Raw genomic sequence first — 57,671 nt, 5'->3', positions numbered from 1 at the left:
TCCAAAAAGATGGAATCCATCTATCCCTCAAAGCGTGGAGAATGTTGTATTAAAAGCAACAACTAAAGATCCATTTTACCGATACAGTTCCGTCGAAGAACTCGAAGCGGATTTACAGTCTGCTGTTCATCCAAATCGTTATAATGAACAAAGGTTTACGGTGCCTGATGATGAAGAAGTGACAAAAGCCATTCCAGTTATTAAGGAGGATTTTGTTGAATCCGAAGAAACGCACGTACCTGTGAGAAAACCACCTCACTTAGAGCGGGAAGAACAAGAGGAAGAAGAGTTAAAGCCGAAGAAAAAAAAGAAGAAAAAGAAAAAAGGCAAAAGCAAGCTGATTGTAACGCTTGTTTTAATTTTTTTGCTACTGGCAGCTGCTAGTGTAGCCGCTGTTACATTTATTCCGGCTTTATTACTGCCAAAAGACGTAAAGGTTCCTGATTTACATAATCAAGATTATGAATCAGCAGTAACCGATTTAGTTTCTTTAGGCTTTAAAGTGAAGAATCCTAAAGATATATCCGATAATGAGGTGGAAGAAGGCGACGTGGTTAAAACGATGCCAGAAGCGGGAGACGTTATCAAAGAAGGATCTAATGTCATTATTTATCGAAGTACAGGAAAGAAAAAAGAAGCATTTAACCGGTACATTGGAAGAAGCTTTACGGAAGTAAAAAGTCTGTTAGAAAAGCAGAATTATAAAGATATCCAATCCATCGAAGTTGAAAGCACAGAACCGAAAGGCAATATTACAGATCAGACGCCTAAAGAAACCGAACAAGTCGTGCCGGAAGATACAACGGTTACGCTATGGGTAAGTAAGGGTCCGCCGAAGATTACATTAAAGGATTTCTCGGGCTGGACGGAAAAAAGCGTAAAAGATTATGCATCAGATGAAGATATTGAAGTGGACGTAAAAACAGCGTATTCCGACACTGTTGAAAAAGGTCTTGTGATGTCTCAAAAGCCTGCAGCGGAGCAGAGTATCGAGCAAGGTGATAAGCTCACCATTACAGTCTCAATGGGCAAGGAGCCAAAAGCTCCTCAAACGGTGTCAGTGGATGTGACTATTCCGTATAAAGAAGAGACTGACACCGAAGCAAGTACGGAACAAGGCAACGCAACGGAAACAGGCGATGCCACCGGAACAGAAGAGGAAAAGCCAAAGCCGCAAAAAGTACAAATTTATATCGAAGATGCAGATAACGATATGTCCGTTCCTGCTAAAGAACTAACGATTACTGAAACAACAAAAGAATCGTTCGATGTTTTAGTTGATGAAAATGAAAAAGCGTCTTATAAAATTGTCCGAGACGGGGAAGTTATTGAAGAAAAAGACGTTGAATATCCAGAGTGATAGGAGTGAGGTTATGCCAGAAGGAAGAATTATTAAATCCCTTAGCGGATTTTATTATGTTCTTCATGACGGACAAGTAACGCAATGTCGAGGACGAGGTGTTTTTCGTAAAAAGAAGGTAACGCCTTTAGTCGGTGACAATGTAGTATTTCAGGCGGAAAATAAGCTTGAAGGATATATACTTGAAATTAAAGAACGTAAAAATGAATTAGTTCGTCCCCCTATTTCAAATGTTGATCAGGCGCTGCTTGTTTTTTCAGCGATTGAACCTGATTTTAGCACAATGCTTCTTGACCGATTTTTAGTGTTAGTGGAGTCTAATCATATTGAACCTATTATTTGTATTTCAAAAGTAGATCTTTTATCACAGCAGCAAAAGCAAGAAATCGAGCAATATGCCGAAGAATATCGTAAAATAGGATATGAGGTCATTTTAACGTCGACAGTCACAGAAAAAGGCATGGAACAAATTCAGCCGTTATTTGAAGATCGCGTAACGGTTATTGCCGGACAGTCAGGTGTAGGTAAATCTTCACTGTTAAATACACTTAAACCAGAGCTTGAATTAAAGACAAATGATATTTCAATGTCACTTGGAAGAGGAAAGCATACAACACGTCATGTAGAACTGATTTCGTTTGGTGAAGGTTTAGTAGCCGATACGCCAGGCTTTAGCTCACTAGAATTTTTAACATTAGAAGTAGAAGAGTTAACCGATTGTTTTCCTGAAATGTCGCGTTTGAGTGAACAGTGTAAATTTCGAGGTTGTTTGCATGTGAAAGAACCAAAATGTGCGGTGAAAGAAGCATACGAACAAAAAGAAATTCCGAGTTATCGCTACGAACATTACTTGCAATTTATTGAGGAAATTAAGCAAAGAAAGCCGAGGTATTAAAAATGACAAAAATCGCACCTTCCATTTTATCTGCCAATTTTTCAAAGCTTGCTGAAGAAATTCGTGAAGTTGAAGCAGGTGGAGCAGACTACATCCATATAGACGTTATGGATGGCCATTTTGTTCCTAATATTACAATTGGACCGCTTATCGTTGAGGCTGTACGCCCTGTCACAACACTGCCATTAGATGTGCATTTAATGATTGAAAACCCAGATCAATACGTTCCAATGTTTGCAAAGGCAGGTGCTGATATTTTAACGGTACATGCTGAAGCGTGTACTCATTTGCACCGCACCATTCAATTAATTAAAGAGCACGGCATGAAAGCAGGCGTTGCTTTAAATCCTGCAACGCCAATTGACGTGGTAAAGCATATCTTAGAAGATATCGATCTTATTTTATTAATGACGGTGAACCCAGGCTTTGGAGGACAAAACTTTATTCCAAGTGTATTGCCAAAAATTGAGCAAATCTCTCAGCTTATTGAAATTCGTCACCTTTCTATTGAAGTAGAGGTTGATGGAGGAATTAATGAAGAAACAGCAAGAAAATGTGTGGAAGCAGGAGCAAATGTCTTAGTGGCTGGCTCAGCTATTTATAACCAAGAAGATCGAGCTGGCGCAATTAGTCAAATTCGCACAACTGTTCAAGCGTAAGTAATAAAAGCTGCTGTGTACAACGAGTAGAACTTGTACACAGCAGCTTTTTCTTTTAGGATAAAGAAAACATATTTATTTCGTCCATTTTTTAATAGAAAAGGAGCATATACATAATGAAAATTCATATTCTAGCAGGGGGACCGGATGAACATATGCCACCCCTGCACCAATCAAATGATGTAAAGTGGGTAGGAGTAGACCGTGGCGTATTCCTTCTTCTTCAACAAGACATTTTGCCCGTAAAAGCATTCGGAGATTTTGATTCCATTACAAATGCGCAGCTTAAGCTAGTGAGAGAAGCATTACAAGATGTTGAATTGTATCCTGCAGAAAAAGATGCAACGGATTTGGAACTTGCTTTTGAGTGGGCAATAGGGCAAAAACCGGACAGTATTTGTATCTTTGGAGCAACAGGTGGAAGGCTTGACCACATGTTTGGAAGCATTCAGCTCCTGTACAAAGGGTTAAAAAAGAAAGCGAATGTACAAATGATTGACAATCAAAATATCATTCAATTGTTTGAACCAGGCACTTATCATGTTGATCGTTTAAAGGAGTTTCACTATATTTCATTCGTTCCTTTTGCAGGCGGTGTAAAAGAGCTTACGCTAGAAGGTTTCAAATATCCACTCAATAAGCATGAAGTAGAACTCGGCTCAACTTTATGTATTAGCAATGAACTTATTCAACAAAGAGGTACTTTTTCATTTACAAAAGGCATATTAATGATGGTAAGAAGCAATGATAAACGTTGCTTGTGATGAAGTATGGAAAATGAGAGCAGGACATAGGGCTTTCTTTAAAAGGAGATAAAGTGTGGAGACGGTTAGGAGGGACAGTATGAAATTCTATACAATCAAACTTCCAAAGTTTTTAGGTGGCATCGTAAAGGTCATGCTTAATTCGTTCAAAAAAGATTAACAACGCCGGAATAATAAAAGAAGCACCATAAAATATGGTGCTTTTTCATTATAAAGATTAAACGCGTTGAACTTTACCAGACTTAAGGGCTCTAGCTGAAACGTACACACGTTTTGGTTTACCGTTCACTAAGATACGTACTTTTTGAACGTTAGCACCCCATTTACGCTTAGTAGCGTTCATTGCGTGAGAACGTGCGTTACCTGAACGAGCTTTTCTACCAGTTACTACACATTTGCGTGCCATGATTTTCCCTCCTAACACCAAAAAAACTACTCAATTCTGTTTTGAGAAATACTATATTAATTTATCACAGCCTTACAGAGAATGCAATAGTTCTGGAGAAAAGCTTTCAAGAAATTTTCCTTGACATATAAAATGAATCTATGTTCAATAATATAGAGAGTAGAAATAGGTATAACCTGGGCTATTACTTATTTTAAGATAAGTTGATACCTAATACTGTCATCTTTAAAAGGGACAAGCTGGACGCCTCTTTTAAAACGAGATTGATTATAGTAGAATATTTATAACCTATGAAAGTAGAAAGGGGAACGAGTATGTCCATCGAAATGAAAACGAAGTATGGTCAAATTGATATCTCTACAGATGTAATTGCCACAATTGCTGGAGGAGCAGCTGTTGATTGTTACGGGATTGTCGGAATGGCTTCAAAAAATCAGCTTAAAGATGGTCTTACAGAAATTCTTCGCAAAGAAAACTTTACACGAGGTATTGTGGTAAGACAAGAAGAGGATGACGTACATATCGACATGTACATTATCGTAAGCTATGGAACAAAAATTTCTGAAATTGCTCATAATGTGCAAACAAAAGTAAAATACACACTGGAACAAACGGTTGGTTTAACGGTTGATTCAGTAAATATTTATGTGCAGGGTGTTCGTGTAACGAACGTTTAATTAAGGAGGAAGATTCGTGTCAATGACAACGTTGGACGGAAAGCGGTTTAGAGAAATGGTGCTTCAAGGAGCCCAGCATCTATCTAACAATGCAGATTATGTAGATGCGCTGAACGTTTTTCCTGTACCAGATGGTGATACTGGAACAAATATGAACTTATCGATTACGTCTGGTGCTAAAGAAGTGAAAAATAAACTATCTGATCACATCGGCCAAGTGAGTCAAGCTTTGTCTAAGGGCTTATTGATGGGGGCGCGCGGTAATTCAGGAGTTATTTTATCTCAATTATTCCGCGGTTTTGCGAAATCGGTTGAGCAAAAGTCAGCGATTACAACAGTTGAGTTTGCTGAAGCTCTTGAGCTTGGGGTAGAAACTGCTTATAAAGCTGTTATGAAACCAATCGAAGGAACTATTTTAACAGTAGCTAAGGATACTGCTAAAAAAGCAGCGGCTGTTGCTAAAAAGCAATCTGATATGATTCTGTTCATGGAAGAAGTACTTAAGGAAGCTAATGCTTCGTTAAATCGCACGCCAGATCTTTTACCCGTGTTAAAAGAAGTAGGCGTAGTGGATAGCGGAGGTCAAGGGCTTGTTTTAATTTATGAAGGGTTTTTAGCTGAATTAAAAGGTGAAAAACTTCCGGGTGTACCCATGTCAGCTCCTTCGATGAATGAACTCGTAAATGCTGAGCATCATAAGCATGCGCAAAGCCATATGAATACAGAAGATATTGAATTTGGCTATTGTACAGAATTTATGGTAAGGCTGGAAGAGGATAAGCCTGCAGCTAAAACATTTTCTGAAGAAACGTTTCGTCAAGACTTAAGTAAATGGGGCGACTCATTGCTTGTAGTATCTGATGATGAAATCGTGAAAGTTCATATTCACGTTGAGCATCCTGGAGAAGTGTTAAACTACGGGCAGCAATATGGAAGTTTAATTAAAATGAAGATTGAAAACATGAGAGAACAGCATAGCAGCATTGTTTCAGGTGAAGAAAAGCCTGCAGTAAAAAATGCTGAAAAACAGCCCTTTGGCATTGTTACTGTGTCAATGGGAAAAGGAATTGCTGAATTGTTCAAGAGCCTTGGGGCAACGGTTGTCATTGAAGGCGGACAAACAATGAATCCAAGTACGGAGGATATTGTCAAAGCGATTGAAGAAACAAATGCTGAACAGGTACTGATTTTACCTAATAACGGAAATATTGTGATGGCTGCTAACCAAGCGGCTGCTGTTGCCGGCAGTCACGTTTCGGTTGTCCCGTCTAAAACGGTTCCTCAAGGAATGACAGCGCTGCTATCATTTAATCCTCAGCAAAGCTTAAAAGAAAACGAGGAAGTAATGACAGAAGCTCTACAGCACGTGAAAACAGGACAAGTAACGTATGCAGTTCGCGATACAAATATTGATGGTCTTGAATTAGCTAAAGGCGATTTTATGGGTATTGCCGAAAAGAAAATCGTCGTAAAAGATTCAGAGAAATTAGAAGCAGCGAAAAAGCTTTTGACTTATATGATTGATGACGAAGCGGAAATCCTTACGATTCTTCAAGGAGAGGATGTCTCAGATGATGAAGCTGAAGCGCTAACATTGTTTGTAGAAGAAACGTTTGAAGAAGTTGAGGTAGAGCTTCATAAAGGAGATCAACCTTTATATTCTTACATTTTTGCAATTGAATAACAAAAAAAGAAGCATCCCTCCTGAGGGGTGCTTCTTTTTTGTGTTTTTTAAGTTAAATACGAACTATTTTACTTTTAAATGTTGTAATTGTTCGGTATGTTAGGTATATTAGTTGAAAAGAACCCGTTTGTATGGTAGTTTTGAAAACTGATTGAGTCAAATGTGAAAGAAAACAGCATGAGAGGAGAGACAACAGTGGATATTTTAAAAGGAACAGGTTTATTATTATTAGTTTTATTTTTATTTTGGTTGTTTAGCAACAAGGCACCTTATGGCATGAAAGCAATGGGGGCTCTGGCAAGCGGAGCGGTAGCTGCGTTTCTCGTAGAGGCCTTTCAGTCATATGTAGGAGGAGATTTACTAGGTATTTCATTCCTAGGTGAAGTAGGAAAGGCTGCAGGAGGAATGGGAGGAGTTGCGGCGGCAGCACTAGTTGCTTTGGCGTTAGGAGTATCTCCTGTATATGCTCTTATGATGGGGGTGGTGTGTTCAGGGCTAGGCTTGCTCCCTGGATTTTTTGCGGGGTACCTCATGGCATTTGTAGTGAAATTTATTGAGAAAAAGGCACCTGCTGGTCTAGACTTATTAGGCAACATCTTAATTGCAGCACCTTTAACAAGATTAATTGGTAATGCATTCTCACCTATTGTAGATGCGACGCTTTTAAATATTGGAGGAATTATCAAAGATACAACAAGTGCTAGCCCTATTTTGATGGGAATTATTTTAGGGGGAGTGATTACAGTAGTAGCAACGGCTCCGCTTAGCTCAATGGCTTTAACGGCTATGCTAGGGTTAACGGGATTGCCTATGGCGATTGGAGCTCTTGCTGTGTTTGGTTCTTCTTTCATGAACTATGTGCTGTTTGATCGATTAAAAATTGGGGATCGTCGTACAACTATTTCAGTTGCAGTTGAACCTTTAACACAAGCGAATATTATTTCAGCAAATCCAATTCCTATCTACATTACAAACTTTGTTGGAGGTGCACTAGCCGGTGTAGTTGTGGCTCTGTTCGGATTGGTAAATGATGCTGCAGGCACGGCAACGCCAATCGCAGGACTTGCAGTGATGTTTGGGTTTAATGACCCTATGAAGGTCACAATTTGTGCAGTACTTTGCGCACTAACGGGAGCATTAGCTGGGTTTATAGGTTCAGTTGTTTTTAAAAACTTTAAAATTAAAACAGTAGACGATGTAGCTTCCGAGCAAGAAGCAGCTTAAGTAATTCATCTTTTCCTGCATAATATAGCAAAAAAAGCGGTGTGCTTATCTTATTTTTATGGATAAATACACCGCTTTTTTTATGCGTGAATCCCTAATAAAAATGAGAATTTTTAAATTTTTTAAGAGCGTGAAACAAAGCTTCCAAAAAGTCAAAAGCTCAAGTAACATATAAGTAATAACAATGTCTAAATAGCAGGGGGAAAATCCTTATGAAATATAAATCTGTCTTTGATATTATTGGTCCGGTAATGATTGGACCATCTAGCTCACATACAGCTGGTGCAGCGCGTATTGGACGCGTTGCCCGAACGCTTTTTGGCAAGCAGCCCACAAAAGTTGTGGTTTCACTGTACGGTTCTTTTGCTCAAACGTATAAAGGGCACGGAACAGACGTAGCGCTGATTGGCGGTATTTTAGATTTTGATACGTTCGACCAGCGTATTCCGCAATCTTTGGACTTAGCTAAAAAAGAAGGAATGGACGTCACATTTGTTGAGGAAGCGGCAATCACAGATCATCCGAATACTGCTCGCATCAAAATGAGCGACGGATTAAAGGAAATTGAAGTTGTTGGAATTTCAATTGGCGGAGGGAAAATTCAAATTACGGAGCTGAACGGATTTGAATTAAATTTATCAGGCATGAATCCAGCTATTCTCGTTGTGCATAATGACCGATTTGGTGCCATTGCGACCGTTACGAATATTTTGATGAAACACTCAATTAATATCGGACATATGGAAGTATCTCGCAAAGAGCGCGGAGAAGTAGCGCTCATGGCAATTGAAATGGACACGAATATTGAAGATGATGTAATTGAAGAGTTAAAAACATTGCCTCACATTATTCAAGTAACAAGAATGGTTGAGTAGGATAGAGCGAATAGGACCGGCTTGAGAGAATAACTGGGGCCGAGTGATTATAGATGATTCTAAAGTGAAAATAAGACAGAATGATAGCGGAGGTTACTATGTTTCGAAACGTAGCAGAACTAGTAGAATTAGCAGAAAGTCAAAATGTAAAAATTGCAGAGATTATGATTCAACAGGAAATAGATATCACAGGAGTTACTCGTGAAGAAATCATGGGAAAAATGGACCGGAACTTAACGGTTATGGAAGAAGCGGTTGAACGCGGTTTAAAAGGGGTACAGTCTGTTACAGGTTTAACAGGCGGAGATGCAGTGCTGCTTCAAAACTATATTCAAAGTGGAAAATCTTTATCTGGAAATTTAATTTTAGATGCAGTCAGCAAAGCTGTAGCGACAAACGAAGTAAATGCGGCAATGGGGACAATCTGTGCAACACCTACTGCTGGATCTGCGGGAGTAGTGCCAGGAACGCTGTTTGCAGTGCAAAATAAGCTAAACCCAACTCGTAAAGAAATGATTGAATTTTTATTTACATCAGGTGCTTTTGGGTTTGTTGTAGCCAATAATGCGTCTATTTCAGGAGCAGCAGGCGGATGTCAAGCAGAAGTTGGTTCAGCTTCAGGTATGGCAGCTGCAGCGATTGTTGAAATGGCAGGAGGTACACCGAGTCAGGCAGCTGAAGCAATGGCAATTACTCTCAAAAATATGCTAGGATTAGTATGTGACCCAGTAGCGGGGTTAGTAGAAGTTCCATGTGTGAAACGAAACGCAATGGGAGCGGCGAATGCAATGATTGCAGCAGATATGGCCTTAGCAGGCATTACAAGTCGTATTCCATGTGATGAAGTCATTGATGCTATGTATAAAATTGGTCAAACAATGCCGGTTGCATTACGAGAAACTGCACAAGGAGGCTTAGCGGCAACACCAACAGGTCGCGAGCTTGAAGCGAAGATCTTTGGTATTGCATTAAATAAAAGTGAATGAACTAACAACTATTTCAATTAAAACCATTAAAGGTATTGGAGAGGAAACAGCACAAGCATTAGAGGATATGCATATTCACAGTGTGCATGACTTGTTAGAACATTTCCCATACCGCTATGAAGATTATGAGTTAAAAGATTTGGCTGAAGCAAAGCATGACGAAAAGGTCACCGTAGAAGGAAAGGTTCACAGCGTCCCCTCGCTTACGTATTACGGAAAAAAACGTTCGCGCCTTACGTTTCGGCTGCTAGTAAACCGCTATTTGATTACGGTTACTTGTTTTAATCGCCCTTACTATAAATCAAAGTTAGAAATCGATCAAACTGTTACGGTTACGGGGAAATGGGATCAGCATCGGCAAACGATTAACTTGCAGGAGCTTCAATTTTCTCCGTTTGTTAAAAATCAAACGATTGAGCCTGTTTACTCAGTTAAAGGCAGCTTAACGGTCAAAGGAATGAGGAAGTTCGTCTCTCTTGCGTTGAAGAATTATGGCAGTAGCATTCAGGATATGCTCCCGGCCTCTATTCGTTCTAGATACAAACTAGTAACGCGTGAAGAAGCGGTTAGAAGTATTCACTTACCTCGTGATCATGAAGATTTAAAACAAGCAAGACGTCGATTTGTCTATGAAGAATTTCTACTTTTTCAATTAAAAATGCAGGCGCTTAGAAAGCGCGAAAGAGAAGAAACGCCTGGAATGAAGCAAGTATTTGATTCAACTGAGCTGGTAAACTTCACGAACTTGCTGCCGTTTCCGTTAACAAACGCTCAAAAACGTGTAGTAAACGAAATTACGCACGATATGAAATCGCCTTATCGCATGAATCGCTTGCTGCAAGGTGATGTAGGGTCAGGTAAAACAGTCGTAGCAGCGGTTGCTTTATACGCTACTGTTTTAGCAGGGCATCAAGGTGCTTTAATGGTACCGACTGAAATTTTAGCTGAACAGCATGCTGAGTCATTGACTGCGATGCTTGAAAAGGTAGGAATCAGCGTAGGCTTGCTAACAGGGTCTGTTAAAGGAAAAGCAAGAAGAGAGCTGCTTCAGCGAGTGAAAGACGGAGATGTTCATGTATTAGTAGGTACACATGCCTTAATTCAAGACGAAGTTATATATAATAGTTTAGGGCTCGTCATTACGGATGAACAGCACCGCTTTGGAGTTGGGCAGCGCCGGGTTTTACGTGAAAAAGGAGAGAGTCCGGATGTACTGTTTATGACGGCGACTCCTATTCCAAGAACCCTTGCTATTACGGTGTTTGGGGAAATGGATGTGTCCATTATTGATGAAATGCCAGCAGGACGTAAGGCAATTGAAACATACTGGGTAAAACATGATATGCTTGAACGTATTTTACATTTCGTTGAAAAAGAAATACATGACGGCAGACAAGCTTACGTTATTTGTCCGTTGATTGAAGAATCGGACAAGCTGGATGTTCAAAATGCAATTGATGTACATGCAACACTCACTCACTATTTTAATGGAAAAGCAAGCGTTGGTCTCATGCACGGAAGATTGTCACCTGATGAAAAAGAAGAAGTGATGAAACAGTTTAGCGTAAATGACGTGCAGATTTTAGTATCAACAACGGTTGTAGAAGTAGGAGTGAACGTTCCGAATGCAACCGTGATGGTCATTTATGATGCAGAGCGCTTTGGGTTATCTCAGCTTCATCAGCTAAGAGGACGCGTAGGACGAGGAGATGCACAGTCGTATTGTATTCTGCTCGCGGATCCAAAATCAGAAGTTGGAAAAGAACGAATGACCATTATGACGGAAACAAACGATGGATTTGTATTATCAGAAAGAGACTTAGAGCTTCGTGGACCTGGTGATTTCTTTGGTAGAAAACAAAGCGGGATGCCTGAGTTTAAAGTAGCCGATATGGTGCACGATTACCGTGCGCTTGAAGTAGCTCGAGAAGATGCTGCTAAGCTTGTAAATTCCGACAGCTTTTGGACAGAAGATCAGTTTGCACTGCTGAGAATACAACTAGAAGCAACGGGCGTATTAACTGGAGAAAAATTTGATTAGTAAAAGAGACTGAAACAAAGTATTTTAGTTGAAGGAAAATCCGAACGATCAATCGTTCGGATTTTTTTCATTGTGATGATGAACGTAGATTTCATGTATGTGATGGGTATGCAGGTGCTTTTAACTGTTGAGTGAAGGGCAAGGCACTCCTGCGGGGAAAGCGGAATAGATGAGACCCCGCAGAAGCGTAAGGGACGAGGAGGATCACCGGCCGGCCGCGGAAAGCAAAGTCTTGCACGGAAATCAGCAGCGGTGTAACAAGCAATCTATACGAGCTCCTTTATCCCATTTGTTCATCTTTAGATTGAAGTGATCTAGTTATGTCTCAATCTCTTTTCGTCTATAAAGATAAAAAGCGGCTTAGAGTGAAAGAGTTAGCGGCTGGTGGCCATTAATACTACGTTAATGCGCAGAATCCAGCATGTGAAAAATGTTGCAATTAGAAGGTAATGATTATATACTGCTATTAGTACCTAGTATTAAAAGTTCGGATGGTGGAGAATGAAGCGCAGTAAAAAAGAAAGACAGCAGCTATTAAAAACGACAATTGAAGAAAACCCATTTATTACGGATGAAGAACTAGCAGACCGTTTTTCAGTGAGCGTTCAAACAATTCGATTAGACCGCCTAGAGTTGTCGATTCCTGAACTGCGAGAACGTATTAAGCATGTAGCTTCAAAACAACTAGACGAGGAAGTGCGTTCGCTTCCGATTGAAGAAGTAATTGGAGAAGTTATCGACATTGAACTAGATCAATCAGCGATATCTATTTTTGATGTGAAAACAGAGCATGTGTTTCAGCGTAATCAAATTGCTCGTGGTCACCACCTTTTTGCGCAAGCTAATTCGTTAGCTGTCGCTGTTATTAACAACGAACTAGCGCTCACAGCAGATGCGTCGATCCGTTATCATCGCCCTGTTAAGCTTCATGAACGAGTGATAGCAAAAGCGAAAGTTCTGTCAACTAGTGAAGTGCGAACCACCGTTGAGGTAAACAGCTATGTAGGGCAAGAGCAAGTGTTCTCTGGCACTTTTAAAATGTATCGTTCTACAAAGGATAAATAATAAAAAGGATGAGACGCAACATGAAACTAGCTATTGATGCAATGGGCGGAGATCATGCACCGAAAGCCATTATTGAAGGTGTAGAAAAAGCTACTGCTCAATTTAAAGAATTACATATTACGTTAATTGGAAACGAATCAGAAATAAAAAAGTATTTAACAAATTCAGATCGTATTTCGATTATTCATACAGAAGAAACCATTGATGCAACTGATGAGCCAGTGCGAGCTGTGCGCCGTAAAAAACAAGCATCTATGGTATTAATGGCAAATGAAGTAGCCGAAGGTCGTGCTGATGCTTGTATTTCAGCAGGAAATACAGGGGCGTTAATGACAGCGGGACTTTTTATTGTAGGTCGCATCAAAGGCATTGAACGTCCAGCACTTGCTCCGACGCTTCCGACACTAGATGGAAAAGGCTTTTTAATGCTAGACGTTGGTGCAAACGTTGATGCCAAGCCTGAACATTTGCTCCAGTATGCTGTGATGGGGTCTGTGTATGCCGAAAAAGTACGCGGCATTCAAGCTCCTAGAGTGGGGCTGCTGAACATTGGAACTGAGGATAAAAAAGGAAATGATTTAACAAAGCAAGCCTTTCAGCTGCTAAAGAATGCTGATCTCAATTTTGTAGGCAACGTGGAATCCCGTGATTTGCTAAACGGCGTAGCGGATGTGGTTGTAACAGATGGTTTTACAGGGAATATGACTCTTAAGAGCATTGAAGGAACGGCGCTTTCCTTGTTTTCTATGATTAAACAAGAATTAATGAGTACGTTAAAAAGCAAGTTAGCCGCAGCGGTGCTAAAGCCTCAGCTGCAGGGCTTAAAAGCGAAAATGGATTACAGTGAATATGGAGGAGCAGGGCTGTTTGGATTGCATGCGCCTGTTATCAAAGCGCACGGTTCGTCGGATGCGAATGCAGTATTTAGCGCGATTAAGCAAGCTGTGAATATGGTGGAAAACAATGTGTCTTCCACTATTCAAAAAGCAATCGAACAAACTGCTAATGAAGAAAAGGAGAGATAAGAAATGGGGAAAATTGCTTTTATCTTTCCAGGCCAAGGGTCACAAACTGTTGGTATGGGAAAAGATTTATATGATGGAACAGAGGAAGCGAAAAAGCTGATTCATACAGCTGACGAAGCTTTAGGGTTCAGTCTTTCAAACATTATTTTTGAAGGGCCTCAAGAAGAATTGACTTTGACTTATCACGCTCAACCTGCTCTTTTAACAACGAGTACAATGCTGCTTGAAGCATTTAAAACGAGCGGAATTACACCCGATTTTGTTGCGGGTCACAGTCTAGGAGAATACAGTGCGCTTGTGGCTGCTGAGGTTTTATCGTTTAAAGATGCCGTTATTGCTGTTCACAAAAGAGGTCGCTATATGGACGAAGCTGTACCAGCAGGTCAAGGTACAATGGCAGCAGTGCTTGGCATGTCAGTGGAAGATCTAGAAGCCGTTACCGCTCAAATTACAAGCGAAGGCGACGCTGTTCAGCTTGCAAATATTAACTGTCCGGGTCAAATTGTTATTTCTGGTACGGTAAATGGCGTAGAAAAAGCAGGAGCTCTTGCCAAAGAAAAAGGTGCAAAACGCGTGATTCCTCTAGTGGTAAGCGGTCCGTTTCACTCTAGTTTAATGAAGCCAGCTGCTGAAAAACTACGTGATACGCTAGAAACAGTGGGCTTTAGCGATGCGAAGGTTCCAGTTATAGCAAACGTAACAGCAAAGCCGGTTACTGACAGTCAAGATATTCAAAACAAGCTAGTGGAACAACTGTATTCTCCAGTGAGATGGGAAGAAACAGTTGAAACACTTCTTGCAGAAGGTGTAGATACATTTGTTGAAATTGGACCAGGAAAAGTATTATCAGGTCTTGTGAAAAAAGTAAATCGCCGTGCGACTGTGTATGCTGTTAATGATCTTACATCATTAAAATCAACGATTGACGCACTAAAAGGGGGAGAATAACATGTTACAAGGGAAAGTTGCGGTTGTAACAGGCGCTTCTCGCGGAATTGGTCGTGCCGTTGCAATTGAGCTGGGAAAGCTTGGTGCTAAAGTAGTTGTAAACTATTCTGGCAGCGAAGCGAAAGCTCTTGAAGTTGTGGATGAAATTAAAGGATTAGGAACGGATGCAATTGCTGTACAAGCAAATGTGGCAGAAAGTGATTCTGTACAAGCAATGATAAAAGAAGCGATTTCTACATTTGGTTCAGTAGATATTTTAGTGAACAACGCGGGCATCACACGTGATAATCTTCTTATGCGTATGAAAGAAGACGAATGGGATGATGTTATTAATACAAACTTAAAAGGCGTATTTTTGTGTACAAAAGCGGTTACTCGTCAAATGATGAAGCAGCGCGCAGGACGTATCATTAATATTTCATCAATTGTCGGCGTCAGCGGTAATGCTGGACAAGCAAATTATGTAGCAGCAAAATCAGGCGTGATTGGTTTAACAAAAACAACTGCCAAAGAATTAGCAAGCCGCAATATTACAGTGAATGCAGTTGCTCCTGGTTTCATTGCAACAGACATGACGGATAAATTGAATGAAGAAGTGCAGGCGGAAATGTTAAAGCAAATTCCTCTTGCAAGCTTCGGCCAGCCTGAGGATGTTGCGAACGCAGTTGCGTTTTTAGCATCAGATGCAAGCCGTTATATTACGGGTCAAACGATTCACGTTGACGGCGGAATGGTGATGTAAAAAATGCACTTTACGAAAAGTGTAATTTGGTGATAAAGTACAAAGGGACGTTTACTAGGCGACCGATAAACTTTATTATTCAACCATAGTATTTTAGATGGAAATCATCTATAATGACCTGAGGGGAGGTGAAGAACAATGGCAGAGGTACTAGAACGCGTAACAACAATCATTGTTGATCGTCTTGGTGTAGACAAAAGTGAAGTGAAACTAGAATCTAGTTTCAAAGAAGACTTAGGTGCTGACTCTCTAGACGTAGTTGAATTTGTAATGGAGCTTGAAGAGGAATTTGATATCGAAATTTCTGACGAAGAAGCTGAAAAAATTTCAACTGTAGGAGATGCAGTTAATTACATACAGAGCCAAATTTAATCTGTAGTATATGTATGAAAAGCCCCGTTAAACAGCGGGGCTTTCTCTTCTTTTTAAGAATTTCAAAAAAAGACCTCTTTTTTTGAAAAGGTAGTGTATCTTTTAGGATACCTCGTTTTATAATGAGAGATGTTAGGAAAAACTACGAAACAATTGAAGCAGGTAAGCGGAGGTATTTTATGCCTAAACAATATTCAAATCGAGATCGAAAGATGAACGTGAAATTCAAGCAAAATTTTGCAGAGTTTCAAAAGGAAATTGGTATTCAGTTTACAAATGAAGCGCTTCTTTTTCAAGCATTTACACATTCATCCTATGTGAATGAGCATCGCAGAAGACCGTATGAAGACAACGAGCGTCTTGAGTTTTTAGGAGATGCCGTATTAGAGCTAACCGTATCACAATTTTTATTTAAAAAGTATCCAACGATGAGTGAAGGTGAGTTAACGAAGCTTCGTGCAGCAGTTGTGTGCGAACCGTCGCTTGTTACTTTTGCAAATGAAATGGATTTTGGTAAACTAGTGTTACTTGGAAAAGGTGAAGAGATGACCGGCGGCCGATCTAGACCGGCTTTACTGGCCGATGTGTTTGAAGCATTTATCGGAGCTCTTTATTTAGACCAAGGGCTTGATACGGTAGTAACGATTCTAAAAAAAGTTGTCTTTCCAAAAATTAATGAAGGTGCTTTTTCTCATGTGATGGATTTCAAAAGCCAGCTTCAAGAAGTGATTCAACGTGATGGAGTTGGACAATTAGAATACAAAGTTTTGCAAGAAAAAGGTCCAGCGCATAATCGCGAATTCTTATCTCGCGTATCGTTAAATGGTGAAGAGCTCGGCGTTGGTGTAGGCCGTTCGAAAAAAGAAGCAGAGCAAAAAGCAGCTCAAGTAGCTATTACGAAAATTAGAGCAAGTCAAACGAAATAAAATGATCCCCCTCTTAACGTATTCGTTATAAAGGGGGATTTGCTATGAAAAGATTACAAGTGTGAGGGGGGATTTCTATGTTCCTCAAACGATTAGATATTGCAGGATTCAAATCGTTTGCAGAAAAAGTATCGATAGATTTTGTGCCAGGTGTAACGGCGGTAGTAGGACCGAATGGAAGCGGAAAAAGCAACATTACGGATGCCATACGCTGGGTCCTTGGAGAACAGTCAGCCAAATCGCTTCGTGGAGGGAAAATGGAGGACATTATTTTTGCAGGAAGCGAATCGCGCCGTGCTGTAAATGTTGCTGACGTAACGCTTACGTTGGAAAATGATGACCAGTTTCTCCCGCTTGACTATCATGAAGTTAGTATTACAAGGCGCGTGTACCGCTCAGGAGACAGTGAATTTTTTATTAACAACCAGCCGTGCCGCTTGAAAGATATTGTCGATTTATTTATGGATTCAGGACTTGGAAGAGAAGCTTTTTCGATTATCAGTCAAGGAAAAGTAGAAGAAGTACTAAGCAGTAAATCTGACGAGCGCCGTAAAATTTTTGAAGAAGCAGCAGGTGTATTAAAATACAAAACGCGTAAACGAAAAGCGGAGCTTCGACTTCTTGAAACGCAAGAAAATTTAAATCGAGTGGTAGATATTCTTCATGAAATTGAAGGTCAGTTAGAGCCTTTACAGATTCAATCGTCTATTGCAAAAGATTATTTGCAGAAAAAAGAAGAATTAGAGCACATTGATGTGGCTGTTACGGTATTTGAAGTTGAAGATCTTCATCAGAAATGGGAAAAATTAAAAGCTGGAATGGCTCAGCACGAGCAGCTTGAAGAATCTCTCGCGACGAATATTCGCACGCGTGAAGGAGAAATCCAGACCCTTCGTTTGCACATTCAGCAAATAGATGAACAACTAGACTCTTTACATAAAAAACTACTATATGTAAGTGAAGAAGTAGAAAAGCTAGAAGGCAAAAAAGAAGTATTAAAAGAGCGTAAGAAAAATGCCTTTCAAAATAAAGAGCAGCTGGAACGTTTAGTAAAAGAGTATACTCATAAGCATCAAGAGCTAAGTAAAGCAAAAGACAGCGAAGGAAAAGATCTTGAGCAATCTCAAAAAGAAGTACAAGAGATACGTCTGAAGCTTACTGAGCAGGAACAACTGTTCAGGCAGTACAGCGAGAATCTAGAAGAAAAACTTGAAGAGATGAAAAGCGAGTATTTTGAATTAGCGAACGCTCAGACATCCGCCCGAAATGAAATTTCATTTTTAGAGCAGCAAAAAATGCAAACGTTTGAAAAAGAGCAGCGTTTAACAAAATCCAACGAGCAATACGTAGAACAGCGCCGTGAATTAACGCAGCGAAAAGAAGCGGCGATCAAAAGGCTTGCTCAGTTTCGTCAAGAGCTTCAGCAAGCTGTACAAGTGTATAAGCAGCAAGGAGAGAAGCTTGAGTCATTAAGGCAAGCCTATCGTAAACAAGAGTCTACGCTTTATCAAGCTTATCAGTACGTGCAGCAGACAAAATCACGAAAAGAAATGCTTGAAGAGATGCAAGAAGACTATGAAGGTTATTTTCACGGTGTAAAAGAAGTATTAAAAGCGCGTGATGAGAAGCTTGCAGGTATTAAAGGTGCCATTGCTGAGCTAATCAATGTTCCAAAAGAGTATGAAACAGCGCTTGAAATTGCGCTTGGAGGAGCAGCTCAGCATATTGTCGTTCAAGACGAACAAAGTGCACGTCAGGCAATTGGCTTTTTGAAACAAAACGGTTACGGGAGAGCTACATTTTTACCACTGACGTCTGTAAAAGACCGCTATGTTCCGGCTCAAACTATTTCTATGCTAGAGAGTCACGAAGCGTATGTAGGAATTGCTTCATCTCTTGTTAAATACGAAGCTACCTACGAACGAGTTATTAAAAATTTGCTTGGAACCGTTATTGTTGTCAATGATTTAAAAGGTGCAAATGAACTTGCCCGTCTTGTACAGCATCGCTATCGTTTTGTGACCGTTAAAGGAGATGTCGTCAACCCCGGTGGTTCGATGACAGGCGGTTCAATGAAGCAAAAGTCCAACTCTTTGTTAGGCCGTCAGCGTGAAGTGGAAGCCATTACGGCAAAAATAGAAGAGATGGAACAAAAGACGCTTGTGCTCGAGCAAGATGTGAAAGATAAAAAGTCACAGATTGAAGAACTTCAGCAGGAAATTAATAAACAGCAGGCATTTGTGGAACGCTTGAAAGACAAAGAGCAGGAGTCTGACCGAGAAGTAAAGCAAATTGACATCGAAGAAAAAGCAGTGAATGACCGCTTGACCATGTACGATCATGATATTGCTAGCTTTAGGCAAGATCAAACGAGCTTGTCCGCTCGAATTGATGAGCTGCATACGAGTTTGCAAGGAAATCAGCAGCAGGCAAATGTGTTAGAGAAAAACATTGAAGAGTTAGCTGCACGCAAGCATACACAGCAAACGTCTAAAGAAACGGTTCAACATGAGCTTACAGAAGTAAAAGTCCTTCTTGCGAAAAAAGAACAGTTCCTCGCAAATCAGCAAGAAAAATATGAAAGAGTGTGTTTTGAGCTTGATCAAACCATTCAGCGTTTATCTGAAACTACAGATGATCTTTCTCTTTTAACGAGTGAAATCACGAGCAACGACTCGGGTGAACTTCAGCTCGAAGAAGCGGCGCATGAGCGAATAAAAGAAAAGACAGAAACGTTGAAATTAATGGATGACTGCAGATCAGAGCGGTTAAAAGCCCAGAATAAACTTGAAGACGAAGAGAGGATTGTAAAAGAGCTGCAGCGTCAGTACAAACAAATTGCGGATGCTTTAAAAGATGAAGAAGTCAAAATTAATCGAATTGACGTAGAGCTAGACAGCCGTCTGCAGCAGCTGACAGAAGAGTACGAAATTAGCTTTGAAGCAGCAAAAGAAAAGTATCCTTTAACATTAGATATTCAAGAAGCGAGGAAAAAAATCAAGCTCATTAAGTTGGCAATTGATGAATTAGGAACCGTAAACTTAGGTTCTATTGAACAATACGAACGCGTTTCAGAGCGCTATGAATTTTTAAATACGCAGCGAGCGGACCTTGACGAAGCGAAAAATACGCTGTATCAAGTGATTGAAGAAATGGACGAGGAAATGAAGAAACGTTTTTCTGATACTTTCTCTCGTATCCGCAATGAATTTGGTACAGTGTTCTCTTCGCTATTTGGGGGAGGAAAAGCGGATTTGAAATTAACAGATCCGAAAGATTTATTAAATACAGGGGTGGAAATTGTTGCCCAGCCTCCTGGGAAAAAACTGCAGAATCTAGGGTTGCTGTCAGGCGGAGAGCGTTCGTTAACAGCCATTGCTCTCCTGTTTTCTATTTTGAAAGTACGTCCAGTGCCGTTTTGTGTGCTAGATGAAGTGGAAGCGGCGCTTGATGAAGCAAACGTTCATCGCTTTGCTACGTATTTACGCAAATTTAGTAATCAAACACAGTTCATTGTTATTACTCACCGAAAAGGTACAATGGAAGAAGCTGATGTACTGTACGGTGTGACGATGCAAGAATCTGGCGTATCGAAATTAGTCTCTGTTCGTTTAGAAGAATCAAAGCAATATGTTTAACTCATAGAATGAAAGGGTGGTACGAATGAGCTTTTTTAAGAAACTAAAAGAAAAAATTACAATGCAAACGGATTCTGTTACACAAAAATTTAAAGATGGACTATCAAAAACGCGCAATTCTTTTTCAGAACGCGTGAATGATCTAGTGTCTCGCTATCGTCAAGTAGACGAAGAATTTTTTGAGGAATTAGAAGAAATTTTAATTAGTGCTGATGTCGGTGTGGCTACCGTGTTAGATTTAATTGATGACTTAAAATCGGAAGTGAAACGCCGTAATATTAAGGACCCTCAAGATGTGCAGGCTGTCATCTCTGAGAAATTAATTGATATTTATGAATCTGGTGAAGAGCAGATTGGTGAACTGAATATGCAGCAAAATGATTTAACGGTGATTTTGTTTGTAGGGGTAAACGGCGTTGGGAAAACAACAACAATTGGGAAAATTGCGCATAAATTCAAACAAGAAGGCAAAAAAGTCGTAATGGCAGCAGGAGATACGTTCCGTGCCGGTGCGATTGAGCAGTTAGAAGTATGGGGAGAACGCGTTGGTGTTGATGTTATTAAGCAATCTGCAGGCTCTGACCCTGCCGCTGTCATGTATGACGCTGTTCAGTCAGCCAAGGCTCGAAAAGCAGATGTTTTACTATGTGATACAGCAGGGCGCCTTCAAAACAAAGTGAATTTAATGAAAGAATTAGAGAAAGTAAAGCGTGTTATTGAGCGAGAAATTCCTGGTGCTCCTCATGAAGTACTTCTTGTCCTTGATGCGACGACGGGTCAAAACGCTTTAAGTCAGGCTAAAACATTCTCAGAAGCAACGAACGTGACGGGAATTGTGTTAACAAAACTAGATGGTACGGCTAAAGGCGGAATTGTTCTTGCCATTCGAAACGAACTGAAGCTTCCTGTTAAATTCGTTGGACTTGGAGAAAAAGTAGACGACCTTCAGCCGTTTGACACGGAGCAATATATTTATGGGTTATTTGCCAATGCTGTAGAAGAAGAAACAGAAAAAGAGGCGTAATCTAAAAAGAGGCTGGGATATAAGTATCTTAGTTGAAGAAAGATCCGAACGATTAATCGTTCGGATTTTTTTATTATTAGGGTGGACGCAGGTTTCATACGAGCTCCCTTAACCCGTTTGTTCGTCTTTAAATTGAAGTAATTTAATCATATCTCCATCTCTTTCAAGTGGGAAAATGTGAGGTGTTAAGGAAAAAACTTGACATTCAAACCTAGCCTAGTTAAACTAATAACATGTAAAGGCTTTTCACTTAACAAGGGGGCGGTCAGATGGTTGAAAAGAGCGTGCATATGCTCGAAAAAACAACAAGAATGAATTACTTATTTGACTTCTATCAGGCGCTGTTGACGCCCAAACAAAGAAGTTATATGTCACTTTATTACTTGGATGATTATTCCCTCGGTGAAATAGCGGAAGAATTTGATGTGAGTCGTCAAGCAGTTTATGATAATATAAAACGTACAGAGCAAATGCTTGAACAATATGAGGAAAAGCTATTGTTATTTCAACGGTTTCAAGAGCGTCAATCAATTGTTCAACAACTGAAAGACGAACTTGCAGCTGACTTAAACAAGAACAGTAAGCTTTCTTCTCTTCTTGATTCGCTCGAGAAATTAGATTAGGGGGCGGCGTATATGGCATTTGAAGGATTAGCCGACCGTTTGCAAAGCACACTGCAAAAGTTAAAAGGAAAAGGAAAAGTTAACGAAGCTGATGTTAAAGAAATGATGCGTGAAGTTAGACTTGCCCTTTTAGAAGCCGATGTAAACTTTAAAGTAGTAAAAGACTTTGTTAAGCGCGTAAGCGAACGTGCTGTAGGTCAAGACGTTCTTAAGAGCTTAACGCCTGGACAACAAGTTATTAAGGTTGTACAAGAAGAATTAACTGCACTTATGGGCGGAGAGCAAAGCAAGATTGCAGTAGCTCCAAAAGCTCCAACTGTAATTATGATGGTTGGACTTCAAGGTGCAGGTAAAACAACAACAACCGGTAAACTTGCCAATTTATTACGTAAAAAATATAACCGTAATCCATTGCTTGTAGCAGCAGATATTTATCGTCCGGCAGCTATTAAACAGCTTGAAACACTAGGGAAACAGCTTAGCATGTCTGTTTTTTCATTAGGTGATCAAGTAAGTCCTGTGGAGATTGCGAAACAAGCTATTGCTCATGCGAAAGAAGAGCATCACGATTATGTATTAATTGATACAGCGGGACGTTTGCATGTTGATGAAAATCTAATGGAGGAGTTAGAACAGATCAAAGAGCTTTCTAACCCAGACGAAATTTTCCTTGTTGTCGATGCGATGACGGGTCAAGATGCGGTAAACGTTGCGGATAGCTTTAATAAGCAATTAGGATTAACTGGAGTTGTATTAACGAAACTAGACGGCGATACGCGCGGTGGTGCAGCGCTTTCTATTCGTGCAGTAACCGATACACCAATTAAGTTTGTCGGTCTTGGAGAAAAAATGGATGCTATTGAAGCATTCCATCCAGAGCGTATGGCTTCCCGTATCTTAGGTATGGGTGATGTGCTGACGCTTATCGAAAAGGCTCAGGCAAATGTAGATGCTGAAAAAGCAAAAGAGCTTGAAGCTAAGTTGCGCACGCAGTCATTTACATTTGATGACTTTTTAGATCAACTTGCTCAGGTGCGTCAAATGGGACCGCTTGATGAGCTAATTGGTATGCTTCCGGGCGCCAATAAAGTAAAGGGGCTCAAAAACCTGCAGGTTGATGAAAAGCAAATTAATCATGTAGAAGCAATCATTCGTTCTATGACGAAAGCGGAAAAAACAAACCCTGAAATCATTAATGCAAGTCGAAGAAAGCGTATTGCAAAAGGAAGCGGACGATCTGTACAAGAAGTCAACCGTTTACTTAAACAATTTGAAGACATGAAAAAAATGATGAAACAAATGACAAATATGTCAAAAGGCAAGAAAAAGGGTATGAAACTTCCATTCTTTTCATGATAAAATGCTTGATTTGGACTGAAAAACCAAAGAAAATAAAATATTTTTCTAGTGTTAAGAAAAAAACCTTTACAAACATTTTACCTATTTGATATTATATTATCTTGTTGAAACATATTCGGAGGTGCTTTATAAAATGGCAGTAAAAATTCGTTTAAAACGTATGGGAGCTAAAAAATCTCCTTTCTATCGTATCGTAGCAGCAGACTCTCGTTCACCACGTGATGGACGTTACATCGAAGTAGTTGGAACTTACAATCCTGTAGTTCAACCAGCTGAAGTTAAAATCGATGAAGAGCTAGCTCTTAAATGGTTACAAAATGGTGCTAAACCATCTGATACAGTTCGTAACCTTTTCTCTAACGAAGGCATCATGGAAAAATTCCATAATGCTAAATTAGGAAAATAATTTCACTCGAGATGACATCACTAATCGAAACAATTGTAAAGCCGCTTGTTGATTATCCAGCTGATGTTAAAGTGGAGGAACAAGAAGATGAACGTCAAATGACTTACATCCTTACTGTTCACCAAGAAGATGTCGGCAAAGTAATCGGCAAACAAGGCCGCGTTGCAAAAGCGATTCGAACTGTTGTGAATGCAGCAGCATCACAGCAAGGTAAAAAAGTGTATGTGAAAATTCAAGAGTAATCAAAAAGGGAGAGGGATAACCTCGCCCTTTTTTTATGTTATGATAAGATGAACGTTTTGATCACAGTAAGTCTTTTACGAGCAAGAGGTAGCTATTTCAATATGCATGTAAAAAGCACAAGGTCACTATCTTGAGGGCGGAGGGAACGTTTTGAACATTATTCAAAAAGTGGTCGTGAAACAAGTGTTAACTGAAGCAAGCAAACAAGATCTTGAAAATCGTTTTATAAACCGCAAGCAGGCGCTTGAAAAAGAAATGGAACAGCTGAAATTTCAGTTAAAGCACATGGAAAAAGCCAATAAAGGTTCTTCTTTATTACATAGTCAGTTTGAAAAAGAAAAATCCGCTCGCCTTGAAAAAATTGAAGTGTTGAACTTTCAGCTGACGCAATTAGAAAAGCTTCCTTTAGGGAGCGAACTCGTTGAAACGGAACTGGATGCCTTAGTAGAGGTAAAAATCGGCGATGATTGGGAAAAGATAAAAGAAAGTAAAACAATTATTATAAAAGATAGCAAAGTTGTTGAGATTAGATAGAGGTGAAGAAGCATGAAATGGTTTAAGGTTGGAAAAATTGTGAATACCCATGGTGTAAAAGGAGAAGTTCGTATTGTATCAACTACGGATTTTGCTGATGAGCGCTATGAAAAAGGAAATAAACTTTATATCTTCAAAGAAAAGCAAAGCGAGCCGGTAGAAGTAACGGTAGCAAGCCACCGCAGGCATAAAAATTTTGATCTGCTTACATTCGAAGGCTATCAAAACGTAAATGATGTTGAGCAGTATAAAAACTGCGAAGTGAAAATCCCTGAGGAGCAGCTAACGGATTTAGAAGACGGTGAATTCTATTTCCACGAAATTATTGGCTGTACAGTAAAAACAGAAGACGGAGTAGAGGTAGGAACGGTCAAAGAAATTTTAACGCCGGGAGCTAATGATGTGTGGGTTGTTAAAAAAGGCGGAAAAGAAGTTCTTATTCCTTACATCGACGACGTTGTACAATCTATTGATATAGATGAAAAAGAGATTGTTATTACAGTAATGGAAGGGTTATTGGACTAATGAAAATTGATGTACTGTCGCTATTTCCTTCTATGTTTGACGGTGTTTTTGGTGAATCAATTTTGAAAAAAGCACAGGAAAAAAATGCGGTTGAACTGAATGTAGTTAATTTCCGAGAATATTCTACGAACAAACATCAAAATGTGGACGATTATCCTTACGGCGGAGGTGCTGGAATGGTATTGACGCCTCAGCCTATTTTTGACGCTGTAGAAAAGCTGACTGAAACAGCTAAGAAGCCCCGGGTAGTTTTGCTTTGTCCGCAGGGCGAACGTTATACACAGGCAAAAGCAGAAGAGCTAGCAGCAGAAGAGCATTTAATTTTTATTTGCGGTCATTACGAAGGATATGATGAACGAATTCGTGAGCAGTTGGTAACTGATGAAATTTCAATTGGTGACTATGTATTAACTGGAGGAGAGCTTGGTGCAATGGTTGTGATCGATAGCGTTGTTCGCCTGCTTCCCGATGTGCTTGGCAATAATCATTCAGCTGTACAGGACTCACACAGTACAGGTTTACTAGAGCACCCCCACTATACGCGTCCTGCTGATTTTAGAGGCTTAACGGTTCCTGAAGTACTTATGTCAGGAAATCATAAAAAAATTGAACAGTGGCGCCAAAAAGAGTCTTTAAAGCGCACGCTGCTTCGAAGACCGGATATGCTTGAAAAGATGGAGCTAACGGAAGAGCAAAAGAAACTAGTAGCTCAATTAAAAGAAGAAAACCAGCTTTCATAAATCCATAAAATTTATGCATAAACTCTGTTGCATACGGTATAAGAGTGTGCTAAGATAGATTTTGTGGCTTGGGCAGATGTCTGGTCACCTATAACGATGTTCCGCTGCAATGATTGAAAAGCATTGGTATGAGCGTCTGTTGGAAGGAGTTGAAACACGCGATGCAAAAATTAATCGAAGAGATTACAAAAGAACAATTAAAAACAGATCTTCCTACGTTCCGTCCTGGTGATACTGTACGTGTACACGTAAATATCGTTGAGGGTACTCGTGAACGTGTTCAGGTATTTGAAGGTGTTGTTATTAAGCGTCGTGGCGGTGGTATCAGCGAAACATTTACAGTACGTAAGATTTCTTACGGTGTAGGTGTAGAGCGTACATTCCCACTTCATACGCCAAAAATTGCAAAAATCGAAGTAATGCGCCGCGGTAAAGTACGCCGTGCGAAACTTTATTACCTACGTGAATTACGTGGTAAAGCTGCGCGTATTAAAGAAATTCGATAATAGTAAAGGGGAGCTTGTTTATACAAGCTCCTTTTTTCAAATGTTTTTTTAGAACGATTCGTTCTCTGACAGTAAAAAATAGACGTACAAGTCATCATTTTTTTATTCTATTTATTTATTAGGCGTTTCAAACATTATCGTTTAAAATAAAGGTATGACATAAGAGTTGGAGGACTGAAGATGGCTCGAAAGAAAAATGAACTGTGGGAATGGATAAAAGCAATCGCCATTGCCGTACTGTTAGCTGTTGTAATTCGCTATTTTTTGTTTGCACCGATTGTAGTAGATGGACTTTCTATGATGCCTACGCTGCATGACCAAAATCGAATGATTGTAAATAAGTTCTCCTATAAGATTGGTGATCCTGATCGCTTTGATATTATTGTTTTTCATGCTACAGCGGAAAAAGATTACATAAAACGTATTATCGGACTGCCGGGTGATCATATTGAGTATCGAAATGATACGCTATATGTAAATGGAAAAGCTTATAAAGAGCCCTATTTAGATCAGTATAAAAAAGAAGTGATTGACGGTAATTTAACCGAAGACTTTAAACTAGAAGACGTAACGGGTAAAAAGACTGTGCCAGAAGGCTATTTGTTCGTGATGGGAGACAATCGACGCTACAGTAAAGACAGCCGTCAGATTGGCTTTGTGAGCATGGACAAGGTGCTTGGTAAAACGAGTGCCGTATACTGGCCGATTAAAGAAGCACGTTTTGCAAAGTAAAATATAAAAGGTGAGTAAAATATGACAATTCAATGGTTTCCTGGCCATATGGCCAAGGCCAGAAGACAAGTAACTGAAAAGCTAAAATTGATTGATATTGTATACGAACTGGTTGATGCACGCATTCCGCAATCATCGCGAAATCCAATGATTGATGAGATTATTGTGAACAAGCCGAGAATCGTATTGCTGAATAAAGTGGACAAAGCTGATCCGCGCGTTACTCAGCAGTGGCTAGATTATTACAAAGAACAAGGTATTTATGCCTTAGCTATTGACGCACAAGCAGGTAAAGGAATGAAACAAATTGTTTCGTCTTCCAAAGAACTTCTTCAAGAGAAGTTTGACCGCATGCGCGCAAAAGGAGTTAAAAAACCCCGCGCTATCCGAGCGATGATTGTAGGGATTCCTAACGTCGGTAAATCAACGCTGATTAATCGCCTTGCCAGCAAAAAAATCGCCAAGACCGGAGACCGTCCAGGTGTGACGCAAGCACAGCAGTGGATTAAGGTAGGGAATGAGCTGGAGCTACTTGATACGCCAGGTATTTTGTGGCCTAAATTTGAAGATGAAACAGTTGGATATAAGCTTGCGACAACGGGTGCTATCAAAGATACCATTTTAAATATGCAAGATGTCGCTGTTTATGCACTGCGCTTCTTATCTAGCCATTACCCAGAACAATTAAAGCAGCGTTATGATTTAAATGAAATCCCTGAAGATATTGTAGAGCTTTTTGATGCAATTGGGTCGCGCCGCGGCTGTTTAATGGGTGGCGGCATGGTGGATTACGATAAAACAGCTGAGCTTGTTCTTCGAGAAATTCGAACGGATAAAATTGGCACCTTTACATTTGATGATCCAAGTGAAGCTGAACAGCAGCTGTAAGCAATACATTGCGAACTGAAACAAAAAACGCCTCTGCCTTTTCAGCATGAGGCGTTTTTTATGTAAAGGTGCCGTGTGAAAATGTTGATATAAAGAAGGTGGAGCTAATGAAAAAGAGTATTAAGGAAATAAAAGAAGAACTAAAGCAAGTGAGAAGCCCGGAAGATGCTTTATTTAAGGTATATGCGCAAGATGAGCGTAAAGGTGTGCAGCAGGTTATTATTCAAAAACAAAGGCAATTTGAAGCCGCTGAGCGCTTGAAGAAACAGTTTGATGAAATGATGGCATATGAAAATGAATTATATAGCCAAGGAGCAACCTATATTGCCGGAGTAGACGAAGTAGGAAGAGGGCCGTTAGCGGGACCGGTAGTAGCGGCTGCCGTTATTTTGCCTCCTGATTTTTTTCTTCCTGGTCTGACAGATTCCAAGAAGTTATCAGAGGCAAAGCGAGAAGCGTTTTATGAAGAAATTTGTAAAAGCGCTGTTGCTATCGGTATAGGCATTATAGGGGCAGAGGTTATTGATTCTATTAATATTTATGAAGCAACAAAAAAGGCAATGACTGAAGCAATTGAACTTCTAGCTGTTCAGCCTGATGAACTGCTTATTGATGCGATGAAGCTGCCGGTGTCTATTTCGCAGCAGTCAATCATCAAAGGCGATGCTACAAGCATTTCGATTGCTGCAAGTTCTGTTATTGCAAAAGTGACGCGAGATCGAATGATGAAAGAACTTGGTGAACGCTATCCTGCATATGGATTCGAAAAACATATGGGATATGGAACAAAACAACATTTAGAAGCAATCGAACAATATGGAATTTTGCCAGAACATCGCCGATCTTTTGCACCGATAAAAAACCAAGTAAACTAGAACATGATACCCGAGCATATCTCTGCTTTTTAGCGCATGTTTCACATGCGGGATTTTAGGCGCAAAAAGAATATAGCCTATTTAAGTGGAGATATTGTAGAGGGTGAAGTTCGTAAATTATTTTCCTCTCAGTTCGCTTTAGTTATGAAGGTTGATTTACATGATCAACTATACGTTTAACGTCCGCAAAGCCTCATCGACTTCATAAGGTATAGTTAAGTACTATCTCCATAAAAATATCAATTTTCTTATTATTTCAATATTTTTCACTAGAATAGTAGACAATTAGACAATTATTTTTATACAATGAAAGCGCAGTCTATTTTGTGCAGTATAGTTTTGTGGTTGATTATGTTAGGAGGATGGGAAATGAATATCCATGAGTATCAAGGAAAAGAACTACTCAGAAAATATGGGGTTGCAGTACCAAACGGTCGAGTAGCTTTTACTGTTGAAGAAGCAGTTGAAGCAGCAAAGGAATTAGGTTCACAAGTATCAGTGGTGAAAGCACAAATCCATGCTGGTGGACGCGGTAAAGCGGGCGGTGTCAAAGTAGCAAAAAACTTAGATGAAGTTCGTACATATGCACAAGATATTTTAGGAAAGACCCTCGTAACACACCAAACAGGCCCTGAAGGAAAAGAAGTTAAGCGCTTGTTAGTTGAAGAGGGATGCGATATTAAGAAAGAATACTACATCGGTTTAGTTCTTGATCGTGCAACGTCTCAAGTTGTATTGATGGGTTCTGAAGAAGGTGGAACTGAAATTGAAGAAGTGGCGGAAAAAACGCCTGAAAAAATCTTTAAAGAATATGTAGATCCTGCGATTGGTTTACAAGCATTCCAAGCTCGCAGACTTGCATTTAATATTAATATTCCAAAAGAATTAGTTGGAAAAGCAGTTAAGTTCATGACAGGTTTATATACAGTATTTGTTGAAAAAGACTGCTCAATTGCAGAGATTAATCCTCTAGTTGTAACAGGTGACGGAGACGTTATGGCATTGGATGCGAAGTTAAACTTTGATTCAAATGCGCTGTATCGTCAAAAAGATATTCTTGAATATCGTGACCTTGAAGAGGAAGATGCTAAAGAAATTGAAGCATCTAAATATGACTTAAGCTACATTTCACTAGACGGTAATATCGGTTGTATGGTAAACGGTGCAGGTTTAGCAATGGCAACGATGGATATTATTAAGCATTACGGAGGCGACCCTGCTAACTTCCTGGATGTTGGGGGCGGCGCAACTGCTGAAAAAGTAACAGAAGCATTCAAAATTATTTTATCTGACCAAAATGTAAAAGGTATTTTCGTTAATATTTTCGGCGGGATTATGAAATGTGATGTTATTGCAACAGGTGTTGTTGAAGCAACGAAACAAGTTGGATTAAGCCTTCCATTAGTTGTTCGCTTAGAAGGAACAAACGTTGAACTTGGAAAAGAAATTTTACAAAAATCAGGCTTAAATATCACAGCTGCTGAATCTATGGCAGACGGCGCACAAAAAATCGTTTCACTAGTGAAATAGAAAGGCTGGGGGATAGGAATGAGCGTATTTATTAATCAAGATACAAAAGTAATTGTACAAGGAATTACAGGCGGAGTTGGCCTTTTTCATACACAGCAAATGTTAGAATATGGAACGAAAATTGTTGGTGGCGTAACGCCAGGTAAAGGCGGCTTAGAAGTAGAAGGTGTTCCGGTATTTAATACGGTTGCCGAGGCAAAAGAAAAAACAGGCGCAACGGCTTCTGTTGTATATGTTCCGCCAGCATTCGCAGCTGACTCCATTATTGAAGCAGTTGACGCAGATTTAGATTTAGTTATTTGTATTACGGAAGGTATTCCAGTATTAGATATGGTAAAAGTAAAGCGTTATATGGAAGGAAAACGTACGCGCCTTGTGGGACCTAACTGCCCAGGTGTTATTACACCGGAAGAATGTAAAATTGGAATTATGCCAGGGTACATTCACAAAAAAGGTCATGTAGGTGTAGTTTCACGTTCTGGTACATTAACATATGAAGCTGTTCATCAACTTTCTGAAGCTGGCATTGGCCAATCAACAGCTGTTGGTATCGGCGGTGACCCAGTGAACGGCACGAACTTTATCGATGTATTAAAAGCGTTTAATGAAGATGAAGATACGTATGCAGTAATTATGATTGGTGAAATCGGCGGTACGGCAGAAGAAGAAGCGGCAGAATGGGTAAAAGCAAATATGACAAAACCTGTGGTCGGCTTCATTGGCGGTCAAACAGCACCTCCGGGAAAACGTATGGGCCATGCTGGTGCTATTATTTCAGGTGGTAAAGGGACAGCGTCTGAAAAAATTAAAACAATGAATGAGTGCGGTATCCAAGTAGCTGAAACACCATCTGTTATGGGAGAAACACTTATTAAAGTGTTAAAAGAACAAGGCATTTACGAGCAGTGTAAGACTCATTAATAGAAGACATATAGCCTCCTTTGACCGGGGGCTATTTTGTCCATTTAAAAAGGAGATTGTAGAATGTCTGATTTACGGGAAAAATTAATTCATTTAGCACATTGTCCATCTGTTAATTGGAAACAAATTTTTACGCTACTTCAACAGAATTCTTCATTACAAAATCTCTACGAGTACTCTCCATCACAGCTTCAAAAACTATTGACTCTCTCGATTGAACGTGCTAATCAAATAAAAAAAGATTTGCAAACTATTCCAATACGAGATATTCTAGATAAATATGACGCTGAGAATATTCAATGTGTCACCATCCTAGATAATGAATATCCTGAACTTTTGCGCCATATTTATGATCCGCCTTGGGTATTATTTGCAAGAGGAAAGGTTTCTCTTCTACACGCTCCAGAAAGCTTAAGCGTTGTAGGAACAAGGAATCCCACTTCATATGGAACTGCAGCTCTGATTCATATTGTTAAGCCGATGCTGCATGAAGAATTTGTCGTTGTAAGTGGACTAGCTCTAGGGATTGACCAGGCTGCTCATGAACTGGCTATCGCTGAAAAAGCTAAAACGATTGCAGTTTTAGGCGGAGGGTTTTATAATATTTACCCAAGAGGAAACCAAAATTTAGCAAGAGAAATTGCGCAGCATCATTTGCTGCTTTCTGAATATGCCCCGTTTATGAAGCCGACGAAATGGTTTTTCCCTCGCAGAAACAGAATCATTAGCGGATTAACAGGAGGCACGTTGGTGGTGCAAGCAAAAGAAAGAAGTGGATCTTTTATTACCGCCGACCAGGCGCTTCAGCAAGGAAGAGAAGTATTTGCCGTACCCGGGTCTATTTTTGAAGAAACATCATGTGGAACGAATAAGTTAATCCAATTAGGGGCAAAACTTGTGCAAAGCGCTGCTGATATTACAGATGAAATGATGTATATAAGATGAATGTTTCAAAGTAGTCATATTCTTGCATGGTATGAAATACTAGTGAGATACGTAGTAAAATCGTATGACTTATCTTTTGGACATTTGACAAACAAGAACCAAATATTTAATAATAATGAAGATTTTATTCTACCTCTTGAGGAGGAACAAATAGATGTCTGACTACCTAGTAATTGTAGAATCGCCTGCAAAGGCTAAAACAATTGAACGTTATTTAGGAAAGAAATATAAAGTAAAAGCATCGATGGGACATGTTCGCGATTTACCTAAAAGTCAAATGGGAATTGATATTGAACAGGATTACAATCCGAAATATATTACAATTCGCGGGAAAGGCCCGGTTTTAAAAGAACTAAAAACAGCGGCTAAAAAAGCAAAAAAGATTTACCTAGCAGCCGATCCAGACCGTGAAGGAGAAGCGATTGCATGGCACTTGGCGCACAGTTTGGATGTAGACATTGCATCGGACTGTCGCGTAGTATTTAACGAAATTACAAAAGAAGCGATTAAAGAATCTTTTAAACATCCACGAGCAATTAATATGGATTTAGTAGATGCTCAACAAGCACGCCGTATTCTTGACAGGCTGGTTGGCTACAACATCAGTCCATTGCTGTGGAAAAAAGTGAAAAAAGGATTAAGTGCCGGAAGGGTTCAATCAATTGCAGTGCGGTTAATTATTGATCGTGAAAAAGAAATTGCAAAGTTTATCCCAGAAGAATACTGGACGGTAAAAGCAACTTTTCAAAAAGGGAACGACCAATTTGAAGGCCAGTTAATCGAATATCAAGGGAAAAAAGTAGAGCTATCGAATGAAAATGATGTAACCAACATTGTTAAACAATTAGATGGAAATGAATTTTCAATTTCTAAAGTAACAAAACGTGAGCGAAAGCGTAATGCGGCTCCTTCTTTTACCACGTCTTCATTACAGCAAGAGGCAGCGCGGAAACTGAACTTCCGAGCGAAAAAAACAATGATGATTGCGCAGCAATTATATGAAGGAATTGATTTAGGAAAAGAAGGTACAGTAGGTCTTATCACGTATATGCGTACCGATTCTACTCGTATTTCAGAAACAGCTCAAACAGAAGCTAGAGATTACATTACGAACGCATACGGAAATCAGTTTGTGGCAACGGAAAAGCGTAAAGAAAAGAAAAAATCGAACGCGCAAGATGCCCACGAAGCGATTCGTCCAACTTCAGCTCTTCGTAAACCAGGAGAGGTAAAAGAGTTCTTATCGCGTGATCAGTATCGACTGTATAAGCTAGTATGGGAGCGCTTCGTTGCTAGTCAAATGGCACCTGCAATTATGGATACAATGGCTGTAGATTTGAAAAATGGAGACGTAACATTTAGAGCAAACGGCTCGAAAGTTAAATTTCCAGGCTTTATGAAAGTGTATGTTGAAGGCAATGATGATCAAGTGGAGGAAAAAGAAAATCTTCTTCCAGACTTAGAAGAAGGAGAAGTAGCTTATTCTAAGGACATCGATGAAAAGCAGCACTTCACACAGCCGCCGCCAAGATATACTGAAGCTCGTTTAGTCAAGACATTAGAAGAGCTAGGCATTGGCCGACCGTCTACATATGCTCCAACACTTGACACGATTCAAAAGCGCGGGTACGTAGCGCTCGATAACAAGCGTTTTGTTCCAACAGAACTTGGAGAAATTGTACTAGAGCTTGTATTGGAGTTTTTCCCGGAAATTTTAGATGTAGAGTTTACAGCTAAAATGGAAAACGATTTGGATGAAGTGGAAGATGGTAATGTTCAATGGGTGCGTGTTATTGACGAATTTTACAGTGATTTTGAAAAACGCTTAGAACATGCTGAAAAAGAAATGCGCGAAGTGGAGATTAAAGATGAACCTGCCGGAGAAGATTGTGAAGAATGCGGTTCACCTATGGTATACAAAATGGGACGCTACGGAAAATTTATGGCATGCTCTAATTTTCCTGACTGCCGCAACACAAAGCCAATTGTAAAAGAGATTGGTGTAAAGTGTCCGAAATGTGAAGAAGGAAATATCGTTGAGCGAAAATCGAAGAAAAAGCGTACATTTTATGGCTGTGATCGATTCCCGGGCTGTGACTTCGTATCTTGGGATAAGCCGATTGCAAGAAAATGTCCGAAATGTGAAAATCTGCTTGTGGAGAAGAAACAGAAAAAAGGAACTCAAGTTGTCTGTACAAGTTGTGATTATAAAGAGGAAGCTCAGCAGTAAAAGAGAATGGGATGAATTCCCACACTTTAAATTTAAAAATAGCAGTTATATAAGATGCGGCGACATTGCTTCATGTGCTAAAATGGAAACGTTATTAGCGACATTGAGTAATGTCGCATTTTCTTTGTCCCGTTAAAAAAGGAAAAGACAAGTGAATGAATAAGTAAAATGATAGAAAAGATAGAAATGAAGTTGGAGGATTTACAATGAATGAACAAGTAATTAATGTTATCGGAGCAGGTCTTGCTGGAAGTGAAGCGGCTTGGCAAATCGCAAAGCGCGGTTTGAAAGTCCGTCTTTATGAGATGAGACCAGTAAAGCAAACACCTGCTCATCATACGGACAAATTTGCTGAATTAGTATGTAGTAATTCACTGCGTGCGAATACATTAACAAATGCAGTGGGTGTGTTAAAAGAAGAAATGCGATTATTAGACTCTGTAATTATTCGTTCAGCAGACGAGTGTGCGGTTCCAGCAGGTGGAGCACTGGCTGTTGACCGTCACGAATTTGCCGCTCGTGTGACGGAAAGCGTTAAAAACCATCCAAACGTAACGGTTGTTAATGAAGAGATTACGGAAATTCCACAAGGACCAACTGTTATTGCAACAGGTCCGTTAACGTCAAAAGATTTATCAGAAAAGCTGCGTGCGTTAACAAGTGAAGATTATTTATATTTTTACGATGCGGCTGCACCTATTATTGAAAAAGACAGCATTGATATGGATAAAGTATATCTTAAATCTCGCTATGACAAAGGGGAAGCTGCCTATTTAAACTGTCCGATGACAAAAGAAGAATTCCAACGTTTTCATGAAGCATTAATCAATGCAGAGACGGTTCCTTTAAAAGAATTTGAGAAAGAAATTTATTTTGAGGGATGTATGCCAATTGAAGTAATGGCTTCACGCGGAGAAAAAACAATGCTCTTTGGACCAATGAAACCAGTTGGGTTAGAAGATCCGAAAACAGGAAAGCGACCTTATGCAGTTGTTCAGCTTCGTCAAGATGATGCAGCAGGTACACTATATAATATCGTAGGTTTTCAAACACATTTAAAATGGGGAGCACAAAAAGAAGTATTAAGCTTAATTCCAGGTTTGGAAAATGCAGAAGTAGTACGCTACGGAGTTATGCATAGAAATACGTTTATTAATTCTCCTAAATTGTTAAAGCCGACGTATCAATATCGTGAGCGTGATGACTTATTCTTTGCTGGACAAATGACGGGAGTAGAAGGATATGTAGAATCAGCGGCGAGCGGACTAATGGCCGGAATGAACGCAGCTCGACTTGTACTTGGTGAAGAATTGGTTGTATTGCCGCAGGAAACGGCGATTGGCAGTATGGCTCACTATATCACACATACAAGCGCTAAAAACTTCCAGCCGATGAATGCCAACTTTGGCTTATTCAAAGAATTGGAAGTGCGAATCAAAAACAAACAAGAACGAAATGAAACGCTTGCTAAAAGAGCATTGGAAACTATTCAGAATTTTACAACAAAATAATCAAAATTGTTTGCAAGGGCTACTTAATTGTGATAATATTTAGTAGCCCTTGTGAGGTGATAACATTGGAATTTGTTAAAGATGTATTAAATTCCTTTCTAGAATATTTACAAATTGAGAAAAACTATTCAAAATATACAGTTGACTGCTATGAAAAAGACATAGGTATCTTCATGTCTTTTATGCAGGAAGAGCAAATACAAAACCTACAAAGTGTTACATATGCTGATGCAAGGCTGTTTTTAACACGCCTATATGAAAAGCAGTATTCAAAAAGATCGATGTCACGCAAAATTTCTTGTTTGAGAACGTTTTATCGTTACTTAAATAGAGAAGAATTAGTAGAAGATAATCCATTTGCGCTCGTTACCCTTCCTAAAAAGGAAGAGCGAAATCCTCGCTTTCTGTATGAAGAGGAGATTGTGAAATTATTTCAAATGAATGACTTAACAACTCCGTTAGGGCAGCGTAATCAGTCTCTATTAGAATTGCTGTATGCCACCGGAATACGAGTGAGTGAATGTGCATCTATTAAGCTTAGCGATATAGATTTTTCACTTCAAACTTTGCTCGTATATGGCAAAGGGAAAAAACAACGGTACGTGCCATTTGGCTGTTATGCCAAGGGCGCTCTTAGAGTATATATAGATAATGGAAGAAAGCTTCTTTTAAAAAAGGCTCCTTCTGATACTCATTCGCTCTTTTTGAATTATAAGGGGACACCGTTGACAGACCGAGGCATACGCTTAGTCATTGATCAGTTAGTAAAGAAGACCGCTGAGAATATACATATTAGTCCACACGTTTTGCGGCATACTTTTGCGACTCATATGTTAAATGAAGGGGCAGATTTACGTACAGTTCAAGAAATGCTAGGTCATGAACATTTATCAACCACTCAAATATACACACATGTGACGAAGGATCGTTTAAAGGCAGTTTATATGAATCACCATCCTCGCGCATAAAAGGAGGAGTTAATTTGTCTACTTTCCATGCTACTACGATTTTTGCGGTTCAGCATAACGGTCAATGTGCCATGTCTGGGGACGGACAAGTAACGTTCGGAAATGCTGTTGTTATGAAACATACTGCTCGAAAAGTAAGACGTCTATTTCAAGGGCAAGTTCTTGCCGGCTTTGCAGGTTCAGTAGCTGATGCATTCACTCTTTTTGAATTATTTGAAACGAAGCTTGAAGAGTATAACGGAAATCTTCAGCGTGCAGCCGTTGAGCTTGCTAAACAATGGAGAAGTGACAAAGTATTGCGAAAGTTAGAAGCAATGCTTATTGTTATGAACAAAGATAACTTACTGTTAGTATCAGGAACGGGTGAAGTTATTGAACCGGACGACGGCATTTTAGCAATTGGATCAGGCGGAAATTATGCTTTATCAGCGGGACGTGCATTAAAACAACATGCAGGCGAACATTTAACAGCTAAAGAAATTGCAAAAGCAGCTTTAGATGTAGCAAGTGAGATATGTGTTTATACAAATGATCATATTATTGTAGAAGAACTGTAGGAAAGGGGATTTTTTTATGAATTCTCATTTAACACCTCGACAAATTGTAGAAAAGCTCGATCAGTATATTATTGGTCAAACGAAGGCAAAGAAAGCGGTCGCTGTTGCGCTGCGAAATCGCTATCGACGCGGTCTGCTAGACGAATCTTTACGTGATGAAGTTGTGCCGAAAAACATTTTAATGATTGGTCCTACAGGTGTGGGTAAAACCGAGATTGCACGCCGCTTAGCTAAGCTTGTCGGTGCACCTTTTATTAAGGTTGAGGCAACAAAATTTACGGAAGTTGGATATGTAGGACGCGATGTAGAATCAATGGTTCGTGATTTAGTGGAAACGTCAGTTCGACTTGTGAAAGAAGAAAAAATGAACGGCGTGCGTGATCGCGCAGAAGAAAATGCAAACAAGCGGATAGTAGAGCTTCTTGTTCCAAGCAAAAAGAAGCAGCAATCGTTTAAAAATCCGTTTGAAATGATTTTTTCAAACGGTACACAGTCAAGCGATGCGGATCCTGATCAAGATGAGGAAACGAATATTGCAACGAAGCGCAAGCAGATTGCTCATCAGCTTGCTTTAGGAGAGCTTGAAAATCATTATGTCACAATTGAAGTAGAAGAGCAACAGCCTTCTATGTTTGATATGTTACAAGGTTCGGGTATGGAACAAATGGGCATGAACATGCAGGATGCCTTAAGTAATTTTATGCCTAAAAAACAAAAAAAGCGCAAACTTACTGTTAAAGATGCACGAAAAGTATTAACAAATGAAGAAGCGCAAAAATTGATTGATATGGATGAAGTGACGCAAGAAGCTGTGAATCGTGCAGAACAATACGGAATTATTTTCATTGACGAAATTGATAAAATTGCTCAAAAAAGTGCTAATTCATCTTCCGCTGACGTTTCACGTGAAGGCGTGCAGCGAGATATTTTACCAATTGTAGAAGGGTCAACGATTGTTACAAAATATGGCGCAGTCAAAACTGATCATGTTTTATTTGTAGCAGCCGGTGCTTTCCATGTATCAAAACCGTCGGATTTAATTCCAGAATTGCAGGGTCGATTCCCAATTCGCGTTGAATTAACGAAGCTAACCGTTGAAGATTTTATAAACATTTTAGTAGAGCCAGATAATGCGTTATTAAAGCAATATGCGGCATTATTGGAAACTGAAGGTATACAAATTGAATTTTCTGACGATGCTATACGTAAGATTGCAGAAATTGCATATCAGGTGAATCAAGATACAGACAATATTGGTGCAAGAAGGCTTCATACGATTTTAGAACGTTTGCTAGAGGATTTATCGTTTGAAGCACCAGAAGTAACATTAGAGAAAATTGTGATTACTCCGCAGTACGTGGAAGAAAAATTAGAAAAAATCGCTAAAAACAAAGATTTGAGTCAATTTATTTTATAGAACTGAAATCGCAGGAGGAAGAGTACTAATGGATTTATTAGGGAAAACTAGAAAGATTAATGCAATGCTACAAAAAGCAGCTGGTAAACCAGTAAACTTTAAAGAAATGGCTGAAACACTTTGCGAAGTGATCGAATCAAACGTATTCGTAGTAAGCCGTCGCGGTAAATTATTAGGAATCGCTGTTAAACAGCAAATTGAGAATGCGCGCATGAAAGATATGTTAGAAGCACGCCAGTTCCCAGAAGAATATACTCAAAGCTTATTTAACATTCAAGAAACATCTTCTAACTTAAACATTGAAAGTCAATATACAGCTTTCCCAGTTGAAAATAAAGACTTATTTGATGCAGGACTAACAACAATCGTTCCAATTATCGGAGGCGGAGAGCGTCTAGGTACGCTTGTACTATCTCGTTTAGACCGTCAGTTCGAAGACGATGATTTAATCCTTGCTGAATACGGTGCAACGGTAGTAGGTATGGAAATTCTTCGTGAAAAAGCAGAAGAAATTGAAGAAGAAGCACGTAGCAAAGCTGTTGTACAAATGGCAATTAGCTCATTATCATACAGTGAGTTAGAAGCTATTGAGCACATCTTTGAAGAGTTAAATGGAAATGAAGGACTATTAGTAGCAAGTAAAATTGCTGACCGCGTTGGAATTACACGTTCAGTAATCGTAAATGCGCTACGTAAATTAGAAAGTGCTGGCGTTATCGAATCACGTTCTTTAGGAATGAAAGGAACTTACATTAAAGTTCTTAACAACAAATTCTTAGTAGAGCTTGAAAAATTAAAATCTAACTAAGTTTATGAACCAAAAAGCACACGGGCAAAGCCCGTGTGCTTTTTTTTGTATGCTCTCAGTACAAAAAGGTTCGCTGTGAGTTAAGACGATTCGTTCACTATTTTTACAAATCTATAACAAACTTCATATAAAAATCTAAAAATTATATTATAGAATCTTTAAATAGTAAAAAGATACTAGTTGATTACAAATAGACGGCATCTATAATAGTTATTTAATTATTCCGTTAGACAAAACAGCCTTCCCTGTGGGAAGCCAAGCATTTGCTACACACATCATAACTGTTTTTTCATCGATGTTTTTAGTAGCTGTTCAAATGTCTTTACCTTTGGTAGGTTCATTATTTTTAGTAGATATCGCGCTTGGAATTGTCGCAAGAACCGTTCCGCAGTTAAATATTTTTGTAGTGGGATTTCCGGTAAAAATTATTGTTGCCTTTATTTTGCTGATTGTCCTGATGGGGAGCATGTTTTATATGATGCAAATCATATTTGAACAAATGATAGAAGCGATGCACGCGATGATCCGCATATTAGGAGGGGTGTAGCTTTGTTTTTAGTAAAAGTTGATTTGCAATTTTTCGCGGGAGAAAAAACGGAAAAAGCTACACCTAAAAAAAAGCAAGACTCTAGAAAAAAAGGACAGGTAGCTAAAAGTCAAGACGTTACAACTGCGCTCATCCTTTTAATGGTTTTTCTTTATTTTTTGTTTGGAGCTAAACAGTTTTTACAGCAAATGATGAAGTTGTTAAGAGAAGCTTTTCAAACGTATATGCTTGAGGAAGTGACGGCAGAGCGCGTATTTGCAATGTTTAAGCACCTTCTTCCTTCAATAGCCCTTGCAGCAGGTCCTGTTATGCTCGCAGCTTTTATTGCTGCGCTCGGAGCAAATTATATGCAGGTTGGCATTCTTTTTTCCACGGAGGCTCTTCAGCCTAAGTTAGAAAAGATTAACCCTATTAGCGGAGCCAAACGAATTTTTGCCATGAGAGCGCTGGTAGAACTAATCAAGTCAACGCTGAAAATTATGTGTATCGGAGCCGTCACGTTTTTTATCTTATGGATTCACATAGAAGATGTATTAAATTTATCTCAAAAAAGTATAGGGGACTCGCTGGTTGTTCTTTCTAAGCTTGTTTTTCAAATGGGACTTGCAGCCTCGCTTATGCTTTTATTTTTATCGCTGCTTGATTATTTGTACCAAAAGTTTGATTTCGAGAAAAATATTCGAATGTCAAAGCAAGACATCAAAGATGAGCATAAAAACATTGAAGGAGATCCTCTAATTAAATCAAAAATAAAGCAAAAGCAGCGGGAAATGGCAATGTCTCGCATGATGCAGGAAGTTCCAAAAGCAGATGTCGTCATTACAAACCCTACTCATTATGCCATTGCTTTAAAATATGATGAAGAAAAAATGGATGCTCCCTATGTTGTAGCCAGCGGTGTAGACTTTATTGCTCAGAAGATTAAAGGAATTGCCAAAAGTCATGAAATTATCATGGTAGAGAACCGCCCGCTGGCCAGAGCGCTTTTTGATCAAACCAAAGTAGGAGATGCGGTTCCAGAAGAATTTTTTAAAGCGGTGGCTGAAATATTAGCTTATGTATACCGCGTTCAAAACAAAATGTAACGTTACGCTATTGTAAGGAGAGAAAAATTAATGTCTGCAAGAGAACTGCCAGTTGTTATAGGTGTTGTACTCATTATCGTCATGCTTGTGATCCCGTTGCCTTCATGGTTATTAAGTATTTTAATCATGATTAACATTTCTCTTGCACTGCTTGTACTGCTCGTTTCCATGAATATGAAAGAACCTTTAGAGCTATCGGTGTTTCCGTCTTTGCTGCTGGTTCTTACGCTGTTTCGATTAGGCTTGAACGTATCGACGACACGTTCAATTTTAGGAACAGGAGAAGCAGGCGGAGTGGTTGAAACATTTGGACACTTCGTTATTGGAGGAAACCCGTTAGTGGGCTTTGTTGTCTTCATTATTTTAATTATCATTCAGTTTATCGTTATTACAAAAGGAGCGGAGCGTGTTTCTGAAGTAGCCGCACGTTTTACCTTGGATGCGATGCCTGGTAAACAAATGAGTATTGATGCAGATTTAAATGCAGGTATGATTTCAGAAAAACAAGCGATTGACCGCCGTGAAAAAATTCAGCGTGAAGCAGATTTTTATGGAGCAATGGATGGAGCTAGTAAATTCGTTAAAGGTGATGCCATTGCAGGGATTGTCATTACTCTTATTAATATCTTGTTTGGAATTATTATCGGCATGCTGCAAATGGGAATGTCCATCACAGAAGCATCCCAGACCTTTACTCTGTTAACGGTAGGAGATGGGTTAGTGAGTCAAATTCCAGCCCTCATGATTTCAACAGCGACAGGAATTATCGTCACCAGAGCTGCTTCAACAGGCAATTTAAGCGAAGATATTACACGGCAGCTGTTTGCTTTTCCCATTATGCTTTATGTCACTGGAGGAACGATTGCGGCTCTTGGTTTGATTACGCCAATTAATGATGTCATTACAATGCCTATTGCCATTTTATTAGGAGTGGGAGGCTATTATTTGTCCCGGGCTAAGAATCAGGCAGTTCGTGAGGAAATGGCGCCTACTGAAGAAGAACTGGAAGACAATGAAATGAAAAGTCCAGAGAGTGTTGTCAATTTATTAAGCGTTGATCCGATTGAATTTGAATTTGGTTATGCATTAATTCCGCTTGCTGATACGAATCAAGGAGGCGATTTGCTAGATCGAATTGTCATGATTAGGCGCCAGCTGGCACTTGAGCTAGGATTAGTCATTCCAGTTGTTCGCATCAGGGATAACATCCAGCTTCAGCCAAACGAATACTGTCTTAAAATAAAGGGCAATGAAGTGGCAAGAGGAGAGCTGCTGCTTAATCATTATTTAGCAATCAGTCCAGGAATGGATGATGATTTGATTGAAGGAATTGACACGTTAGAACCAGCTTTTAAAATGCCTGCAAAATGGATTAGCGAGTCGGTGAAGGAGCAGGCTGAGATGTTCGGATATACCGTTGTTGACCCACCGTCGGTTGTGTCTACGCACATAACAGAAGTTATAAAATCGTATGCGCATGAGCTGATTGGAAGACAGGAGACAAAACAGCTAATCGATCACACAAAAGAAACGTATCCTATTTTAATTGAAGAAGTAACGCCTAATCCGCTTTCTGTTGGAGACATTCAACGAGTGCTGGCAAAACTTTTAAAAGAAAGCGTCTCAATTCGAAATTTACCTATTATTTTTGAGGTGCTGGCCGACTACGGAAAAATGACGTCAGACACTGATTTGTTGACTGAATATGTCCGGCAAGGTCTCGCAAGACAAATTACCAGTCAATACACGGTCCAAGAAGGTCTGCTTCGAGTTCTTACCCTTTCAGGAAAAGTTGAAAAAACGATGGCGGAAGCTGTTCAACAAACGGAGCATGGGAATTATTTATCACTAGACCCTAACGTTTCACAAGCTATCGTAGAAAGTATAGCCAAGCAAACAGAAACACTTTCTTTTCAAGAACAGTCTCCAATTGTGTTATGTTCTCCTGCGGTGAGGATGTACGTGCGTCAAATCACTGAGCGGTATTTTCCCCATATGGCGGTTTTATCATATAACGAGCTAGAAACAAATGTTGAAGTTCAAAGTGTTGGAGTGGTGGATATCTGATGAAAGTAAAAAAATACGTAGTAGCATCTATGCCGCAAGCTATGAAAGCCATTCGTTCAGATTTAGGTGAAGAAGCGGTTATTTTACATTCAAAACAAATTCGAACAGGAGGATTTCTTGGCTTATTTACTAAGGCAAAAATAGAAGTATTGGCAGCTGTCGATTCCGTAGAAAAGCTGAGCGTAAAGAAGAACTCATCGCCGCCAGAACCCAGTATGGAAGATAATCAATCTTTTATGAAGCAGCAGCTCAGTGAGTTAAATACTCTTGTCTCACAAATGAATCAAATGCCAAAGGTTTCTTCAGGTTCATATCCAAAAGCAGTGGAGGATGTGCTTGCCTATTTGCGTTTGCAAGAAATAGACGAAGCTATTTTAAAAAGCGTAGAGGCTCCTATGCTAGAGTACTACTACTTACATCGCCCTAACTCAAACCAACTGATGGAGTGGACGAAGAGCTGGTTTGTCAATCAGTTTAAAGCAAGTGAATGGAGCGGTCCTTTCAAAAAATATGTAAGTGTAGTAGGACCAACAGGTGTCGGTAAAACAACAACTCTTGCTAAATTGGCCGCAAAGTGTGTCCTGGAACACAATCAAAAAATAGCATTTATTACAACTGACACGTATAGAATTTCAGCGATTGAGCAGCTCAAGACGTACGCTTCGATCTTGAATGCTCCTTTAACGATTTGTTATAACGGAGCAGATTTTAAAAAAGCTTTGCTAGAAACAGAAGCGTACGATGTGATTTTTATTGACACAGCAGGCCGTAACTTTTTGGAACAGCAATATGTAAATGATTTAAAGAAAATTATTACGTTTCAAGAAGATTTGCAAACGTTTCTTGTTTTAGCACTAACGTCAAAAGTATCAGATATGAAAGCTGTATATGAACGTTTTGCTAGTCTGCCTGTTGATCACTTGATTTTTACGAAGCAAGATGAAACAACCCACAAAGGCTCGCTTTTAAATATGTTATATCATTACGGCAAGCGAGCTGCTTTTACAACAAACGGGCAGGATGTACCAGAAGATGTTTCGGCATTTAAAATAAAAGAGTTTATTGACGATGTGTTTGGAGATTGGAAAGATGAATGATCAAGCAGCAGTTTTAAGAGAAAAAGTGTTAAAGAAGCATCAAAACTCTTTAAGGAATTGTAAAACACTAGCCGTCTTAAGCGGAAAAGGAGGAGTTGGAAAGTCGAACCTATCATTAAACTTATCTCTTGCGCTAACGAAGCAAAAGCAAAGAGTTCTTCTTTTTGACATGGATATAGGGATGGGAAATATTGATATTTTGATTGGGCAAACTGCTTCATATACGATGGTTGATTTGCTAGAAAAAAAGCTTTCCATCCAGCAAATTATTAAAAAAGGTCCTCAAGATTTAGCTTATGTGGCTGGTGGAACAGGAATTTCCTCTGTATTTGAATGGTCTCCATCAGACCTTGCTCATTTAATACAAGAATTGAATTCGTTAACAAATCAATATGATTATATGATTTTTGATATGGGAGCGGGCATGTCAGAGAGTGTGCTTAAGTTTTTAAAAGCTGTAGATGAAATGATCGTGGTCACAACACCAGAACCTACATCTATAACAGATGCTTACGCTGCTATTAAGCTAGCAGCTTCCTATTCTGTATCAGCACCGGTTCGTCTTATTATCAATAAAACGCTTTCCGAAAAAGAAGGAAATCAGACGTATGAACGATTTAATCGAGCTGTTCAGCAGTTTTTGAACGTATCTATTTCTCTATTAGGTATTGTCCCAGATGATCAAGCTGTCCAAAAGGCAGTTAATCGTCAAATCCCTTTTTTGCTTCAAGACCCAAAATCTAAAGCTAGTACATCACTGGTGGATATGGTAAATATTCTTGTTCCACAAGACGATAGGACAGCCACTAACACACAAGGAATGTTTATTCGGCGCCTTAAACGATTTTTTCTTGAAAGGTAGGAAATTAGAGTGAATGAAATAAAGGTGCTTATTGTAGATGATTCTGCATTTATGCGAAAGCTAATCGGCGATTTTTTAGCATGTGACAGTCGTTTTCACGTTGTGGGTACCGCACGTAATGGTGAAGAAGGGTTGAAAAAAGCGCTCGAGCTGTCGCCAGACATTGTGACACTTGATATTGAAATGCCCAAAATGAATGGCTTAGATATGTTAAAACGGCTCATGCGCGTGAAGCCCCTTCCTGTTGTCATGTTATCGAGTACAACAATAGAAGGTGCTGAAAATACGCTGACCGCTATGCAGTACGGCGCAGTTGATTTTGTTGCTAAACCTTCGGGAGCTATTTCGCTGGACTTACATAAAGTGAAAGATGAGCTTATCTCTAAACTATTGCTTGCTAGTAAAGCCAACATATCTTCAAGCAGTCATCAGCACGCGCAAAACAGCAGTGTATATAACCTCCCGATGGGGACGAAAGTGAACAAAATGATTTGTATTGGCACTTCTACTGGAGGACCGCGTGCGCTGCAAGAAGTATTATCAACTGTTTCAAAAGACATAAACGCACCTATTTTTATTGTGCAGCATATGCCGCCAAATTTTACAAAATCATTAGCAGCTAGATTAAATCAGCTGTCTGATATTGAAGTGAAAGAAGCAAAAGACAATGAAATCGTTCGCTCAGGATGTGCGTATATTGCGCCTGGAGGTTTTCATATGACGGTTGTAGAGAAAAAAGGACAGCTCAGCATTTGTTTAGATACTTCTTCACCTGTAAAGGGACATCGCCCCTCAGTGGATCGTTTGTTTCAGTCGATTAGTAAAATTTCAGGTTATCAAACGCTTGCCATTGTGTTGACGGGAATGGGGGCGGATGGAACGGAAGGCGTGATTGAGTTAAAGAAAAATAAAGATGTGCTTGTACTAGCTGAATCTGAGGAAACTGCTGTCATTTATGGGATGCCCAAATCAGCCGTTTCTACAAAACTTGTTGATTATATTGAACCGCTGAGAAACGTTGGAAGCTTTATTTCTCGCTACGCACAGAAATAGGAGGGGAAGTTACGATGGATATGAATCAATATCTAGAAGTGTTTATTGAAGAAAGCAGGGAACATCTTCAAAACGTTAATGACCAGCTAATGCGTTTTGAAAAAAATACCGATGATCTTGGCTATGTAAACGAAATTTTTCGGTCTGCTCATACGTTAAAAGGTATGTCTGCAACAATGGGATTTGATGATTTAGCACAATTAACTCACAAAATGGAAAACGTGTTAGATGCTGTTCGAAATCACCAACTCGACGTTCATACGGAAGTTCTTGATGCTTTGTTTGAATCAGTCGATGCGCTAGAAATAATGGTTCAATCTATTTCTGAAGGCGGCGATGGTCAGCTTGATGTCAAATTGCTTGTTCAAAAGCTGCAGCGTATTGTAGCAGAGGAACCCGTAGCACAGCATGCAGCTTCTTCCATTGAGTACGATGAATTAGTACAAACGCTGCTCAGCCAAACAGCAGACCAAGGGTTTAACGCGTTTGAAATAACCGTACAGCTTGAACGCACCTGCTTATTAAAAGCTGCACGCGCTTATATGGTATTTGATGTGTTAGAGCAAGCGGGAGACGTCATTAAGTCAGCGCCAACTGTTCAAGATATCGAACAAGAAAAATTTGAATCATCTTTTATCGTTATATTAGTAACAAACGAATCGCAAGAAAAGCTGCAGGCGAGCATTATGGAAGTTTCTGAAGTAGAAAGTGTGAAAATTGCTGCGGTCCCCGTAAAAAAGGAGACAAAAATGGAGGAGCTTGTTTCACCAGAAGTAGCAGCAGCCATACAGGAAGTTACTGTGTCAGCACCTTCTAAATCGCCTGTTGAAGAGAAAAGACAGCTCTCAAATAACAAGACGATTCGAGTTAATATTGACCGTTTGGACAGTCTCATGAACTTGTTTGAAGAACTAGTTATTGATAGAGGCAGGTTAGAACAAATATCAAAAGAATTGAATAATAGCGAATTAGACGAAACGGTAGAGCGGATGTCTCGTATTTCTGGAGATTTGCAAACGATTATTTTAAATATGCGTATGGTGCCTGTAGAAACCGTTTTTAATCGTTTTCCCCGTATGGTGAGACAGCTTTCAAAAGATTTAGGGAAACAAATTGAACTTCAAATTGTCGGAGCTGATACAGAGCTGGACCGGACTGTCATTGATGAAATTGGAGATCCGCTTGTTCACTTATTAAGAAATGCCGTTGACCACGGAATTGAAATACCTCAAGCACGCTTAGAGAACGGAAAGAATGAAAAGGGAACGATTCGCCTTAAAGCTTATCATAGCGGAAATCATGTCTTTATTGATTTAGAAGATGACGGGGCGGGCATCAATCGTGAAAAGGTATTGCAAAAAGCGTTAGATCGAGGAATTATTGATGAGAAAACAGCCGAAACGCTGACGGATAAACAAGTGTACGAGCTCATTTTCGCTTCGGGCTTTTCGACGGCTGAGCAAATTTCAGATGTTTCCGGACGAGGAGTAGGTTTAGATGTCGTGAAAAACACGATTGAATCGCTAGGGGGTTCTGTAACGATCGATTCTAACGAAGGATACGGTTCGCGTTTTTCTATTCAACTGCCGCTCACTCTGTCTATCATTTCTGCTTTACTCGTGCAAATGAGTGAAGAGCGCTATGCCTTGCCGCTTTCTTCGATTATTGAAACAGCTATTGTTCAGCCGAAAGAGGTCATGCATGTACACGGTCAAAAGGTTATTGACTTTCGAGGAGCCATTATTCCTCTTATTGATTTAAAAGAACTATTCACTGTGCCTAACTCAGTACAAGGCGATCATTATTCAGTAGTCATCGTGAAAAAAGGAGAAAAGACCGCCGGGCTAATTGTTGATTCTTTTATCGGTCAGCAGGAAATTGTTTTAAAATCTTTAGGTCATTATCTGCCGGATGTGTTTGCTATTTCAGGAGCCACGATTTTAGGCGATGGACAAGTAGCACTTATCATTGATTGCAACGCTTTGATTAAATAACAAATGCTGTAAAAAGAAAGGGAGAAAGGCATGAAAATTATTGTGTTTCAATTGGGAGACGAGGAGTACGGAATCTCAGTAGAAGAAGTGCAGTCGATTGAAAAGATTCAGCACATAACACGTGTTCCTGGAGTAAAAAAATATGTAAAAGGTGTTATTAATCTTCGCGGTGTTATTACACCGATTATTGATTTGCGCACTCGTTTTAACTTGCAAGAACAGCTTAACCATGAGCTGACACGTATTATTATGGTTCGTCTTAATGATGTAGAAGCAGGTTTGATTGTCGATGCAGCAAATGATGTAGTGGATATTGATGAAAAAACGATTGCTTCAGTGCCTGAAACAGTTGAAGGAACAGCTGTAGAATACTTAAACGGAGTCGTTAAAGTAGATAGCCGTTTAATTGTTCTTCTAAATTTACCTAAAGTGCTCTCTTTAGAAGACCACCTCCAGTGAGCCAAACGAATAATGGATATCACGCTGAAGGTTCTAGGAGTTGAAGAATCGTGAGAGATGGTAAACAAGTGATTAAGGTAGGAATTGCCGAGATGAATGTTACACATGCACCCGCAGTGCTTCGAACAGCGGGATTAGGATCATGTGTAGGAGTTGTCGTTTATGACTCTATTCACTCAGTAGCTGGGCTCGCTCATGTGATGCTTCCGGATTCAAGCGGGGCTAAATGTCCTTTTAATAGAGCTAAATATGCAGATACAGCCATTTTTGATTTGATAAATATGTTGATTAAACAAGGCGCACATAGAAAATTGTTAAAAGCAAAAATAGCAGGAGGCGCGCAGATGTTTCAATTTGAACCAAGAAATGATGTCATGCGAATTGGCCTTCGAAATGTTCAAGCAGTAGAGAGAGAGCTGCATAGAAACAATGTAGAAATTGCAGCAAAAGCTACAGGAGGACACAACGGACGCACAATTGAATTTGATCCTCAAACGGCTATTTTAAAGGTTCGTACGATTAACGAAGGGATAAAAACGATATAAAGCGCGCTCTGACCGTTTAATAGCGCTATAAAAAGGAGTTGAAAGACCCTTGAAAAGTATACAAGAAGTTGAAGAACATAAAATTTGGCAGGAATGGATAGAGACGAGAGACTCACATGCAGGAAACATGCTTGTTAAAAAGTACATGCCGCTTGTTAACTATCACGTTCAGCGGATTAGCGTGGGGCTGCCAAAGAATATTCATAAAGAAGAGCTTCGTAGTTTAGGGTTAATCGGCCTTTACGATGCTTTGGAAAAGTTTGATTACGGTAGAGACTTAAAGTTTGATACATATGCGTCTTTTCGAATTCGAGGGGCGATAATAGACGGGCTTCGTAAAGAAGATTGGTTATCAAGAAGCGCAAGGGAAAAGACGAAAAGGATTGAGCAAGCAACAGAAGCACTTGAACAAAGATACTTGCGCAGAGTTGCACCAAGTGAGGTTGCAAAAGAAGTAGGCATGACAGAAGCAGATGTCGTTCATACGATGAACGAAGGCTTCTTAGCTAACGTGTTGTCAATGGAAGAACAGCCGAAAGAGTATGAAGATGGAGAGCAAAAATATACGATTAAAGATGAAAAAACGCTCTCTCCTGAAGAGGAGCTAATTAACGACGAACGATATCAAGAGCTTGCTGAAGTTATCGAGCAGCTAAATGAAAAAGAGCAGCTCGTTGTTTCATTATTCTATAAAGAAGAGTTGACTTTCACAGAAATCGCACAGCTGTTAGGGCTATCTACTTCACGTATTTCTCAAATTCATTCGAAAGCGCTGTTTAAAATGCGTACGAGTTTAAGCAAAATAATTTAACAAAGAGGTAAAAAGATGGGGTTTTTACTCGCAGTTAGTTTTTTAATTCATGGTCTATCACTGTTTTGCATTATTCTTTTATATATGCAAGTGACCAAAGTGAAAAGGATTGAACGCTTGCACCAGCAAAATATAAATAAAATGGAAGCTGCGATGAGTTCATATCTAGCTGAATTTCAGGAACAAAACGAGCAGTTTTTAAGGCAGCTTCGAGAGCGTTCCACTTCGCTTTCTTCGGAAGTGGAAAAAAGCAGCGTAAAATCACCTTTGGTAGATGAAGAAGACGTGCCTGTTCAAAGGGTGGATCTAAAAAGTGAGCCTTCCCAGTCGCTACATGAACTTCTTTCTATAGAAGAAAATCAGAAGCATATACACACATCTTTTGACGAATTAACTACAGACCAAATTCAAGATTTGTCAAGTGAAGAGATAAAAGAATTTTCTGTTTATTTAAAAAGAAAAGGTTTAACAATCGAAGAAATTGCAAAACATTTACACAGAGGGAAAACTGAAATTGAATTATTATTGAAATTTCATCAATAAACTTAATGAAACGCTTGCTTGTGAAAAAGGAGTGTGCTATATTTGTTTTTGGTGTTATTACACACGCTTGTTGATTCGGTTGATGGTGCTACTTTTTGTAGTTTCGGCTGAAGATGAAATGAGCGGAGGAGACTTAAAACCATTAGGAGGAAAAACACATGTCAGTAATTTCAATGAAACAATTACTAGAAGCTGGTGTACATTTCGGTCACCAAACTCGCCGTTGGAACCCAAAGATGAAGAAATATATCTTCACTGAGCGTAACGGCATCTACATTATCGATCTTCAAAAAACAGTTAAGAAAGTAGAAGAAGCGTACAAATTCGTTAAAGAATTAGCTGCAGACGGCGGTACTGTTTTATTCGTAGGTACGAAAAAACAAGCTCAAGATTCTGTTAAAGAAGAAGCAGCTCGCGCTGGTATGTACTTTGTTAACCAACGTTGGTTAGGTGGTACATTAACTAACTTCTCAACTATCCAAAAACGTATCAAACGTTTAAAAGATATCGAAAAAATGCAAGAAGACGGTACTTTCGAAGTACTACCTAAGAAAGAAGTAGTTCAACTTAAAAAAGAGTTAGAGCGTCTTGAAAAATTCTTAGGCGGCATTAAAGATATGAAACAACTTCCAGATGCATTATTCATCATTGACCCTCGTAAAGAGCGTATTGCAGTAGCGGAAGCTAAAAAATTACACATTCCAATCGTTGGTATCGTAGACACTAACTGTGATCCAGACGAAATTGATTATGTAATCCCTGCAAACGATGATGCAATTCGTGCTGTTAAACTTTTAACTTCTAAAGTTGCTGATGCTATTCTAGAAGCTAAACAAGGTGAAGAAACAGCAGTTGAAACTGAAACAACTACTGCTTAATTCCGTGAAAGGTGATAAGAGGGAATAGCCTTTTATCACCTTTTTTTGAAAAGATTTAACCCATTTATATACATTAATTACATACCCAAACAAGGAGGCTACACATTATGGCAATTACTGCTCAAATGGTAAAAGAACTACGTGAAAAAACTGGCGCTGGTATGATGGATTGTAAAAAAGCGTTAACTGAAACTAACGGTGATATGGAGCAAGCAATCGATTTCTTACGTGAAAAAGGTATTGCAAAAGCTGCTAAAAAATCAGACCGTATTGCTGCTGAAGGTCTAACTTACATCGAAACTCAAGGTAACGAAGCTGTTATCCTAGAAGTTAACTCTGAAACTGATTTCGTTGCGAAAAACGAAGGTTTCCAAAAATTAACAAAAGAATTAGCTGCTCACATCTTAGCTAACAAACCAGCTGACGCTGCTGAAGCTGCTACTCAAAAAATGGAAAACGGTGCAACTGTTGAAGAACACATCAACTCTGCAATCGCTACAATCGGAGAAAAATTATCTCTACGTCGTTTCGCTGTAGCAACAAAAACTGATGCTGATGCATTCGGTGCTTACCTACATGCTGGCGGACGTATCGGTGTGTTAACAGTATTATCTGGTACAACTGAAGAAGCTGTTGCAAAAGACGTTGCTATGCACATCGCTGCAATCAACCCTAAATACATCTCTCGTGACCAAGTTTCTGCTGAAGAAACTGAGCGTGAGCGCGAAGTATTAACTCAACAAGCATTAAACGAAGGCAAACCAGAAAAAATCGTTGCAAAAATGGTTGAAGGTCGCCTTGGCAAATTCTTCGAAGATATTTGCTTACTAGATCAAACATTTGTTAAAAATCCTGATCAAAAAGTACGTCAGTTCGTTGAGAGCAAAGGCGCTACTGTTGAAAGCTTCGTTCGTTTTGAAGTAGGAGAAGGTATTGAGAAGCGTCAAGACAACTTCGCTGAAGAAGTAATGAACCAAGTTAAAAAGTAAGGGTTTGACCGTATAGGGAACACTGTGTGTTCCCTTTTTTACAAAAGAGATCTCACCGTTAACGATGGAGGTAAGCATGAGTCAAGCAAAATATAATCGTATCGTATTAAAGTTAAGTGGAGAAGCATTAGCTGGTGAAGAGGGTTTTGGTATTAACCCATCCATCATCAAATCTGTTGCTGAACAAGTAAAAGCCGTTTATGAATTAGGTGTGGAAATTGCTGTAGTCGTTGGTGGTGGAAACATTTGGCGTGGTAAAATTGGCAGTGAAATGGGTATGGATCGTGCCGCTGCTGATTATATGGGAATGCTAGCAACAGTAATGAACTCTTTGGCTCTTCAAGATAGCTTAGAGAACATTGGTGTGCAAACACGAGTTCAGACTTCTATCGAGATGAGACAAGTAGCAGAGCCTTATATTAGAAGAAAAGCTGTTCGTCATCTTGAGAAAAAACGCGTTGTTATTTTCGCCGCGGGTACAGGAAACCCTTATTTCTCTACAGATACAACAGCAGCTTTGCGTGCAGCTGAAATCGAAGCTGACGTGATCTTAATGGCTAAAAACAACGTAGATGGCGTTTATAATGCAGATCCTAAGCTTGTACCTGATGCTGTAAAATACGAAACATTAACGTATATTGATGTTTTAAAAGATGGACTAGCTGTTATGGATTCTACAGCTTCTTCATTATGTATGGACAATGATATTCCGCTAATTGTTTTTTCAATTACGGAAGAAGGCAATATTAAACGTGCCGTTACAGGCGAAAACATTGGAACAATTGTAAAGGGGAAATAAACATGCCAAAACAAGTGTTGCAAAACGCAAAAGAAAGAATGGAAAAAGCAATTCAATCATTTAGCCGCGAACTAGCATCAATTCGTGCTGGACGTGCAAGCGCGTCACTTCTTGACCGCGTAACGGTAGAATACTACGGTGCACCAACACCAATTAACCAATTGGCGCAAGTAAGCGTGCCTGAAGCTCGTATGCTTGTTATTCAGCCTTATGACAAATCACAAATTGGTGAAGTTGAAAAAGCTATTTTAAAATCTGACTTAGGGTTAACACCTACAAGCGATGGAACTATTATCCGTTTATCGATTCCTGCTTTAACGGAAGAACGTCGTCGTGAGTTAGTGAAAATGGTGAAAAAATATGCTGAAGAAGCAAAAGTTGCGGTTCGTAACGTACGCCGTGATGCAAACGATGATTTCAAAAAGTTAGAGAAAAAAGGTGAAATTACTGAAGACGATTTACGCGGCTACAGTGATGACATTCAAAAACTAACAGATGACCATATCGTAAAAGTGGATAAAGTGGCGAAAGATAAAGAAGAAGAAATTATGGCAGTTTAAGTCATTTCAAGGTAAAATATATTGTAAAAGACCCTCTATTGTTTACAGGGGGTTTTTTTGTTAATAATGTGTAGTAAGAAAAAACTCACATAAGCCACACGTTTATGTGAGAGCGTACAACGGGGGACCTTTGCATGTTAAGAAAATTTCAAGCATGGAAGAAAAGTCAAGATTTAAATACACTGTCTTTGTCAGAACGAAAAGATCAAGTGAAACAGCACCCTGTTCCTGAACATATTGCAATTATTATGGATGGGAACGGTCGTTGGGCGCAAAAACGAGCTCTTCCTCGCATGATGGGCCATCATGAAGGAATGAAGGTAGTGCGTCATGTGACCAGATTGGCCAATGAATTAGGTGTTAAAGTATTAACTTTATATGCATTTTCCACTGAAAATTGGAAGCGCCCCAAAACTGAAGTCGAGTTTTTAATGAAACTGCCAGAGGAATTTTTAACAACCTTTCTGCCTGAGCTAATTGAAAAAAATGTGCAAGTTCGTATTATGGGGGATAAAAGTGAGCTCCCTGCCCATACGATTCGAGCCGTGGATAACGCAATTGAAAAAACAAAGCATAACACAGGGCTGATTTTAAACTTCGCGCTCAATTACGGTAGCCGTCACGAAATCATGGGCGCTATTCAGTCATTGGTAGAAGATGTAGAACAGGGAAAAGTAGCTTCCTCTTCTATTTCAGAAAATTTATTTTCTTCCTATTTAATGAGCAAAAGCCTTCCAGATCCGGATTTGCTTATTCGTACAAGCGGTGAGCTTCGCTTAAGTAATTTTATGCTTTGGCAGCTAGCTTACACAGAGTTTTGGTTTACAGAAGTATTATGGCCAGATTTTAAAGAAAATCATTTAATCGAAGCAGTCGAGGCGTTTCAAAAGCGCGGTCGTCGCTTTGGTGGTGTATAAGAAGGTGTGGAAAACAAGATGAAACAGCGCATTATCACCGCGATTGTAGCACTTGCGGTATTTGTGCCGATTGTTTTAATTGGAGGGTTACCTTTTACCCTTATCATGTATGTAATCGGAACAGTTGGTGTAATTGAGCTTTTAAAAATGAAACATTTGAAAGCAATGTCTTTTCCAAGTATCATTAGTTTATTGCTAACCTGGGTGTTTTTACTACCAAATGGAAGAGATGTTGCATTTCAATTCTTAAGTGAACATAAGATAGAAGTAGCGCTTGCTGCTGTCCTTCTTTTATTAATGTACACGGTTATAGTTAAAAATAAATTTACCTTCGATGACGTTGGGTTTATTTTGTTAACGACAGTATATGTTGGCTTTGGCTTTCATTATTTTATCGAGGTTCGTCAAGAGTTCGGGTTAGCTTATTTGTTCTTTGCTTTTCTTATTATTTGGGCGACGGATTCCGGAGCTTATTTTATTGGACGAGCAATGGGGAAACGAAAGCTATGGCCGGAAATCAGTCCCAATAAAACAATTGAAGGTTTTGTTGGTGGCGTCGTATGCGCTATTATAGTAGCTATTGTATTTAAGCTGTTAGCAAATATTGATCAAACTATGATCGAACTACTTGTAATTGGTATTATCGTATCGTTATTTGGACAGATGGGTGATCTTGTACAATCAGCGTTCAAACGTCACTATGGCGTAAAAGATTCAGGAAAGATTTTACCGGGTCATGGTGGGATTTTAGACCGTTTTGACAGTTTAATGTTCATCATGCCAATTTTAGCTTTTTTATTATCTCTATAAAAAAGATGTCTTTGTTTTAATAGGAGTGAATATACTTGAAGAAAATTTCCTTGTTAGGAGCTACAGGTTCAATTGGTACTCAAACCGTTGATATTGTTCGAGCGCATCCGGAGCATTTTGAGCTCTCAGCAATCTCTGTAGGTCGAAATATTAATGAAGCAAGAAAGATTATTCAGCAGTGTAAGCCAGCCCTTGTTTCTGTGATGAAGAAAGAAGATTGTCTGTCACTGCAAGCGGAATTCCCTTCTATTCGATTTGTTTATGGAGAAGAAGGGCTTGTGGAAGTGGCAACTCATCCGTCCACAGAAGTTTTAGTAAATGCTGTTCTTGGAAGTGTAGGGTTAACTCCTACGCTAGAAGCAATCAAAATGAGAAAAACGATTGCTATTGCAAATAAGGAGACACTTGTTACCGCTGGTCACCTTGTCATGGAAGCAGCCAAGGAATATGGCGCTGATATTTTACCGGTAGACAGTGAGCACTCAGCTATTTTTCAAAGTTTGCAAGGGCAAGATCAAAAAGCAATAGACCGTTTAATTTTAACGGCTTCTGGAGGGAGCTTTCGAGATAAGACGAGAGCAGAACTACAGGGAGTAACGGTTGAAGATGCGTTAAATCATCCAAACTGGTCAATGGGAGCTAAAATTACAATTGATTCGGCAACGATGATGAATAAGGGACTAGAAGTGATTGAAGCACATTGGCTTTTTGATCTTCCCTATGAGAAAATTGATGTATTGTTACATAAGGAAAGCATCATTCATTCTATGGTAGAGTATTCTGATACAAGCGTTATTGCTCAGCTTGGAACGCCTGATATGCGCGTGCCAATTCAATACGCGTTAACGTATCCAAAACGCATGTCTTTGCCCAATACCAAGCGTTTAAGTTTGGCGGATATTGGCCAGCTTCACTTCGCTAAAATGGATGAAGAGCGTTTTCGCTGTTTAGCTTTTGCATTTGAGGCTGGCAAAGCGGGTGGAACACTTCCGACTGTTTTAAATGCAGCTAATGAAGAAGCTGTTCAAGCCTTTCTAGATGGTCACATTACATTTTTACAAATTGAAGATGTGATTGAAAAAGCAATGAATGAACATACTGTAATACAGAAACCTTGTTTATCTACTATTAAAGAAGTAGATTTAGAAGCAAGAGAGTTTGTTAGATCCGCCATCTCTCGATAATGTGCGTGCGAGAGAAGCCACTCATTTATTTCTGGTGGGTGGAGGTTTGACTCTATTACATGAAGGGGGTAATACCCATTGAACACAGTCATTGCGTTTGTCGTCATTTTTGGAGCTCTTGTATTCTTTCATGAGCTTGGTCATTTAGTTTTTGCAAAGCGTGCAGGCATCTTATGCCGTGAGTTTGCCATTGGGTTTGGTCCCAAAATCTTTTCATTTAAACGAGATGAAACAGTTTATACCATTCGATTGCTGCCTCTAGGTGGATTTGTTCGAATGGCTGGAGAAGACCCAGAAATGATCGAAGTTAAGCCTGGTCAAATGGTGGGCCTCATGTTTGATAAGGAAGGCAAAGTAAATAAAGTCATTATTAACAACAAGGAACAGCATCCAAATGCAAAAGTTATTGAGGTAGAGCAAGCAGACTTAGAGCATAATCTATTTATTTCAGGTTATGAAGAAGGTGAAGATGAACGTCTGCAAAAATTCGAGGTAGCAGAAGAATCTTACTTCGTTATGGACGGAGAAGAAATTCAAATTGCACCTTACAGCCGTCAGTTTGCTTCCAAAACTCTTGGTCAGCGTGCGCTAGCCATTTTCGCTGGTCCGCTAATGAACTTTATATTAGCCTTTGTTATTTTTATCGTTCTTGGGATTTCTCAAGGATATGTTGTTGACAAACCCGTGATGGGCAAATTAACATCAGATGGAGTAGCCGTTGATGCGGGACTTAAACAAGGAGATAAAGTTCAAGCAATTGATGGACAAAGTGTTTCAACGTGGGATGATGTCGTAAAAGTAATTCAAAAACATCCTGAACAGCAAATTACATTCACGGTTCA

The 57,671-nt window shown here is 39.4% G+C and carries 59 protein-coding genes (2 of these 59 running past the window's edge); 58 read left to right on the top strand and 1 reads right to left on the bottom strand.

All coding sequences use genetic code 11. The annotated features are described in order from the left end of the window. The 5 genes from pknB to spoVM form a co-directional block, all read left to right on the top strand. Nucleotides 1–1,360, top strand: partial view of a Stk1 family PASTA domain-containing Ser/Thr kinase gene (gene pknB / locus ACFX4N_RS15665; RefSeq protein WP_192100472.1) — the 3' portion only. Its footprint begins 686 nt before the window's first position; 1,360 of the gene's 2,046 nt are visible here — the last part of the coding sequence; the start codon falls outside the window, past its left edge; its stop codon occupies nt 1,358–1,360. 13 nt (nt 1,361–1,373) lie between these two features. Beyond that, a complete protein-coding gene (gene rsgA, locus ACFX4N_RS15660; RefSeq protein ID WP_013058917.1) occupies nt 1,374–2,255 on the top strand; it encodes a ribosome small subunit-dependent GTPase A in 882 nt (293 codons plus the stop codon). Nucleotides 2,256–2,257: 2 nt separating this feature from the next. Beyond that, nucleotides 2,258–2,914, top strand: a complete 657-nt coding sequence (rpe, locus tag ACFX4N_RS15655; RefSeq protein ID WP_013058916.1) for a ribulose-phosphate 3-epimerase — start codon at nt 2,258–2,260, stop codon at nt 2,912–2,914. A gap of 116 nt (nt 2,915–3,030) precedes the next feature. Further along, the gene (locus ACFX4N_RS15650; protein WP_013058915.1) at nt 3,031–3,678 is read left to right on the top strand and encodes a thiamine diphosphokinase; all 648 of its coding nucleotides are present in this window, start codon (nt 3,031–3,033) and stop codon (nt 3,676–3,678) included. Nucleotides 3,679–3,757: 79 nt separating this feature from the next. Further along, a complete protein-coding gene (gene spoVM / locus ACFX4N_RS15645) occupies nt 3,758–3,838 on the top strand; it encodes a stage V sporulation protein SpoVM (RefSeq protein WP_016765421.1) in 81 nt (26 codons plus the stop codon). A 57-nt stretch (nt 3,839–3,895) separates the two neighbouring features. Here spoVM and rpmB read toward each other — a convergent pair whose 3' ends face one another. Then, nucleotides 3,896–4,084, bottom strand: coding sequence for a 50S ribosomal protein L28 (gene rpmB / locus ACFX4N_RS15640; RefSeq protein WP_013058914.1), 189 nt, complete (start codon nt 4,082–4,084; stop codon nt 3,896–3,898). A 314-nt stretch (nt 4,085–4,398) separates the two neighbouring features. Here rpmB and ACFX4N_RS15635 point away from each other — a divergent pair, with 314 nt between their 5' ends. The 53 genes from ACFX4N_RS15635 to rseP form a co-directional block, all read left to right on the top strand. Continuing rightward, nucleotides 4,399–4,761: an Asp23/Gls24 family envelope stress response protein gene (locus ACFX4N_RS15635; RefSeq protein WP_013058913.1), complete on the top strand. Its 363-nt coding sequence runs from the start codon at nt 4,399–4,401 to the stop codon at nt 4,759–4,761. A 16-nt stretch (nt 4,762–4,777) separates the two neighbouring features. Further along, nucleotides 4,778–6,445, top strand: coding sequence for a DAK2 domain-containing protein (locus tag ACFX4N_RS15630; protein ID WP_301264561.1), 1,668 nt, complete (start codon nt 4,778–4,780; stop codon nt 6,443–6,445). Between the two features lie 195 nt (nt 6,446–6,640). Continuing rightward, the gene (locus ACFX4N_RS15625; RefSeq protein WP_328142684.1) at nt 6,641–7,669 is read left to right on the top strand and encodes a PTS sugar transporter subunit IIC; all 1,029 of its coding nucleotides are present in this window, start codon (nt 6,641–6,643) and stop codon (nt 7,667–7,669) included. Between the two features lie 212 nt (nt 7,670–7,881). After that, nucleotides 7,882–8,544, top strand: a complete 663-nt coding sequence (gene sdaAB, locus ACFX4N_RS15620; protein ID WP_013058911.1) for an L-serine ammonia-lyase, iron-sulfur-dependent subunit beta — start codon at nt 7,882–7,884, stop codon at nt 8,542–8,544. Nucleotides 8,545–8,642: 98 nt separating this feature from the next. After that, nucleotides 8,643–9,530, top strand: a complete 888-nt coding sequence (gene sdaAA / locus ACFX4N_RS15615) for an L-serine ammonia-lyase, iron-sulfur-dependent, subunit alpha (RefSeq protein WP_053487702.1) — start codon at nt 8,643–8,645, stop codon at nt 9,528–9,530. Then, the gene (recG, locus tag ACFX4N_RS15610) at nt 9,523–11,571 is read left to right on the top strand and encodes an ATP-dependent DNA helicase RecG (protein ID WP_029320554.1); all 2,049 of its coding nucleotides are present in this window, start codon (nt 9,523–9,525) and stop codon (nt 11,569–11,571) included. The genes sdaAA and recG overlap by 8 nt, the downstream gene beginning before the upstream one ends. A 501-nt stretch (nt 11,572–12,072) precedes the next feature. Further along, on the top strand, nt 12,073–12,636 hold the full coding sequence (gene fapR / locus ACFX4N_RS15605) for a transcription factor FapR (RefSeq protein ID WP_013058909.1): 564 nt from the start codon (nt 12,073–12,075) through the stop codon (nt 12,634–12,636). 20 nt (nt 12,637–12,656) lie between these two features. Then, nucleotides 12,657–13,661 (top strand): phosphate acyltransferase PlsX, encoded by a 1,005-nt coding sequence (plsX, locus tag ACFX4N_RS15600; protein ID WP_028410795.1) that lies wholly within the window; start codon nt 12,657–12,659, stop codon nt 13,659–13,661. 3 nt (nt 13,662–13,664) lie between these two features. Beyond that, nucleotides 13,665–14,609 carry an ACP S-malonyltransferase gene (gene fabD / locus ACFX4N_RS15595; protein WP_057273964.1) on the top strand — a complete coding sequence of 315 codons (945 nt, stop codon included), beginning with the start codon at nt 13,665–13,667 and terminating at the stop codon, nt 14,607–14,609. 1 nt (nt 14,610) lies between these two features. Further along, nucleotides 14,611–15,351, top strand: a complete 741-nt coding sequence (gene fabG, locus ACFX4N_RS15590; RefSeq protein ID WP_013058906.1) for a 3-oxoacyl-[acyl-carrier-protein] reductase — start codon at nt 14,611–14,613, stop codon at nt 15,349–15,351. Between the two features lie 138 nt (nt 15,352–15,489). Next, entirely contained in the window at nt 15,490–15,723 is a 234-nt protein-coding gene (acpP, locus tag ACFX4N_RS15585; RefSeq protein WP_013058905.1) for an acyl carrier protein, read from the top strand. Between the two features lie 179 nt (nt 15,724–15,902). Beyond that, entirely contained in the window at nt 15,903–16,649 is a 747-nt protein-coding gene (rnc, locus tag ACFX4N_RS15580; RefSeq protein WP_013058904.1) for a ribonuclease III, read from the top strand. Between the two features lie 77 nt (nt 16,650–16,726). Further along, nucleotides 16,727–20,287, top strand: a complete 3,561-nt coding sequence (smc, locus tag ACFX4N_RS15575; protein WP_057273963.1) for a chromosome segregation protein SMC — start codon at nt 16,727–16,729, stop codon at nt 20,285–20,287. A gap of 25 nt (nt 20,288–20,312) precedes the next feature. Continuing rightward, nucleotides 20,313–21,311, top strand: a complete 999-nt coding sequence (ftsY, locus tag ACFX4N_RS15570) for a signal recognition particle-docking protein FtsY (protein ID WP_013058902.1) — start codon at nt 20,313–20,315, stop codon at nt 21,309–21,311. 290 nt (nt 21,312–21,601) lie between these two features. Further along, nucleotides 21,602–21,934 carry a putative DNA-binding protein gene (locus tag ACFX4N_RS15565; RefSeq protein WP_013058901.1) on the top strand — a complete coding sequence of 111 codons (333 nt, stop codon included), beginning with the start codon at nt 21,602–21,604 and terminating at the stop codon, nt 21,932–21,934. Nucleotides 21,935–21,946: 12 nt separating this feature from the next. Further along, nucleotides 21,947–23,290 carry a signal recognition particle protein gene (ffh, locus tag ACFX4N_RS15560; protein WP_013058900.1) on the top strand — a complete coding sequence of 448 codons (1,344 nt, stop codon included), beginning with the start codon at nt 21,947–21,949 and terminating at the stop codon, nt 23,288–23,290. A gap of 136 nt (nt 23,291–23,426) precedes the next feature. Next, nucleotides 23,427–23,699: a 30S ribosomal protein S16 gene (gene rpsP / locus ACFX4N_RS15555; protein ID WP_013058899.1), complete on the top strand. Its 273-nt coding sequence runs from the start codon at nt 23,427–23,429 to the stop codon at nt 23,697–23,699. An 11-nt stretch (nt 23,700–23,710) separates the two neighbouring features. Then, complete coding sequence (locus ACFX4N_RS15550) at nt 23,711–23,941, top strand: KH domain-containing protein (protein ID WP_057273962.1); 231 nt, start codon at nt 23,711–23,713, stop codon at nt 23,939–23,941. Between the two features lie 151 nt (nt 23,942–24,092). Beyond that, nucleotides 24,093–24,476, top strand: a complete 384-nt coding sequence (locus ACFX4N_RS15545; RefSeq protein ID WP_013058897.1) for a YlqD family protein — start codon at nt 24,093–24,095, stop codon at nt 24,474–24,476. Between the two features lie 12 nt (nt 24,477–24,488). Continuing rightward, nucleotides 24,489–25,001 (top strand): ribosome maturation factor RimM, encoded by a 513-nt coding sequence (gene rimM, locus ACFX4N_RS15540; protein WP_013058896.1) that lies wholly within the window; start codon nt 24,489–24,491, stop codon nt 24,999–25,001. After that, complete coding sequence (gene trmD / locus ACFX4N_RS15535) at nt 25,001–25,741, top strand: tRNA (guanosine(37)-N1)-methyltransferase TrmD (RefSeq protein WP_013058895.1); 741 nt, start codon at nt 25,001–25,003, stop codon at nt 25,739–25,741. The genes rimM and trmD overlap by 1 nt, the downstream gene beginning before the upstream one ends. A 161-nt stretch (nt 25,742–25,902) precedes the next feature. Then, on the top strand, nt 25,903–26,247 hold the full coding sequence (gene rplS, locus ACFX4N_RS15530) for a 50S ribosomal protein L19 (protein ID WP_013084808.1): 345 nt from the start codon (nt 25,903–25,905) through the stop codon (nt 26,245–26,247). Nucleotides 26,248–26,427: 180 nt separating this feature from the next. Then, on the top strand, nt 26,428–26,979 hold the full coding sequence (gene lepB / locus ACFX4N_RS15525) for a signal peptidase I (protein ID WP_013058893.1): 552 nt from the start codon (nt 26,428–26,430) through the stop codon (nt 26,977–26,979). A 21-nt stretch (nt 26,980–27,000) separates the two neighbouring features. Continuing rightward, a complete protein-coding gene (gene ylqF, locus ACFX4N_RS15520; RefSeq protein ID WP_057273961.1) occupies nt 27,001–27,867 on the top strand; it encodes a ribosome biogenesis GTPase YlqF in 867 nt (288 codons plus the stop codon). Between the two features lie 107 nt (nt 27,868–27,974). After that, nucleotides 27,975–28,742: a ribonuclease HII gene (locus tag ACFX4N_RS15515; protein ID WP_057273960.1), complete on the top strand. Its 768-nt coding sequence runs from the start codon at nt 27,975–27,977 to the stop codon at nt 28,740–28,742. A gap of 369 nt (nt 28,743–29,111) precedes the next feature. Further along, the gene (sucC, locus tag ACFX4N_RS15510) at nt 29,112–30,272 is read left to right on the top strand and encodes an ADP-forming succinate--CoA ligase subunit beta (RefSeq protein ID WP_013058890.1); all 1,161 of its coding nucleotides are present in this window, start codon (nt 29,112–29,114) and stop codon (nt 30,270–30,272) included. An 18-nt stretch (nt 30,273–30,290) separates the two neighbouring features. Further along, nucleotides 30,291–31,193, top strand: coding sequence for a succinate--CoA ligase subunit alpha (sucD, locus tag ACFX4N_RS15505; protein WP_013058889.1), 903 nt, complete (start codon nt 30,291–30,293; stop codon nt 31,191–31,193). Between the two features lie 63 nt (nt 31,194–31,256). Continuing rightward, nucleotides 31,257–32,138: a DNA-processing protein DprA gene (gene dprA, locus ACFX4N_RS15500; protein ID WP_057273959.1), complete on the top strand. Its 882-nt coding sequence runs from the start codon at nt 31,257–31,259 to the stop codon at nt 32,136–32,138. A 154-nt stretch (nt 32,139–32,292) separates the two neighbouring features. Then, entirely contained in the window at nt 32,293–34,368 is a 2,076-nt protein-coding gene (gene topA / locus ACFX4N_RS15495) for a type I DNA topoisomerase (protein ID WP_057273958.1), read from the top strand. Between the two features lie 206 nt (nt 34,369–34,574). Then, nucleotides 34,575–35,879 (top strand): FADH(2)-oxidizing methylenetetrahydrofolate--tRNA-(uracil(54)-C(5))-methyltransferase TrmFO, encoded by a 1,305-nt coding sequence (trmFO, locus tag ACFX4N_RS15490; protein ID WP_013058886.1) that lies wholly within the window; start codon nt 34,575–34,577, stop codon nt 35,877–35,879. Nucleotides 35,880–35,944: 65 nt separating this feature from the next. After that, nucleotides 35,945–36,847, top strand: a complete 903-nt coding sequence (gene xerC, locus ACFX4N_RS15485) for a tyrosine recombinase XerC (protein WP_013058885.1) — start codon at nt 35,945–35,947, stop codon at nt 36,845–36,847. 14 nt (nt 36,848–36,861) lie between these two features. Beyond that, nucleotides 36,862–37,404: an ATP-dependent protease subunit HslV gene (gene hslV / locus ACFX4N_RS15480; protein ID WP_013058884.1), complete on the top strand. Its 543-nt coding sequence runs from the start codon at nt 36,862–36,864 to the stop codon at nt 37,402–37,404. Between the two features lie 16 nt (nt 37,405–37,420). After that, nucleotides 37,421–38,821, top strand: a complete 1,401-nt coding sequence (hslU, locus tag ACFX4N_RS15475; protein WP_013058883.1) for an ATP-dependent protease ATPase subunit HslU — start codon at nt 37,421–37,423, stop codon at nt 38,819–38,821. 28 nt (nt 38,822–38,849) lie between these two features. After that, nucleotides 38,850–39,629 (top strand): GTP-sensing pleiotropic transcriptional regulator CodY, encoded by a 780-nt coding sequence (codY, locus tag ACFX4N_RS15470; protein ID WP_013058882.1) that lies wholly within the window; start codon nt 38,850–38,852, stop codon nt 39,627–39,629. 190 nt (nt 39,630–39,819) lie between these two features. Continuing rightward, nucleotides 39,820–40,176, top strand: coding sequence for a flagellar biosynthetic protein FliR (locus ACFX4N_RS15465; protein WP_377261837.1), 357 nt, complete (start codon nt 39,820–39,822; stop codon nt 40,174–40,176). A 2-nt stretch (nt 40,177–40,178) separates the two neighbouring features. Continuing rightward, nucleotides 40,179–41,261 carry a flagellar biosynthesis protein FlhB gene (flhB, locus tag ACFX4N_RS15460; protein ID WP_057273945.1) on the top strand — a complete coding sequence of 361 codons (1,083 nt, stop codon included), beginning with the start codon at nt 40,179–40,181 and terminating at the stop codon, nt 41,259–41,261. 30 nt (nt 41,262–41,291) lie between these two features. Beyond that, entirely contained in the window at nt 41,292–43,328 is a 2,037-nt protein-coding gene (gene flhA / locus ACFX4N_RS15455; protein ID WP_192100041.1) for a flagellar biosynthesis protein FlhA, read from the top strand. Continuing rightward, complete coding sequence (gene flhF, locus ACFX4N_RS15450) at nt 43,328–44,425, top strand: flagellar biosynthesis GTPase FlhF (RefSeq protein ID WP_057273943.1); 1,098 nt, start codon at nt 43,328–43,330, stop codon at nt 44,423–44,425. Before flhA ends, flhF begins: the two co-directional genes overlap by 1 nt. Next, a complete protein-coding gene (locus tag ACFX4N_RS15445; protein ID WP_013058857.1) occupies nt 44,418–45,287 on the top strand; it encodes a MinD/ParA family protein in 870 nt (289 codons plus the stop codon). Before flhF ends, ACFX4N_RS15445 begins: the two co-directional genes overlap by 8 nt. A gap of 9 nt (nt 45,288–45,296) precedes the next feature. After that, the gene (locus ACFX4N_RS15440; protein ID WP_057273942.1) at nt 45,297–46,340 is read left to right on the top strand and encodes a protein-glutamate methylesterase/protein-glutamine glutaminase; all 1,044 of its coding nucleotides are present in this window, start codon (nt 45,297–45,299) and stop codon (nt 46,338–46,340) included. A 14-nt stretch (nt 46,341–46,354) separates the two neighbouring features. Further along, the gene (locus ACFX4N_RS15435) at nt 46,355–48,334 is read left to right on the top strand and encodes a chemotaxis protein CheW (RefSeq protein ID WP_377261751.1); all 1,980 of its coding nucleotides are present in this window, start codon (nt 46,355–46,357) and stop codon (nt 48,332–48,334) included. A gap of 30 nt (nt 48,335–48,364) precedes the next feature. Continuing rightward, nucleotides 48,365–48,793 (top strand): chemotaxis protein CheW, encoded by a 429-nt coding sequence (locus tag ACFX4N_RS15430; RefSeq protein WP_013058854.1) that lies wholly within the window; start codon nt 48,365–48,367, stop codon nt 48,791–48,793. 50 nt (nt 48,794–48,843) lie between these two features. Then, nucleotides 48,844–49,338 (top strand): chemotaxis protein CheD, encoded by a 495-nt coding sequence (locus tag ACFX4N_RS15425; protein ID WP_057273940.1) that lies wholly within the window; start codon nt 48,844–48,846, stop codon nt 49,336–49,338. Nucleotides 49,339–49,387: 49 nt separating this feature from the next. Then, entirely contained in the window at nt 49,388–50,149 is a 762-nt protein-coding gene (locus ACFX4N_RS15420) for a FliA/WhiG family RNA polymerase sigma factor (RefSeq protein WP_025750299.1), read from the top strand. Between the two features lie 15 nt (nt 50,150–50,164). Then, a complete protein-coding gene (locus ACFX4N_RS15415; RefSeq protein WP_013058851.1) occupies nt 50,165–50,692 on the top strand; it encodes a hypothetical protein in 528 nt (175 codons plus the stop codon). Between the two features lie 158 nt (nt 50,693–50,850). Then, nucleotides 50,851–51,570: a 30S ribosomal protein S2 gene (gene rpsB / locus ACFX4N_RS15410; RefSeq protein ID WP_013058850.1), complete on the top strand. Its 720-nt coding sequence runs from the start codon at nt 50,851–50,853 to the stop codon at nt 51,568–51,570. A gap of 107 nt (nt 51,571–51,677) precedes the next feature. Next, complete coding sequence (gene tsf / locus ACFX4N_RS15405) at nt 51,678–52,559, top strand: translation elongation factor Ts (protein WP_013058849.1); 882 nt, start codon at nt 51,678–51,680, stop codon at nt 52,557–52,559. A gap of 76 nt (nt 52,560–52,635) precedes the next feature. Beyond that, the gene (gene pyrH / locus ACFX4N_RS15400) at nt 52,636–53,358 is read left to right on the top strand and encodes a UMP kinase (protein ID WP_013058848.1); all 723 of its coding nucleotides are present in this window, start codon (nt 52,636–52,638) and stop codon (nt 53,356–53,358) included. Between the two features lie 2 nt (nt 53,359–53,360). Beyond that, nucleotides 53,361–53,918, top strand: a complete 558-nt coding sequence (gene frr / locus ACFX4N_RS15395) for a ribosome recycling factor (protein WP_013058847.1) — start codon at nt 53,361–53,363, stop codon at nt 53,916–53,918. A 134-nt stretch (nt 53,919–54,052) separates the two neighbouring features. After that, nucleotides 54,053–54,835 (top strand): undecaprenyl pyrophosphate synthase, encoded by a 783-nt coding sequence (locus ACFX4N_RS15390; RefSeq protein ID WP_028410833.1) that lies wholly within the window; start codon nt 54,053–54,055, stop codon nt 54,833–54,835. Between the two features lie 18 nt (nt 54,836–54,853). Next, nucleotides 54,854–55,645 carry a phosphatidate cytidylyltransferase gene (locus tag ACFX4N_RS15385; protein WP_029320614.1) on the top strand — a complete coding sequence of 264 codons (792 nt, stop codon included), beginning with the start codon at nt 54,854–54,856 and terminating at the stop codon, nt 55,643–55,645. A 35-nt stretch (nt 55,646–55,680) separates the two neighbouring features. Beyond that, nucleotides 55,681–56,829 carry a 1-deoxy-D-xylulose-5-phosphate reductoisomerase gene (gene dxr / locus ACFX4N_RS15380; protein WP_013058844.1) on the top strand — a complete coding sequence of 383 codons (1,149 nt, stop codon included), beginning with the start codon at nt 55,681–55,683 and terminating at the stop codon, nt 56,827–56,829. Nucleotides 56,830–56,907: 78 nt separating this feature from the next. After that, nucleotides 56,908–57,671, top strand: partial view of an RIP metalloprotease RseP gene (gene rseP, locus ACFX4N_RS15375; protein WP_025750292.1) — the 5' portion only. The gene runs 496 nt beyond the window's last position; only the first 764 of its 1,260 coding nucleotides appear in the window; the start codon lies at nt 56,908–56,910; its stop codon lies off the right edge, out of view.

The organism is Priestia sp. YIM B13551 (assembly GCF_042787905.1).
Taxonomy (GTDB): Bacteria; Bacillota; Bacilli; order Bacillales; family Bacillaceae_H; genus Priestia.
The sequence above is the reverse complement of the archived record's forward strand: the minus strand, read 5'-3'. Positions and strand labels throughout refer to the sequence as shown.

Coding starts and splice junctions, on each gene's coding strand:
- fabD (WP_057273964.1), top strand. CDS start 13,665: ATGGGGAAAATTGCTTTTATCTTTCCAGGCCAAGGGTCACAAACTGTT.
- ACFX4N_RS15435 (WP_377261751.1), top strand. CDS start 46,355: ATGGATATGAATCAATATCTAGAAGTGTTTATTGAAGAAAGCAGGGAA.
- ACFX4N_RS15430 (WP_013058854.1), top strand. CDS start 48,365: ATGAAAATTATTGTGTTTCAATTGGGAGACGAGGAGTACGGAATCTCA.
- rnc (WP_013058904.1), top strand. CDS start 15,903: ATGCCTAAACAATATTCAAATCGAGATCGAAAGATGAACGTGAAATTC.
- ACFX4N_RS15650 (WP_013058915.1), top strand. CDS start 3,031: ATGAAAATTCATATTCTAGCAGGGGGACCGGATGAACATATGCCACCC.
- sucC (WP_013058890.1), top strand. CDS start 29,112: ATGAATATCCATGAGTATCAAGGAAAAGAACTACTCAGAAAATATGGG.
- rpmB (WP_013058914.1), bottom strand. CDS start 4,084: ATGGCACGCAAATGTGTAGTAACTGGTAGAAAAGCTCGTTCAGGTAAC.
- sdaAA (WP_053487702.1), top strand. CDS start 8,643: ATGTTTCGAAACGTAGCAGAACTAGTAGAATTAGCAGAAAGTCAAAAT.
- flhA (WP_192100041.1), top strand. CDS start 41,292: ATGTCTGCAAGAGAACTGCCAGTTGTTATAGGTGTTGTACTCATTATC.
- sdaAB (WP_013058911.1), top strand. CDS start 7,882: ATGAAATATAAATCTGTCTTTGATATTATTGGTCCGGTAATGATTGGA.
- codY (WP_013058882.1), top strand. CDS start 38,850: ATGGATTTATTAGGGAAAACTAGAAAGATTAATGCAATGCTACAAAAA.
- rplS (WP_013084808.1), top strand. CDS start 25,903: ATGCAAAAATTAATCGAAGAGATTACAAAAGAACAATTAAAAACAGAT.
- topA (WP_057273958.1), top strand. CDS start 32,293: ATGTCTGACTACCTAGTAATTGTAGAATCGCCTGCAAAGGCTAAAACA.
- flhF (WP_057273943.1), top strand. CDS start 43,328: ATGAAAGTAAAAAAATACGTAGTAGCATCTATGCCGCAAGCTATGAAA.
- ffh (WP_013058900.1), top strand. CDS start 21,947: ATGGCATTTGAAGGATTAGCCGACCGTTTGCAAAGCACACTGCAAAAG.
- trmFO (WP_013058886.1), top strand. CDS start 34,575: ATGAATGAACAAGTAATTAATGTTATCGGAGCAGGTCTTGCTGGAAGT.
- hslU (WP_013058883.1), top strand. CDS start 37,421: ATGAATTCTCATTTAACACCTCGACAAATTGTAGAAAAGCTCGATCAG.
- frr (WP_013058847.1), top strand. CDS start 53,361: ATGCCAAAACAAGTGTTGCAAAACGCAAAAGAAAGAATGGAAAAAGCA.
- ACFX4N_RS15550 (WP_057273962.1), top strand. CDS start 23,711: ATGACATCACTAATCGAAACAATTGTAAAGCCGCTTGTTGATTATCCA.
- tsf (WP_013058849.1), top strand. CDS start 51,678: ATGGCAATTACTGCTCAAATGGTAAAAGAACTACGTGAAAAAACTGGC.
- ylqF (WP_057273961.1), top strand. CDS start 27,001: ATGACAATTCAATGGTTTCCTGGCCATATGGCCAAGGCCAGAAGACAA.
- rsgA (WP_013058917.1), top strand. CDS start 1,374: ATGCCAGAAGGAAGAATTATTAAATCCCTTAGCGGATTTTATTATGTT.
- rpe (WP_013058916.1), top strand. CDS start 2,258: ATGACAAAAATCGCACCTTCCATTTTATCTGCCAATTTTTCAAAGCTT.
- ACFX4N_RS15390 (WP_028410833.1), top strand. CDS start 54,053: ATGTTAAGAAAATTTCAAGCATGGAAGAAAAGTCAAGATTTAAATACA.
- spoVM (WP_016765421.1), top strand. CDS start 3,758: ATGAAATTCTATACAATCAAACTTCCAAAGTTTTTAGGTGGCATCGTA.
- ACFX4N_RS15415 (WP_013058851.1), top strand. CDS start 50,165: ATGGGGTTTTTACTCGCAGTTAGTTTTTTAATTCATGGTCTATCACTG.
- dprA (WP_057273959.1), top strand. CDS start 31,257: ATGTCTGATTTACGGGAAAAATTAATTCATTTAGCACATTGTCCATCT.
- acpP (WP_013058905.1), top strand. CDS start 15,490: ATGGCAGAGGTACTAGAACGCGTAACAACAATCATTGTTGATCGTCTT.
- plsX (WP_028410795.1), top strand. CDS start 12,657: ATGAAACTAGCTATTGATGCAATGGGCGGAGATCATGCACCGAAAGCC.
- ACFX4N_RS15565 (WP_013058901.1), top strand. CDS start 21,602: ATGCTCGAAAAAACAACAAGAATGAATTACTTATTTGACTTCTATCAG.
- lepB (WP_013058893.1), top strand. CDS start 26,428: ATGGCTCGAAAGAAAAATGAACTGTGGGAATGGATAAAAGCAATCGCC.
- ACFX4N_RS15385 (WP_029320614.1), top strand. CDS start 54,854: ATGAAACAGCGCATTATCACCGCGATTGTAGCACTTGCGGTATTTGTG.
- ACFX4N_RS15635 (WP_013058913.1), top strand. CDS start 4,399: ATGTCCATCGAAATGAAAACGAAGTATGGTCAAATTGATATCTCTACA.
- pyrH (WP_013058848.1), top strand. CDS start 52,636: ATGAGTCAAGCAAAATATAATCGTATCGTATTAAAGTTAAGTGGAGAA.
- rimM (WP_013058896.1), top strand. CDS start 24,489: ATGAAATGGTTTAAGGTTGGAAAAATTGTGAATACCCATGGTGTAAAA.
- smc (WP_057273963.1), top strand. CDS start 16,727: ATGTTCCTCAAACGATTAGATATTGCAGGATTCAAATCGTTTGCAGAA.
- rpsB (WP_013058850.1), top strand. CDS start 50,851: ATGTCAGTAATTTCAATGAAACAATTACTAGAAGCTGGTGTACATTTC.
- ftsY (WP_013058902.1), top strand. CDS start 20,313: ATGAGCTTTTTTAAGAAACTAAAAGAAAAAATTACAATGCAAACGGAT.
- ACFX4N_RS15515 (WP_057273960.1), top strand. CDS start 27,975: ATGAAAAAGAGTATTAAGGAAATAAAAGAAGAACTAAAGCAAGTGAGA.
- ACFX4N_RS15445 (WP_013058857.1), top strand. CDS start 44,418: ATGAATGATCAAGCAGCAGTTTTAAGAGAAAAAGTGTTAAAGAAGCAT.
- rpsP (WP_013058899.1), top strand. CDS start 23,427: ATGGCAGTAAAAATTCGTTTAAAACGTATGGGAGCTAAAAAATCTCCT.
- fabG (WP_013058906.1), top strand. CDS start 14,611: ATGTTACAAGGGAAAGTTGCGGTTGTAACAGGCGCTTCTCGCGGAATT.
- trmD (WP_013058895.1), top strand. CDS start 25,001: ATGAAAATTGATGTACTGTCGCTATTTCCTTCTATGTTTGACGGTGTT.
- fapR (WP_013058909.1), top strand. CDS start 12,073: ATGAAGCGCAGTAAAAAAGAAAGACAGCAGCTATTAAAAACGACAATT.
- sucD (WP_013058889.1), top strand. CDS start 30,291: ATGAGCGTATTTATTAATCAAGATACAAAAGTAATTGTACAAGGAATT.